50 protein-coding genes (2 of these 50 only partly in view) are annotated in these 56,340 nt (G+C 69.7%); 34 read left to right on the top strand and 16 right to left on the bottom strand.

Annotated elements, in window-relative coordinates; genetic code table 11:
* The 9 genes from AC3A6J_RS00525 to AC3A6J_RS00485 all read left to right on the top strand — a co-directional run.
* Nucleotides 1-191, top strand: the 3' portion of a protein-coding gene (locus tag AC3A6J_RS00525; protein ID WP_487857939.1) for an amino acid ABC transporter permease. It extends 481 nt beyond the left edge of the window; 191 of the gene's 672 nt are visible here — the last part of the coding sequence; its start codon lies beyond the left edge, outside the window; its stop codon occupies nucleotides 189-191.
* 24 nt (nucleotides 192-215) lie between these two features.
* Nucleotides 216-869, top strand: a complete 654-nt coding sequence (locus AC3A6J_RS00520) for an amino acid ABC transporter permease (RefSeq protein WP_487857938.1) — start codon at nucleotides 216-218, stop codon at nucleotides 867-869.
* A 162-nt stretch (nucleotides 870-1,031) separates the two neighbouring features.
* Nucleotides 1,032-1,829, top strand: coding sequence for a transporter substrate-binding domain-containing protein (locus AC3A6J_RS00515; RefSeq protein ID WP_487857937.1), 798 nt, complete (start codon nucleotides 1,032-1,034; stop codon nucleotides 1,827-1,829).
* Nucleotides 1,830-1,866: 37 nt separating this feature from the next.
* A complete protein-coding gene (locus tag AC3A6J_RS00510) occupies nucleotides 1,867-2,622 on the top strand; it encodes an amino acid ABC transporter ATP-binding protein (RefSeq protein ID WP_487857936.1) in 756 nt (251 codons plus the stop codon).
* A complete protein-coding gene (locus tag AC3A6J_RS00505; protein ID WP_487857935.1) occupies nucleotides 2,623-3,381 on the top strand; it encodes a sugar phosphate isomerase/epimerase family protein in 759 nt (252 codons plus the stop codon).
* Nucleotides 3,378-4,331 (top strand): sugar kinase, encoded by a 954-nt coding sequence (locus AC3A6J_RS00500; RefSeq protein WP_487857934.1) that lies wholly within the window; start codon nucleotides 3,378-3,380, stop codon nucleotides 4,329-4,331. Before AC3A6J_RS00505 ends, AC3A6J_RS00500 begins: the two co-directional genes overlap by 4 nt.
* A gap of 8 nt (nucleotides 4,332-4,339) precedes the next feature.
* Complete coding sequence (locus AC3A6J_RS00495) at nucleotides 4,340-5,338, top strand: 2-hydroxyacid dehydrogenase (protein WP_487857933.1); 999 nt, start codon at nucleotides 4,340-4,342, stop codon at nucleotides 5,336-5,338.
* A 73-nt stretch (nucleotides 5,339-5,411) separates the two neighbouring features.
* Entirely contained in the window at nucleotides 5,412-6,440 is a 1,029-nt protein-coding gene (locus AC3A6J_RS00490; RefSeq protein ID WP_487857932.1) for a LacI family DNA-binding transcriptional regulator, read from the top strand.
* 49 nt (nucleotides 6,441-6,489) lie between these two features.
* Nucleotides 6,490-7,374 carry an NAD(P)-dependent oxidoreductase gene (locus tag AC3A6J_RS00485; protein WP_487858614.1) on the top strand — a complete coding sequence of 295 codons (885 nt, stop codon included), beginning with the start codon at nucleotides 6,490-6,492 and terminating at the stop codon, nucleotides 7,372-7,374.
* Here the strand turns inward: AC3A6J_RS00485 and AC3A6J_RS00480 are convergent.
* From AC3A6J_RS00480 to AC3A6J_RS00470, 3 genes are all read right to left on the bottom strand, one after another.
* On the bottom strand, nucleotides 7,371-8,363 hold the full coding sequence (locus tag AC3A6J_RS00480) for a Bug family tripartite tricarboxylate transporter substrate binding protein (RefSeq protein WP_487857931.1): 993 nt from the start codon (nucleotides 8,361-8,363) through the stop codon (nucleotides 7,371-7,373). The genes AC3A6J_RS00485 and AC3A6J_RS00480 overlap by 4 nt on opposite strands.
* Nucleotides 8,364-8,424: 61 nt before the next feature.
* On the bottom strand, nucleotides 8,425-9,192 hold the full coding sequence (locus tag AC3A6J_RS00475) for a 3-oxoacyl-ACP reductase (RefSeq protein WP_487857930.1): 768 nt from the start codon (nucleotides 9,190-9,192) through the stop codon (nucleotides 8,425-8,427).
* Nucleotides 9,189-10,919, bottom strand: coding sequence for an acetolactate synthase catalytic subunit (locus tag AC3A6J_RS00470; protein WP_487857929.1), 1,731 nt, complete (start codon nucleotides 10,917-10,919; stop codon nucleotides 9,189-9,191). The genes AC3A6J_RS00475 and AC3A6J_RS00470 overlap by 4 nt, the downstream gene beginning before the upstream one ends.
* A 119-nt stretch (nucleotides 10,920-11,038) precedes the next feature.
* Here AC3A6J_RS00470 and AC3A6J_RS00465 point away from each other — a divergent pair, with 119 nt between their 5' ends.
* The gene (locus tag AC3A6J_RS00465) at nucleotides 11,039-11,827 is read left to right on the top strand and encodes a GntR family transcriptional regulator (protein ID WP_487857928.1); all 789 of its coding nucleotides are present in this window, start codon (nucleotides 11,039-11,041) and stop codon (nucleotides 11,825-11,827) included.
* 30 nt (nucleotides 11,828-11,857) lie between these two features.
* On the opposite strand, the gene AC3A6J_RS00460 is transcribed toward AC3A6J_RS00465, so the two are convergent.
* Together AC3A6J_RS00460 and AC3A6J_RS00455 are read right to left on the bottom strand one after the other, a co-directional pair.
* Entirely contained in the window at nucleotides 11,858-13,039 is a 1,182-nt protein-coding gene (locus AC3A6J_RS00460; protein ID WP_487857927.1) for a mandelate racemase/muconate lactonizing enzyme family protein, read from the bottom strand.
* Nucleotides 13,036-13,770, bottom strand: coding sequence for a GntR family transcriptional regulator (locus tag AC3A6J_RS00455; RefSeq protein ID WP_487857926.1), 735 nt, complete (start codon nucleotides 13,768-13,770; stop codon nucleotides 13,036-13,038). The genes AC3A6J_RS00460 and AC3A6J_RS00455 overlap by 4 nt, the downstream gene beginning before the upstream one ends.
* A gap of 110 nt (nucleotides 13,771-13,880) precedes the next feature.
* On the opposite strand from AC3A6J_RS00455, the gene AC3A6J_RS00450 reads away from it, so the two are divergent.
* From AC3A6J_RS00450 to AC3A6J_RS00425, 6 genes are all read left to right on the top strand, one after another.
* Nucleotides 13,881-14,648: an ABC transporter permease gene (locus AC3A6J_RS00450; protein WP_487857925.1), complete on the top strand. Its 768-nt coding sequence runs from the start codon at nucleotides 13,881-13,883 to the stop codon at nucleotides 14,646-14,648.
* Complete coding sequence (locus tag AC3A6J_RS00445; RefSeq protein ID WP_487857924.1) at nucleotides 14,645-15,466, top strand: ABC transporter ATP-binding protein; 822 nt, start codon at nucleotides 14,645-14,647, stop codon at nucleotides 15,464-15,466. Before AC3A6J_RS00450 ends, AC3A6J_RS00445 begins: the two co-directional genes overlap by 4 nt.
* Nucleotides 15,467-15,501: 35 nt before the next feature.
* A complete protein-coding gene (locus AC3A6J_RS00440) occupies nucleotides 15,502-16,503 on the top strand; it encodes an ABC transporter substrate-binding protein (RefSeq protein ID WP_487857923.1) in 1,002 nt (333 codons plus the stop codon).
* Nucleotides 16,504-16,516: 13 nt separating this feature from the next.
* Nucleotides 16,517-18,130, top strand: coding sequence for a GMC family oxidoreductase (locus tag AC3A6J_RS00435; RefSeq protein WP_487857922.1), 1,614 nt, complete (start codon nucleotides 16,517-16,519; stop codon nucleotides 18,128-18,130).
* Between the two features lie 172 nt (nucleotides 18,131-18,302).
* Complete coding sequence (locus AC3A6J_RS00430) at nucleotides 18,303-18,500, top strand: hypothetical protein (RefSeq protein WP_487857921.1); 198 nt, start codon at nucleotides 18,303-18,305, stop codon at nucleotides 18,498-18,500.
* A gap of 29 nt (nucleotides 18,501-18,529) precedes the next feature.
* Nucleotides 18,530-20,899, top strand: a complete 2,370-nt coding sequence (locus AC3A6J_RS00425; RefSeq protein WP_487857920.1) for a phosphocholine-specific phospholipase C — start codon at nucleotides 18,530-18,532, stop codon at nucleotides 20,897-20,899.
* 29 nt (nucleotides 20,900-20,928) lie between these two features.
* Here AC3A6J_RS00425 and AC3A6J_RS00420 read toward each other — a convergent pair whose 3' ends face one another.
* The 9 genes from AC3A6J_RS00420 to AC3A6J_RS00380 form a co-directional block, all read right to left on the bottom strand.
* Nucleotides 20,929-21,387, bottom strand: coding sequence for a RidA family protein (locus AC3A6J_RS00420; protein WP_487857919.1), 459 nt, complete (start codon nucleotides 21,385-21,387; stop codon nucleotides 20,929-20,931).
* Nucleotides 21,384-22,379: a transglutaminase family protein gene (locus tag AC3A6J_RS00415; RefSeq protein ID WP_487857918.1), complete on the bottom strand. Its 996-nt coding sequence runs from the start codon at nucleotides 22,377-22,379 to the stop codon at nucleotides 21,384-21,386. The genes AC3A6J_RS00420 and AC3A6J_RS00415 overlap by 4 nt, the downstream gene beginning before the upstream one ends.
* Nucleotides 22,380-22,398: 19 nt before the next feature.
* Nucleotides 22,399-24,993, bottom strand: coding sequence for a circularly permuted type 2 ATP-grasp protein (locus tag AC3A6J_RS00410; protein WP_487857917.1), 2,595 nt, complete (start codon nucleotides 24,991-24,993; stop codon nucleotides 22,399-22,401).
* Nucleotides 24,994-25,045: 52 nt separating this feature from the next.
* Complete coding sequence (locus AC3A6J_RS00405; protein ID WP_487857916.1) at nucleotides 25,046-28,549, bottom strand: transglutaminase family protein; 3,504 nt, start codon at nucleotides 28,547-28,549, stop codon at nucleotides 25,046-25,048.
* A 120-nt stretch (nucleotides 28,550-28,669) separates the two neighbouring features.
* Nucleotides 28,670-29,650, bottom strand: a complete 981-nt coding sequence (locus AC3A6J_RS00400) for a Bug family tripartite tricarboxylate transporter substrate binding protein (protein ID WP_487857915.1) — start codon at nucleotides 29,648-29,650, stop codon at nucleotides 28,670-28,672.
* 22 nt (nucleotides 29,651-29,672) lie between these two features.
* Complete coding sequence (metC, locus tag AC3A6J_RS00395) at nucleotides 29,673-30,872, bottom strand: cystathionine beta-lyase (protein WP_487857914.1); 1,200 nt, start codon at nucleotides 30,870-30,872, stop codon at nucleotides 29,673-29,675.
* Complete coding sequence (gene fahA, locus AC3A6J_RS00390; RefSeq protein WP_487857913.1) at nucleotides 30,869-32,206, bottom strand: fumarylacetoacetase; 1,338 nt, start codon at nucleotides 32,204-32,206, stop codon at nucleotides 30,869-30,871. The genes metC and fahA overlap by 4 nt, the downstream gene beginning before the upstream one ends.
* Nucleotides 32,203-33,819, bottom strand: coding sequence for a rhodanese-like domain-containing protein (locus AC3A6J_RS00385; RefSeq protein WP_487857912.1), 1,617 nt, complete (start codon nucleotides 33,817-33,819; stop codon nucleotides 32,203-32,205). Before AC3A6J_RS00385 ends, fahA begins: the two co-directional genes overlap by 4 nt.
* Nucleotides 33,816-34,406, bottom strand: coding sequence for a cysteine dioxygenase family protein (locus AC3A6J_RS00380; RefSeq protein WP_487857911.1), 591 nt, complete (start codon nucleotides 34,404-34,406; stop codon nucleotides 33,816-33,818). Before AC3A6J_RS00380 ends, AC3A6J_RS00385 begins: the two co-directional genes overlap by 4 nt.
* A gap of 169 nt (nucleotides 34,407-34,575) precedes the next feature.
* On the opposite strand from AC3A6J_RS00380, the gene AC3A6J_RS00375 reads away from it, so the two are divergent.
* The 12 genes from AC3A6J_RS00375 to AC3A6J_RS00320 all read left to right on the top strand — a co-directional run bounded on the left by AC3A6J_RS00375 (nucleotide 34,576) and on the right by AC3A6J_RS00320 (nucleotide 48,958).
* Nucleotides 34,576-35,454 carry a LysR substrate-binding domain-containing protein gene (locus AC3A6J_RS00375; RefSeq protein ID WP_487857910.1) on the top strand — a complete coding sequence of 293 codons (879 nt, stop codon included), beginning with the start codon at nucleotides 34,576-34,578 and terminating at the stop codon, nucleotides 35,452-35,454.
* Between the two features lie 91 nt (nucleotides 35,455-35,545).
* Nucleotides 35,546-37,966 carry a DNA internalization-related competence protein ComEC/Rec2 gene (locus AC3A6J_RS00370; RefSeq protein WP_487857909.1) on the top strand — a complete coding sequence of 807 codons (2,421 nt, stop codon included), beginning with the start codon at nucleotides 35,546-35,548 and terminating at the stop codon, nucleotides 37,964-37,966.
* A gap of 158 nt (nucleotides 37,967-38,124) precedes the next feature.
* A complete protein-coding gene (locus AC3A6J_RS00365; protein WP_487857908.1) occupies nucleotides 38,125-38,976 on the top strand; it encodes an IclR family transcriptional regulator in 852 nt (283 codons plus the stop codon).
* Between the two features lie 5 nt (nucleotides 38,977-38,981).
* The gene (locus tag AC3A6J_RS00360) at nucleotides 38,982-40,136 is read left to right on the top strand and encodes a thiolase family protein (protein ID WP_487857907.1); all 1,155 of its coding nucleotides are present in this window, start codon (nucleotides 38,982-38,984) and stop codon (nucleotides 40,134-40,136) included.
* Nucleotides 40,133-40,501 carry a Zn-ribbon domain-containing OB-fold protein gene (locus AC3A6J_RS00355; protein ID WP_487857906.1) on the top strand — a complete coding sequence of 123 codons (369 nt, stop codon included), beginning with the start codon at nucleotides 40,133-40,135 and terminating at the stop codon, nucleotides 40,499-40,501. Before AC3A6J_RS00360 ends, AC3A6J_RS00355 begins: the two co-directional genes overlap by 4 nt.
* A gap of 50 nt (nucleotides 40,502-40,551) precedes the next feature.
* Nucleotides 40,552-41,547, top strand: a complete 996-nt coding sequence (locus tag AC3A6J_RS00350; RefSeq protein WP_487857905.1) for a tripartite tricarboxylate transporter substrate binding protein — start codon at nucleotides 40,552-40,554, stop codon at nucleotides 41,545-41,547.
* A 4-nt stretch (nucleotides 41,548-41,551) separates the two neighbouring features.
* Nucleotides 41,552-42,430 carry a MaoC/PaaZ C-terminal domain-containing protein gene (locus AC3A6J_RS00345; protein WP_487857904.1) on the top strand — a complete coding sequence of 293 codons (879 nt, stop codon included), beginning with the start codon at nucleotides 41,552-41,554 and terminating at the stop codon, nucleotides 42,428-42,430.
* 25 nt (nucleotides 42,431-42,455) lie between these two features.
* Nucleotides 42,456-43,457 carry a tripartite tricarboxylate transporter substrate binding protein gene (locus tag AC3A6J_RS00340; RefSeq protein ID WP_487857903.1) on the top strand — a complete coding sequence of 334 codons (1,002 nt, stop codon included), beginning with the start codon at nucleotides 42,456-42,458 and terminating at the stop codon, nucleotides 43,455-43,457.
* Nucleotides 43,458-43,459: 2 nt separating this feature from the next.
* On the top strand, nucleotides 43,460-44,257 hold the full coding sequence (locus AC3A6J_RS00335; protein ID WP_487857902.1) for an oxepin-CoA hydrolase, alternative type: 798 nt from the start codon (nucleotides 43,460-43,462) through the stop codon (nucleotides 44,255-44,257).
* 12 nt (nucleotides 44,258-44,269) lie between these two features.
* Complete coding sequence (locus AC3A6J_RS00330) at nucleotides 44,270-46,357, top strand: acetate--CoA ligase family protein (RefSeq protein ID WP_487857901.1); 2,088 nt, start codon at nucleotides 44,270-44,272, stop codon at nucleotides 46,355-46,357.
* Between the two features lie 108 nt (nucleotides 46,358-46,465).
* Nucleotides 46,466-47,968, top strand: coding sequence for a circularly permuted type 2 ATP-grasp protein (locus tag AC3A6J_RS00325; protein WP_487857900.1), 1,503 nt, complete (start codon nucleotides 46,466-46,468; stop codon nucleotides 47,966-47,968).
* Nucleotides 47,969-48,001: 33 nt separating this feature from the next.
* Nucleotides 48,002-48,958 (top strand): alpha-E domain-containing protein, encoded by a 957-nt coding sequence (locus AC3A6J_RS00320; protein ID WP_487857899.1) that lies wholly within the window; start codon nucleotides 48,002-48,004, stop codon nucleotides 48,956-48,958.
* A 15-nt stretch (nucleotides 48,959-48,973) separates the two neighbouring features.
* Here AC3A6J_RS00320 and AC3A6J_RS00315 read toward each other — a convergent pair whose 3' ends face one another.
* Nucleotides 48,974-49,912 (bottom strand): LysR family transcriptional regulator, encoded by a 939-nt coding sequence (locus AC3A6J_RS00315; RefSeq protein ID WP_487857898.1) that lies wholly within the window; start codon nucleotides 49,910-49,912, stop codon nucleotides 48,974-48,976.
* Between the two features lie 292 nt (nucleotides 49,913-50,204).
* Between AC3A6J_RS00315 and AC3A6J_RS00310 the strand changes: the two genes are divergently transcribed.
* Genes AC3A6J_RS00310 through AC3A6J_RS00285 form a run of 6 tightly spaced genes read left to right on the top strand, consistent with a single transcriptional unit; the run spans nucleotide 50,205 to nucleotide 55,718 of the window.
* Entirely contained in the window at nucleotides 50,205-50,783 is a 579-nt protein-coding gene (locus tag AC3A6J_RS00310) for a cupin domain-containing protein (protein ID WP_487857897.1), read from the top strand.
* Nucleotides 50,784-50,786: 3 nt separating this feature from the next.
* Nucleotides 50,787-51,575, top strand: a complete 789-nt coding sequence (locus AC3A6J_RS00305) for an alpha/beta fold hydrolase (RefSeq protein WP_487857896.1) — start codon at nucleotides 50,787-50,789, stop codon at nucleotides 51,573-51,575.
* Between the two features lie 43 nt (nucleotides 51,576-51,618).
* A complete protein-coding gene (gene dctP / locus AC3A6J_RS00300; protein WP_487857895.1) occupies nucleotides 51,619-52,674 on the top strand; it encodes a TRAP transporter substrate-binding protein DctP in 1,056 nt (351 codons plus the stop codon).
* Nucleotides 52,675-52,715: 41 nt separating this feature from the next.
* Nucleotides 52,716-53,909: an MFS transporter gene (locus tag AC3A6J_RS00295; RefSeq protein ID WP_487857894.1), complete on the top strand. Its 1,194-nt coding sequence runs from the start codon at nucleotides 52,716-52,718 to the stop codon at nucleotides 53,907-53,909.
* Nucleotides 53,906-54,409, top strand: a complete 504-nt coding sequence (locus tag AC3A6J_RS00290) for a TRAP transporter small permease (RefSeq protein ID WP_487857893.1) — start codon at nucleotides 53,906-53,908, stop codon at nucleotides 54,407-54,409. The genes AC3A6J_RS00295 and AC3A6J_RS00290 overlap by 4 nt, the downstream gene beginning before the upstream one ends.
* A 10-nt stretch (nucleotides 54,410-54,419) precedes the next feature.
* On the top strand, nucleotides 54,420-55,718 hold the full coding sequence (locus AC3A6J_RS00285; protein ID WP_487857892.1) for a TRAP transporter large permease: 1,299 nt from the start codon (nucleotides 54,420-54,422) through the stop codon (nucleotides 55,716-55,718).
* A 36-nt stretch (nucleotides 55,719-55,754) separates the two neighbouring features.
* On the opposite strand, the gene AC3A6J_RS00280 is transcribed toward AC3A6J_RS00285, so the two are convergent.
* On the bottom strand, nucleotides 55,755-56,340 hold the 3' portion of the coding sequence (locus AC3A6J_RS00280; RefSeq protein ID WP_487857891.1) for a Bug family tripartite tricarboxylate transporter substrate binding protein. 383 nt of this gene lie beyond the right edge of the window; 586 of the gene's 969 nt are visible here — the last part of the coding sequence; its start codon lies beyond the right edge, outside the window; the stop codon is at nucleotides 55,755-55,757.

Raw genomic sequence — 56,340 nt, 5'->3', positions numbered from 1 at the left:
GTTCGGCCGTGGTGTCGGTGATCTCGGCCGACGACCTGACCTCGGTGGCCGCCAACCTGCAGTCGCAGACCTTCCGCAGCTTCGAGATCTACATCGTGGTGGCGGGCATCTACCTCGCGCTGGCAATGGCGTTCTCCGCGCTTTTCAAGCTGATCTACAAGCGCACGCTCAACTATCCCGACCGCCGATAGATAGCACGACAGGAAGAAGTCAACATGCGTACCTTCGGCTTTCCCGAATTTCTGTTCATCCTCGAAGCGGCCAAGTGGACGCTGGCGCTCTCGGCCATCGCGTTCGTGGGCGGCGCGATCCTGGGGCTGGCGATCGCGCTGGCGCGCACCTCCGGCTCGCGCTGGGCGCGTGGCATCTCGACCACCTTCATCCAGATCTTCCAGGGCACGCCGCTGCTGCTGCAGCTGTTCCTGGTGTTCTTCGGCGCGCCGGTGCTCGGCCTGGACATCAACCCCTGGGTCGCCGCCGGGCTGGCGCTCATCCTCAACAGCGCGGCATTCCTCGGCGAGATCTGGCGCGGCTGCATCGAAGCCGTTCCGCGCGGCCAGTGGGAGGCAGCCGAGGCGCTGAGCCTCCGGTACCGCGACCGCATGCGCGACGTGGTGCTGCCGCAGGCCTTCAAGATCGCGCTCGCGCCCACGGTGGGCTACCTGGTGCAGATCATCAAGGGCACCTCGCTCGCGGCCATCATCGGTTTCGTCGAGGTCACGCGGGCCGGGCAGATCGTCAACAACGCGACCTTCCAGCCGCTGATCGTGTTCTCGGTGGTGGCCTGCATCTACTTCGCGATCTGCTGGCCGCTGTCGCTGCTGGCGGGACGCATGGAGCGCAAGCGCGCGCGTGCGCTGGCGAGATGAGTACTCCCCCAGTCTTCGCGCACTTCGTGTCGCTTCGCCAACCCCCTCGCCGGGGGCAACACCAGCGGCCCGGCGAAGCCGGTTCCGCGGTGTTCCACGAATAAATCGTCAATCAAGCTGAGTTTCTCGTTGCATTCCTACTTTTTTCAGGAGACACATTCCATGACCCGTACCCCCACGCGCCGCATCGCGCTCGCAGCCCTCGGCCTCGGCGCCGCGCTCACCGTGTTCGCTCCCTTCGCCTCGGCACAGACCGTGGCCGACATCAAGAAAAAGGGCGAGATCACCATCGGCATGCTGGTCGACTTTCCGCCCTACGGCACCACCAACCTGCAGAACCAGCCCGACGGCTACGACGCCGACGTGGCGAAGCTGCTCGCCAAGGACTGGGGCGTGAAGGCCAACATCGTGCCGGTGACCGGCCCGAACCGCATTCCGTTCCTGTTGACCAACAAGGTCGACCTGCTGGTGGCCTCGCTCGCCGTCACGCCCGAGCGCGCCAAGCAGGTGCAGTTCTCGCAGCCCTATGCGGCCGCGACGATCGTGCTGTATGGCGAGAGCAAGAAGGCCATCAAGTCCGCCGCCGACCTGAAGGGCCTGCGCGTGGGCGTGGCCCGCGCGTCCACGCAGGACGTGGCCGTCACGAAGGCCGCGCCCGAAGGCACCGAGATCCGTCGCTTCGACGACGACGCCTCGGCCATGCAGGCGCTGATCTCCGGCCAGGTCGATGCCATCGGCTGCTCGGTGACCGTGGCCGCCCAGATCGCCAAGCGCGTGCCCGCCGGCACCTACGAGAACAAGTTCACGCTGGTGCAGCAGGCGATGGCCATCGCGATGCGTCCGGGCCAGGAAGAGCTGACCAAGGCGGTCAACGAATTCGTGCAGAAGAACACCGCCAACGGCGAGCTCAACAAGCTCTACCAGAAGTGGCTGCAGGCCGACCTGCCGAAGATGCAGTAAACGCCGGAGCGGACACGACAAACGGAGTGAAAAGTCCATGACCGAACCCATCATCCGCATGGAAGCCGTCAACAAGTGGTACGGCGACTTCCAGGTGCTGACCGGCATCGACCTCGACGTGCGCCAGGGCGAGCGCATCGTGATCTGCGGGCCTTCGGGTTCGGGCAAGTCGACGCTGATCCGCTGCATCAACCGCCTCGAGACAGTGCAGAAGGGCCGCATCGTGGTCGACGGCATCGAGCTGACCGCGGGCGGCAAGAACGTCGACGCGGTGCGTGCCGAAGTGGGCATGGTGTTCCAGCAGTTCAACCTGTTCCCGCACCTCACGATCCTCGAGAACTGCACGCTCGCGCCGATGCGCTCGCGCGGCATGTCCAAGGCCGAAGCCGAGGAGGTTGCCATGAAGTACCTCACGCGCGTGCGAATCCCCGAGCAGGCAAGCAAGTACCCCAGCCAGCTGTCGGGCGGCCAGCAGCAGCGCGTGGCGATTGCGCGCGCGCTGTGCATGACGCCCAAGATCATGCTGTTCGACGAGCCCACCTCGGCGCTCGATCCCGAGATGGTCAAGGAGGTGCTCGACACCATGATCGGCCTGGCCGAAGACGGCATGACCATGCTGTGCGTGACCCACGAGATGGGCTTCGCCCGCAGCGTGGCCGACCGCGTGATCTTCATGGCCGACGGCAAGATCGTCGAGCAGGCGCCGCCCGAGCAGTTCTTCGGCAACCCGCAGCACGAGAAGACGCGCCAGTTCCTCGGCCAGATCCTCAGTTCGCACCAGGCACAGAGCTGAATGTCGTTCGAGGTCCTGATTTCCCTCTCGTCCTTCGGGGCGGCCGAGGTGGGCCGGCACGGCCAGCTCTGGTGTTCGCAACTGGCGCGCGCGGCGGGCGCGGATTCGGTCGAGGTGCGCGGCGAGATGCTGCGCGACGCCGAAGCCGAACTGCCCGCGCTACACGGACTTGCCTCGGTGTTCTCGAGCCCCGAGGGCCTTTGGGCCGAGAGCGGTGGGCTCGACGCCGACGCGCTGCTGCGCGGCATTGCATCGGCCACGCGGCTGGGTGCGAAGCGGCTCAAGATGGCGATCGGCGGTTTCCGTGCGTCGTCGTCGCAGGGCTCACTGCGCGAAGTCGAGACGCTGCTCGCCGACACGGGCATCGAACTGCTGATCGAGAACGACCAGACGCCGCGTGCCGGCACGCTGGCCGCGCTGCAGGCCTTCTTCGATGCGGCCGACCGCGCCGGCCTTTCGCTCGGCATGACCTTCGACATGGGCAATTGGCATTGGCTCGGCGAATGCCCGCTGCAGGCTGCGAAGGCGCTCGGCCACCGCGTGCGCTACGTGCATTGCAAGGGGGCGCAACGCCTTGCCCACAAGTGGGTCGCGGTGCCGCTCGATGACTCTGCCGCGCCCTGGCGCGCGGTGCTGCGCGCATTGCCGTCCGACGTGCCGCATGCCATCGAATACCCGCTCGTCGGCGACGATCTCAAGGCCGTCACGCGCGCCCAGATCGCCTTCATCCGTGCTGCACGGGCCCTGGAGCATCCATGACACCACCCACCGCCTTCGATGTCGCGCTGTTCGGCGAAGCCATGCTGCTGCTCGTAGCTGACCGGCCCGGCCCGATCGAGAACGCGCAGTCTTTCCACAAGCGCACCGCGGGTGCCGAGACCAACGTGGCCATCGGCCTCTCGCGGCTCGGGCTCAAGGTGGGCTGGGCCAGCCGGCTCGGCACCGATTCGATGGGCCGCGCACTGCTCGCGACCATGCAGGCCGAGGGCATCGACTGCTCGCACGTGACCTGCGATCCGGCGCAGCGCACCGGCTTCCAGTTCAAGGGCCGCGTCACCGACGGCAGCGATCCGCCGGTCGAATACCACCGCAAGGGCTCCGCCGCGAGCCACATGGGCCCGCAGGATGTCGACGAGGACTGGTTGCGTTCGGCGCGGCACCTGCACGCGACCGGCGTGTTCGCCGCGATCTCCGAGACCAGCCTGCAGGCCGCGCTCAAGTCGATGGACGTGATGCGCGCAGCCGGCCGCACGATCTCGTTCGACACCAACCTGCGCCCCACGCTCTGGTCGTCCACCGAGACCATGCGCCACTGGATCAACGAACTCGCCGCGCGCGCCGACTGGGTGCTGCCCGGCATCGAGGAAGGGCTGCTGCTCACGGGCCACAGCGAACCCGAGGCGGTGGCACGGTTCTACCGCGAACGCGGTGCGAAGCTCGTGGTGGTGAAGCTCGGTGCCGACGGCGCCTACTACGACAGCGACTTGGCCGGCACAGGCCGCGTCGAGGGCTTTCCGGTCGACGAAGTGGTCGACACCGTGGGTGCGGGCGATGGCTTTGCGGTCGGCGTGGTGAGCGCGCTGCTCGAAGGCCGCAGCCTGCCCGAGGCGGTGCGCCGCGGCGCCTGGATCGGCGCGCGCGCGGTGCAGGTGCTGGGCGACACCGAGGGCCTGCCGACGCGGGCCGAACTCGATCGGGCAGGGCTTTGAAGAACATGATGAAAACCACCGACAACAGCAACAAGAGGAACGTGCTGGTCTTCCGGGCACTCCCTGGCGACCAGCTTGCGCGCCTTTCGGCCGCGCACCACGTGACCGTGGCCGATCCGCGCAAGGAACCCGAGGCTTTCGCGGCTGCGCTCGGCAGCGCGCACGGGCTCATCGGGTCGAGCCATCCGGTCGATGCGGCGCTGCTCGATGCGGCACCACAGCTGCAGGTGATCTCGAGCGTGTCGGTCGGCGTCGACAACTATCCGCTCGCCGAGCTGCACCGCCGCGGCATCGTGCTGTGCCACACGCCCGACGTGCTGACCGAGACGGTGGCCGACACCGTCTTCGCGATCCTGATGGCGACGCAGCGCCGCGTGGTCGAGCTCTCGAACCTCGTGCGCGAAGGCCGCTGGACGAAGAACATCGGCGAAGACCTGTTCGGCACCGACGTGCATGGCAAGACGCTCGGCATCCTCGGCTTCGGCCGCATCGGCCAGGCGGTGGCGCGCCGCGCTGCGCTGGGCTTCGGCATGCCGGTGCTCTACCACTCGCGCCGTCCGGTGGACCTGGCCGCGCAGGCGCCCGAACTGCAGGGCCGCGCCACCCACACGCCGCTCGACGACCTGCTCGCGCGCTCGGACATCGTGCTCGCGATGCTGCCGCTGACCGAGGCCACGCGCGGCATGATCGATGCGGCGTTCTTCGCGCGCATGAAGCCGCAGGCGGCCTTCATCAACGGCGGGCGGGGCGCCACGGTCGACGAGGCAGCGCTGCTGCACGCGCTCGACCACGGCACGCTGCGCGCCGCCGGCCTCGACGTGTTCGCGAAGGAGCCACTGCCGGCCGATTCGCCGCTGCGCACGCACCCGCGCGTGACGCCGCTGCCGCACATCGGCTCGGCCACGCACGAGACGCGGCATGCGATGGCCGAACTGGCAACGACCAACCTGCTGCAGGTGCTGGCCGGCGAGAAGCCGACGGCGCGCTTCGACACGGCCGCCGCATGAGCGCGACCTCGTCTTTCTCCCTCCCCCTCTGGGGGAGGGCAGGGGTGGGGGCCAGCGGCGCAGGAGCAAGACCATGAAAGCCAGCGGCCGCGCCACCATCGCCGATGTCGCCGCCGCGGCGGGCGTCTCCAAGGCCACCGTCTCGCGCTTTCTCAACCACCGCGACCGCCTGCTGAGCCGCGACATCGCCGCGCGCGTGGAAGCGGCGATCGCCGAGCTGGCGTACACGCCGAGCCCGATGGCGCAGGCGCTGAGCCACGGGCGCTCGCGCCTCATCGGCCTGATCGTGGCCGACATCACCAACCCCTACTCGGTGGCGGTGCTGCGCGGCGCCGAGAAGGCCTGCCAGGACGCGGGCTACCTCGTGATGCTGTTCAACCTCGGCAACGAGAGCGAACGCGAGCGCGAGGCCATCCATGCGCTGTCGGGCTACCAGGTCGACGGCTACATCCTCAACACGCTGGGCCGCGGCAGCAACGTGGTCGACGCGGTCACGTTGCACGGCAAGCCCGCGGTGCTGGTCGACCGGCGCCATGCCGGCATGCACACCGACTTCGTCTCGCTCGACAACGCCGACGCGATGAAGAACACCTGCGGCCATCTCGTCGAGGGTGGCTACCGCGAGCTGCTCTACGTGACCGAGCCGCAGCAGGGCGTGAGTTCGCGGCGCGAGCGCACCGCGGCCTTCGGCGCTTGCGTGGCGGCGCACGAGCCGCGTGTGGCCGGCGAGGTGTTCGAGAGCGTCGAGGGCGACAACGAAGGGCTCGACGAGGCGCTGCGTGCGCTGCACCGGCGTGCGAAGCGCGGGCGCCGTGCGGCGGTGGTCGCGGGCAACGCGGTGGTCACGCTGCGCGTGGCGCAAGCCATGGCGCGCCTGGGCTGGCAGTTCGGCGAAGAGCTCGGCTTCGTCGGCTTCGACGACACCGAATGGGCGCCGTTGATCGGGCCGGGGCTTTCTACCGTGGCCCAGCCGACCGATGCCATCGGCCGCGCGGCGGCCACCTGCCTGATCGAGCGACTGCGCGGCTTCGAAGGCCCGGCGCGGCAGATGCTGCTGCCGGGGCAACTGGTCGTGCGCGGCTCGTCGGCCGGGCCTGGCTGAATGACAATCGGCGGCTGCAGCACATCAGGAATCCTCAGCAATGAATGACATGAAGAAGAAAGCCGCCATCGGCATGGTCGGCATCGGCCTCATGGGCCACGGCATCGCCAGCAACCTCGTGAAGCACGGCCATCCGCTCACCGTGCTCGAGCATCCGGGCAACCAGCCGCTCGACGCACTCCAGGCCGCGGGCGCGAAGAGCGCCGCGAGCGGCGCCGAACTGGCACGCGGCGCCGAGGTGCTGATCGTCTGCGTCACCGGTTCCCCGCAGGTCGAGGCCGTGGTGCTCGGCGACGGCGGCCTGCTGCAGGGCCTGAAGCCCGGCACCATCGTGATCGACTGCTCCACCGCCATCCCGGGTTCGACCGAGCGCGTGGCCGAGGCGGTGCAGCGCGCGGGCGGGCGCTTTCTCGATGCGCCGATGACGCGCACCCCCAAGGAGGCTGCCGAGGGCCGGCTGAACCTGCTCGTCGGTGGCGACGCCGCGCTGCTCGACGAATGTCGTCCGATCCTCTCGTGCTTTGCCGAGAACATCGTGCACACCGGCGCCGTCGGCACCGGCCACGGCATGAAGCTGCTGCACAACTACGTGTCGCTCGGCGCCGTGGCGCTGATCGCCGAAGCCGCGGCCTGCGCCCAGCGTGCGGGTGTGGACCCGGGCGTGTTCGTCGACGTGCTCGCCAAGGGCGGCGGCGGCGGCGTGGCGCTCGAGCGGCTCAGGGGCTTCATCACGGCCGGCGACCCGAGCGGGCTCAAGTTCGCGATGAGCAATGCGCAGAAGGACCTGGGCTACTACACCGAGATGGCGGGCGGCGCCAACGCGGCGCGCGCCATTGCCGATGCGGTGCTCGGCACCTATGCGGGCGCGGTGGAGCAGGGCGGGGCACAGCGCTACGTGCCCGAGCTGGTGGCGCTGCTCGCGCAGCAAAGCTAGTTCGTGCGGGGCAGCTTGGCCGCCTTGAGCGCCGCGCCCATGACCTCGCGGCCTTCCACCAGCTTCTTGCGGTAGTCGGCACCCGAGAGCGCCACCGGGTCCACGCCGGCGCTCTCGAATGTGCGCACGACCTGGGCGCTCGACGTGGCCGTCATCGCCACGGCTTCCATCTTGCTGCGGATGGCCTTGGGCGTGCCCTTGGGGTACGCCAGGCCGATCCAGGAGTCGATCTCGACGTCGTAGCCTTGTTCCTTGAGCGTGGGCACTTCGGGCAGCTCCTTCCAGCGCATCGGGCTGGCGCTCGCGAGGAAGCGCATCTTGCCGGCCTTCACATGCGGAAGGATGTCCGACGGGTTCTGCACAATCACGTCGACCTGGCCGCCGAGCAGCGCGGCGACGGTCTCCGTGCCGGACTTGTAGTTCACCTCCTCGAACTTTCCGCCGGTCTTGCGGCCGAGTTCGTGCATGGCGACGTTGTTGGGCGCGGACGGCGCACCGAAGAAGATGCCCTTGCCCTGCCTGGCGGCGGCCACGAGGTCGGCCATGGTCTGGTAGGGCGAATCGGCGCGCACCGCCACGCCGTAGCGATAGCGCGCGACACCCGCGATGAAGTCGAAATCGTCCACCGTGTAGTCGACCTTCAGCAGGTGCGGCGTGATCGCGATCGTCGAGAAGGTCACCACCCCGAGCGTGTAGCCGTCGGGCTTCTGCCGCGCGAGGTTCGAGACCCCGAGCGTGCCCTGCGCGCCGGCCCGGTTGTGGATGACGACGGTCTTCTTGAGGATGAGCTCCATCGTGTTGCCCAGTGCGCGGGCCGCCACGTCGGTGTTGCCGCCCGCGCCGTAGTTGACGATCAGCGCGAGGTCTTGCGCGGGGAAGGCTTCCGCACCCTGTGCGACGGCGGCGCAGGGCGCGCCCGCCACGAGGAGCGCGGCGGCGCAGCGCGAGAGGAAAGAGCGTTTGCCGAGATGGACAGTGTGGTGTTGCATGTGGGTTCCCTGGGTTTTTTCCGAAGTGTCGAAGTGGCCCCGCGGGGCCGCTGGATGGCGCTCAGCTCATGAAGAAGCCGCCGTTGACGTCGATCACCGCGCCGTTGGTGAAGCCCGCCGCCTCGCTGCAGAGGTAGCGGATCGCCGCACCCACTTCGGCCGGTTCGCCGATGCGCTGGACCGGGATCTGCTGCGCATAGCGGCGGTTGACTTCCTCGCCGGCCTGCAGGGCCATCTGGGTCAGGATGCGGCCCGGCGCCACGCAGTTGGTGGTGATGCCGTACTGCCCCATTTCCGAGGCGATCGCGCGGCTGAGCCCGAGCACAGCCGACTTGGTCAGCATGTAGGCCGGCCCGGCGACGATCGACTTGCCGCGGCCCGCGAGCGACGAGACGTTGACGATGCGCCCCCAGCGCCGCGCCTTCATGCCCGGCAGCACGAGCTGGCAGAGCCGGACGATCGACAGCACGTTGACGTCCAGCGTCTTCTGCACCTCCGCCATGTCGACCTCGAGGATGCCGTTGGAGCGGCCTTCGGCGTTCTTCAGGCTGATGCCGGCGTTGTTGACGAGGATGTCGATGCCGCCGTGCGTGCGCACGATGTCTTCGACCACCTGCCTGCGGCCCGCCTCGTCCGACACGTCGAGCCGCACGGCCGATGCGCGCCCGCGCAGCGCCGCCGGAATGGCGTCGAGCGCGGGCAGGTGCAGGTCGGCGAGCACCACCGTGCGTCCGTCCTGCAGCAGTTCCACCGCGCTGGCCAGGCCGATGCCCTGGGCCGCGCCGGTGACCAGCGCCACGCGCGCAGGATTGTTCGAGCCCGCGCTCATGCCTCGCTCTCCGGCGTGTAGAAGGTGATCGGCGGATAGGCGTTCTCGGCGCACATCACCTCGATCAGCGTGGCCTCCTCGGCCTCTTTCGCAGCCTGGAGCGCAGCGCCGATGTCCGCAGGATCGGTCACGCGCACGCCGCGGATGCCGCAGGCGCGGGCGATGGCGGCGTGGTCCACGGGCGAGAAGTCGACGGCCGAGGTGTGGTCGCCGAACTTCAGGTTCTCGGCATGCTTCTGGTAGCCGAGGATGCCGTTGTTGATGAGGATCGTGATGATCTTGATGCCCATGCGCTTGCAGGTTTCCATCTCGGACCAGACGTGGCCAAAGCCACCGTCGCCGACCAGGCAGAACACATGGCAGCCCTGTTGCGCCAGCCGCGCGCCCATGGCCATCGGCATGCCCCAGCCGAGCCCGGCCAGGCCGCGCGGGGTGATGAATCGCTGCCCCGCGCGGCGCGCCGTCAGGTAGTTGGTGACCCACAGCGTCGAGTAGCTCGCGTCGGCCACCACCGTGTCGTCGGGGCCGAGCAGCGCATCGAGCTCCTGCATGATCCGCTCGGGCCGGATCGGGGTGTCGTTGCCGAGCCGCACGGCGGCGGATTCCTGCTGGTGCTTCTGCCGGCCCTCGGCGATGCGCGCCGCGAGCGCCGCGCGTTGGCCCGTGCGGGCCGACAGGTCCATCGTGCGCGCGATGCCGAGCATCGCCTCGAGCCCGAGCCGGGCGTCGCCGACGAGGCGCAGCGCATCGTAGTTGCGGCCGATCTCCTGGCCGTCGATGTCCAGGTGGATGAGCCGCGCGCCGGGCGGATACAGCGTCCAGCTGTCGGTGCCGTTCTGGTTGGTGCGGCTGCCGACCAGGAACACCACGTCGGCCTTGGCGATGAAGTCCTTCAGGTGGCGCCCCGACCCGTTGGGGCCCAGGCAGTTGGCCATGACGCCCAGCGACAGCTCGGCCGTCTCCGCCACCGCGCCCTTGCCCATGTTGGTGGTGGCGACGGGCAGCGCGAGCGCTTCGGCGAAGGCGCTCAGCGCCTCGCAGGCATCCGAGACATGGACCCCGCCGCCCGCCACGACGACCGGCGCCCGGGCACCGGCCAGCGCCGCCACGGCTTCGCGCAGCGCCGCCGCGTCGGGCGTGCTGCGGTCGAGCGGAAAGCGGCCCAGCGACGCCGGGCGCGCCACGCTCGAGCGCACGCCGGGTTCGTTCAGCAGGTCGGCCGGCAACAGCAGCACGACCGGGCCCGGGCGGCCGCTGCAGGCGGCGATGATGGCCTGCTCGACGTAGTCCTCCACGCGCGAGGCCACGTCCACGCGGCGCACCCACTTGGTCACGGGCTTGAACAGGCCGATGTGGTCCAGGTCCTGGAAGGCGTTCTTGTCGGCCTGGTCGCGCGCGATGTCCTGCACCAGCGCGATCACCGGGATCGACACCTTCAGCGCCTCGGCGAGCGGCGCGACGAGCAGCGCCGCGGCCGGGCCGTTCTGGGCCGTGATCACCGCGGGCCGGTGGCTCATGCGCGCATGCGCGTCGGCCATGTAGCCGCCGGCGTTCTCGGTGCGGTAGGCCACCTGCGTGAGGCCGACCTCCTCGGCCGCGAGCACGAACATGCTGGGCAGGCTCTGGCCGAAGAAGCGATCGATGCCGTGCTTCTTGAGTGTTCTGGCCACAATGTGGCCCACGGTGTCGCGCCTGTTCAGGCCGGGGTTCTGGAGAGGTTTGGACATGCTGCGATCAAAAGTCGGTCAGGAGGATGCAGTGTTTTATAAAATACTGCAGATTCCTGGCATTAAAACGCGTTCGAACGCCCGTCGCAAACGGGGGTTAACCCTTGGATCGAGTCCTCATGAGTGCCAAGAACCTGACCGAAGTGGTCAGAGAGAAGATCGTCAACCAGCTCATCCACGCCGAGTACCGGCCGGGACACGCCTTCAAGCTGCGGGAAATGACCGAAACGGGCGACTTCGCGGGCATCAGCCAGACGCCGATCCGCGAAGCGCTGCTCCAGCTGGTGGCGAAGGACATCCTGGTGGGCCAGCGCGGGTTTTCTATCCGCGTGCCGAGCCCGACGGTGCAGGGGCTGGCCGAGGTGCGCGCGATCCGCATCCGCCTCGAGGTCATGGCCGCCACGGCGGGCCTCGGGCGGTGGGACGACGAGGGCCTCGCGCGCCTTGCGCAGATCCACGAACGGGTGATGGCGGCCAAGAAGGCGCGCAACACCGACGACATCCTGCGCAGCAACGTCGAGTTCCACTTCGCGCTCTACGCGCCGGCCGACATGCCCTACCTCAGTTCATTGCTGCGCCAGCTCTGGGCCATCACGGGGCCGAGCATCCGGTACCTGTACGAAGGCGAGCAGCCCGCGCCCGTGGAAGGCCGCCACAAGCATGAAGACATCATGGACGCGCTGCGCCTGCGCGATGCGCAGAAGCTGGAGCGCGCCATCTCCGACGACGGCGTGCTGCACGGCGAGAAGATCCTCGCGGCCGTGCGGGAGCGGCTGAACCCCGAGGCGCTGGCGATCCAGGCCTTCAAGAACATCGAGGGCACTCGCAAGCGGCAGCACATCGGCCGCCTCATGAAGAAGAACGGCGCTGGTGGACCCGGGCAGCCGGAGACGCCGCCGGTTTCGTGAGCGCGATGCCGCCCGGTGTCTCGGCGTCGTTCAGTCGACCGACACGGGCCGTGCCACGGCCGCCGCCTGCTGCAGCACATCGTCGGGCATGCCAATGCCCGACGTCTCGTCGAGCGTGACCCAGCCGTCGTCGATCCGCGAGAGCCGTGGACTCAGCGCGCTGCGCAGCGGGTTGTCGTTCGAATCGATCTCGAGCAGGCCGTCGCCGCCCGCCGCGGCGAGCAGGTGCGCCGAGGCCAGCAGGCCGAGTCCGCCGCCGAGGTAGTGCGGGCAGTAGCGCAGCCCGGCGGCACGCGCTTTGGCGATCACTGGCCAGCAGCCAGAGATGCCGCCCCATTTGGCCGCATCGGGCTGCAGCACCGAGAACACCTGCGCGGCGATGGCGCTGTCGAATCCATCCAGGCCGGCGACATTCTCGCCGCCGGCCAGGGGCACCGGCGAGCCCGCCTTCAGCTGCTGCCACTCGGGCCAGGGGCGGTCGGCGCGCAGCGGTTCCTCGAGCCAGTCGAGGCGAAAGGGTGCGAGGCGCGGCGCCATGGCCAGCGCCTCGTCGAGCGACCAGGCCTGGTTGGCATCGACCATCATCGATGCCGCATCGCCGAGCGTCTGGCGCAGGGCCTCGAGGTTGCCCACGTCGCGCTCGGCGCCGAAGCCGACCTTGAGCTTGAAGGCGTTGTGGCCCGCGGCGCGCATGCGCTCGGCGGTCTCGAGCGCGCCCTCGGGGTTGATGCCGCTCGCATAGACGGGAATGCGCGGCTGGCCGCCGAGATAGCGCCAGAGCGGCTGGGCGGCGCGGCGCGCCGCCAGGTCCCAGAGCGCGAGGTCGATGCCCGCGATGGCCTGCGCCATCGGGCCGGGCTCGCCCGACTGGATCGCGAGCACCGCGGTCTGGCGCGTGAGCGCTTCCCATGCCTGCTGCGGGCCTTCGTCGAAGCTTTGGCCTTCTAGCAGCGGTGCCATCACGGAGTGCACCAGGCGCGCGCGGTGCTCGGCGCCGCAGCCCGGAAAGTTGCACCACACCTCGCCCCAGCCGCTCGCGCCGTCCTCGTCGGTCACCTCGACGAAGACGGCGGGGCGGTCGGTCATGGTGCCGAAGGAGGTGCGCACCGGCACCTGCACTGGATAGCGGAACACATGCGCGCGCACGCGGGCAATGGCGAGCGGCGAAACGGGCAGGGCGGGCGTGGGAATGGATGCGTTGTCTTGGTTCATGGCAACAGGTTCATTTCGAGGTGGATGGCGTCGCCGCGGTAGGTGACTTCGCCGAGGTAGACCACGCAGTCGTCCGCGTCGCGGAACACGCGACGTACCTCGGCCACCGGCGAATTGACCGGCACGCCGAGCAGGCGCGCGACCTCCATGTCGGCGGCGCCGATGGTCAGCACCTGGTGCGCCTTGGCGATGCGCAGGCTCTTCAGGCCCACGAGGATCGGGATCACGGGTTCGTCGCGAAAGCGCTTCGGCGTGCGGCGGAACACGGGCTCCGCCAGGTGGATGTTGATGACGCAGTACGGTGCGCCCTCGCGCGAGTGCACGCGGCGCATGAACACGTAGCGATCGGCCGGCCGGCCTTCGCCGGGGCGCAGCGCGGGCGCGACGGTCGATTCGTCGATGTTGACGAGCTGCGGCACGGTGTCGCGGTACATGCGTGCGAGCGCCTCGAGCGAGGTCTCGACGCTGAGCCAGCGCTCGCTGGCCTGGCCAGTGACGAAGGTGCCGCGGCCCTGCTGCGGCGACAGCAGGCCGTCCCGCGCGAGCAGCTCGACCGCCTGGCGCACGGTGACCCGCGCCACGCCGAACTCCTGGCCGAGTTCGTCGAGCGACGGCAAGCGGTGGCCCTGCGGCCAGAGGCCGCGCGAAATGCGCTGGCGCATCAGGTCGGCCAGCTGCAGGTAGCGGGGAATGGGGCTGTCGCCGAAGAGGGGTAAATCCGCACTTGCCATCGAGAGTGTTCTAAAGGTATGGTCTATAGAACCTTTAAACCAATATAGCAGAGCGAAGGGCCAGCGGCCACTTCTTTCATGCTGAGCCGATGGCAGGAGACAACAAGCCCATGCGACAAGGAACGGCCGCGCGCCGAACTGCATTGATCCTCGTCCCGTGGCTGCTGCTGCTGGCCATCTGGTATGGCCTGCGCTACAGCGGCCTCGTCAATCCGGCGCTGGTGCCGGCGCCGCACGAGGTGGCCGAGCGCTTCGTCTCGCTGATGGGCGACCGGCTGCCCATGGACATCTTCATGTCGACGCAGCGCGTGTTCATCGGCGTGACGCTGGGCACAGCAGCGGCGGTTCCGGTGGGCTTCTGCCTCGGGTGGTATCGCGGCGTGCGCAGCTTCATCGACCCGGTGATCAACTTCTTTCGTGCGCTGCCGCCGATTGCGCTGATCCCGCTCGTCATCGTCTACTTCGGCATCGGCGAGGTCGCGAAGACCGTGATCCTGTTCTATGCCTCGTTCTTCGCGGGCGTGATCGTGATGTACGAAGGCATCGCGCAGATCAGCCCGATCTACGTGCGCGTGGCGCGCACGCTGGGCGCGAACGACTTCGAGATCTTCGGCCGCGTGATCGTGCCGCTCACGGTGCCGCACATCCTGACGGCGGTGCGCGTATCGCTCGGCGTGGCGTGGGCCACGCTCGTGGCCTCGGAACTGATCGCGGCGCAGCAGGGGCTCGGTGCGCTGATCCAGAACGCATCGTCCTTCTTCCAGCTCGACATCATCTACGTCGGCATCATCTCCATCGGTTTCATCGCGCTCGCGATGGATCTGCTGCTGCGCGCCGCCACACGGCGCCTGGTGGCCTGGCAGGACAGACTGGCATGAACACGCTCGCGAACGGCACCCCGCGCATCCGCTTCGACAACGTGGCGGTCGAATTTCCCACCGCGCAAGGCCCTATGCGGGTGCTCGACGGCGTGAGCCTCGACATCCACCAGGGCGAGTTCGTCTCGATCATCGGGCCCTCGGGCTGCGGCAAGACGACGCTGATGAACATGCTCGCGGGCTTCGTGCAGCCCACCGAGGGCCGCGTGCTGCTCGACGGCGAGCCGGTGACGGCGCCGGGGCCCGACCGCGGCGTGATCTTCCAGGAGTACGGCGTCTTTCCGTGGCTCACGGTGCGGCAGAACATCGCGTTCGGCCTCGGCCTGAGGTCCAACCGCGTGCCCAGGTCGGAGCATGCCGGCATCGTCGAGCGCTACATGCAGCTCATGGGGCTGGGCGACTTTGCCAACCACCATCCCAAGCACCTGTCCGGTGGCATGCGCCAGCGCCTGGCCCTGGCGCGCGCCTATGCGGTAAAGCCCGAGTTCCTGCTCATGGACGAGCCCTTCGGCGCGCTCGACGCGCAGACCCGCAGTGCCATGCAGGACCTGCTGCTCGAGGTGCTGCAGGCCGAGGGCAAGACCGTGATGCTGATCACGCACTCGGTGGACGAGGCAATCTATCTCTCGTCGCGCATCGTCGTGGTGACCGCGCGGCCGGCGCGCATCCGCACCGTGATCGACGTGCCCTTCGGCTATCCGCGCGGCGAGGCGGTGCACGAGGACCCGCGCTTCGCGCAACTGCGCGCGCAGATCCGCGAACTGGTGATGCAGGAGTACGCGGCCCAATCGAAGCAGCAGGTCCGCCTGGCCGATTGATTTTCATTTTGGTAGAGCTTGAAAGGAAGAACGACATGTCCCTCCAACGCAGAACAATCCTCGCAGGCGGCGCCGCCGTCGCGGCCTCCAGCCTCGCGCTGCCGGCCTGGGCGCAATCGCGCATCAAGGTCAACGTGGGCTACCTGCACACGCCCGCCGTCGACGGCCAGATCTGGCTCGGCCAGGAGATGGGCACGTTCGCCAAGCAGGGGCTCGACCTGCAGCTGCGCCAGTTCACCACCGGCCTGGAGATCTTCCAGGCGATGGTGGGCGGCAGCCTCGACGTGCTGGCCACCGGCGCGGTGCTGTCGAACTTTCCCGCCCGCGGCCAGGGCAAGGTGTTCCTGATCAACAACATCGAGTACGCGACTGCGCAGCTCTGGGTGCGCGAGGACGCGGGCGTGAAGACGCTGGCCGACCTGAAGGGAAAGCAGATCTCCACCACCACCGGCACCACCGCGCACGTGTTCCTCGACCGCGCGCTGCGCTCGGCGCAGCTCGACCCGGCCAAGGACGTGCGCATCGTCAACCAGCGCATGTCCGAGGCCGTGACCTCGTTCATCTCGGGTGCGGTGCCGGCGGTGGCGCTGTGGTCGCCGTTCGACACCACGGTGCGCGAGAAGGCGCCCGGCGCAAAGAAGCTGATCGATGCCTCGGCCTTCTTCCCGCAGGCGGCCATCGTCGGCGGCTGGGCCGCGCGCAACGACTACTACGAGAAGAACAAGCCGGTGCTGCAGAAGCTCATCGCCGGCTGGCTGCCCGCCAACGAGCGCATGGTCAACGACCCCGACGGCGCGGCCGCCGCGCTGCAGAAGTCGCAGTACAAGGAAGTGCCGCTCGCGCAGTTCAAGGAGCAGTTCAAGGCCAGCAAATACTACTCGTCGGCCGAGTGGCGCGCCAAGTACGCCGACGGCACGGTCGCCAACTGGCTGCAGCAGGTGACGGATTTCTTCGTCTCGAACGCCAACATCCAGAATGCGCTGAGCGCAAAGCAGTACTTCGATCCGGCGCTGTTCGCCGCGCTGGTCAAGGCGTGAGGGCGCGGCGCGGATGAGCGGATCGACCCAGGGCTTCGACCACATCGTCGTGGGTGCCGGTTCCGCCGGCTGCGTGCTTGCCAACCGGCTCAGCGCCGATGCGCGCCGGCGCGTGCTGCTGCTCGAGGCGGGCACCGACAGCCGGCACTTCTGGCTGAGGTTGCCGGTGGGCTACTTCCGCTCGATCTACGACACGCGCTTCTCGTGGCAGTTCGAGACCGAGCCGCAGCACGAGACCGGCAACCGCCGCATCGTCTGGCCGCGCGGCAAGGTGGTGGGTGGATCGAGCGCAATCAACGGGCTGATCTACATCCGCGGCCAGCGCGCCGACTTCGATGACTGGGCCGCGGCCGGAGCCACCGGCTGGAGCTACCGCGAGCTGCTGCCGTTCTTCAAGAAATCCGAGCGCTACGACGGCGGCGAGACGACGTACCACGGCGGCGCGGGCGAGCTGCGCGTGTCGAACCTGCGCAACGACCATCCCTACTGCGCCGCTTGGCTTGCGGCTGGCGCGCAGGCCGGCTTTGCACAGAGCGACGACTTCAACGGCGAACGCGACGAGGGCCTGGGCACCTACCAGCTCACTCTCGGCGGGCGCTGGCGCTGCGATGCGGCCACGGCCTTTCTCGCGCCGGTGCGGCAGCGGCCCAACCTGCAGCTGCGCAGCGGCGTGCGCGTGACGCGCCTGCTCGTCGAGCAGGGCCGCGCCGTCGGCGTGGAGTGGCTCGACGCGCACGGCCAATTGCAGAGTGCGCGCGCCGACGCCGAGGTGATCCTTGCGGCCGGTGCGCTGCAGACGCCGCAGCTGCTGCAGCTCTCGGGCATCGGCCCGGCCGATGCGCTGCGCGCCCACGGTATCGCGGTCGAGGCCGATGCGCCCGAGGTCGGCGCCAACCTGCAAGACCACTACCAGGCGCGCGTCATCGTCAAGCTGCGCGAGCGCATGTCACTCAACGACCAGGTGCGAAGCCCCTTCGGCCTGGCAAAGATGGGCGCGCAGTGGCTGTTCTCGCAGAGCGGCCCGCTGACCGTGGGCGCGGGGCAGGTGGGCGGCATGGTGCGCACGCCGGTCGCCAAGGACGCGCGCGCCGACGTGCTGTTCAACGTGATGCCGCTGTCGGTCGACAAGCCCGGCGATCCGCTGCACGGCTTCTCGGGCTTCTCGGCTTCGGCCGCGCAGTGCCGGCCCGAGTCGCGCGGCCGCGTCGCGCTGCAGAGCGCCGATCCACTCGCGCCGCCGCGCATCACGACCAACTACCTGGTCGAGCCGCACGACGTGAAGGTGCTCGTCGAGGGCCTGAAGATGCTGCGCGACATTTATGCGCAGCCCGCGTTCCGCGATCTCGTGACCGGCGAGGAATACCTGCCCGGCAACGGCGTGCAGGACGATGCGCAGCTGGCGCGCTTCGCGCGCGAGAAGGGAGGCACGGTGTTCCATCCCGTCGGCACCTGCCGCATGGGCGGCGACGCACGCTCGGTGGTCGATGCGCAACTGCGCGTGCGCGGCATCGAGCGCCTGCGCGTGATCGATGCCTCGGTGATGCCGACGATGACCTCGGCCAACACCAACGCGGCAGCGATCGTGATCGGCGAGAAGGGCGCCGACCTCGTGCTCGCGCAGCCTTGAATTCCTAAGTTCGCACGCCGCGTTGCAACTCGCAACGCTTCGTGTGCTGCACGCATCAACCGCGCACGAACTGCTGCGCGTTCGTTGACCTGTCACCTCGAAATCCTAGTCTTGCGGCTGCCTTGCCGAGGCGGCAGGGATTTCTTCGGTTCGGACAACGGAGTCGTCATCCATGAGCAAGTTCACTTCCTGGCGCGCGTGCATCGCGCTTTCGTTCATCGCCAGCCTTGGCGCCTGTGGCGGTGGCGATGGTGGCGGCGGCGCGGCGGGCTTCGCCGCCCCCCTGTCGAGCAAGACCGAGGCCCCGGCCGTGGCCGATGCGCAAGCCCAGCAGGAACAGGCGCAGCCCAACGTCAGCTTCGCGCCCTGAGCCCCATCAAACGACAAGCACAACACCCCATGACCTCACGCCGCAATTTCCTTCAGAGCGCCGCGGGAACCGGCATTGCCGCCGCCACGCTGGCCACTTTTCCGCCGAGCATCCGCCGCGCGCTCGCGATTCCCGCACACCGCGAGACCGGCACCATCAAGGACGTCAAGCACGTCGTGCTGCTGATGCAGGAGAACCGTTCGTTCGACAGCTACTTCGGCACCTTCAAGGGCGTGCGCGGTTTCGGCGACCGCTTTGCCGTGCCCACGCCGAACGGCAAGAACGTCTTCCACCAGACCTATACCAAGACCTCGCCGCCCACCACCTACGTGCCCTACCACCTCGACGAAAGCAAGGGCAACGCGCAGCGCGCCGGCAGCACGCCGCACAGCTGGGCCGACTCGCAGGCTGCGTGGGACCACGGCCGCATGTACAAGTGGCCCGATGCGAAGAACCCGCTGTCGATGGGCTACTACGAAGCGGCCGAGGTCGCATTCCAGCGCTCGCTCGCCGATGCCTTCACGCTCTGCGACCACTACCACTGCGGCATGCACACCGGCACCATCGCCAACCGCCTGTTCTACTGGAGCGGCACCAACGGCCCGAACGGCATCAGCCCGGTCGACGGCGGCAAGGTCCGCATCGCAGCGCTGAACAACCAGTTCAACGGCGGCAACGACATCGGTGCCTCGACCGAAGGCTGGACCTGGACCACCTACGCCGACCGCCTCGAGCAGGCCGGCGTGAAGTGGAAGGTCTACCAGAGCCTGGTCGACAACTTCGGCTGCAACGAGATGATGGGTTTTCGCCACTGGCGCGCGGCCATCGAGCAGATGCCGCCCGCGCGCCGGCCGGTGTACGTGCCCGCAACCGACATCACGCAGCCGGTGACCGCGGCCGGCCCGTTCTACGACCCCGTGGTCGACGACACCCTGAGCCCGCTCGCCAAGGGTTTCCACAACACCATGCCGCACGGCTTCCTAGAGACCTTCCGCGAGGACATCCAGAACGGCCGGCTGCCCGCGGTGTCGTGGATCATCGCGCCCTCGGTCTACAGCGAGCATCCCGGCCCGTCGAGCCCGGCCAAGGGCGGCTGGTATGTGCAAGAAGTGCTGGACGCGCTGACCGCCAACCCCGAGGTCTGGAGCAAGACGGTGCTGCTCGTGAACTACGACGAGAACGACGGTTTCTTCGACCATGTGCCCACGCCGTCGGCACCCTCGCGCAACCCCGACGGGACGCTGGCCGGCGGCACCACCATGGCGGCCGACGACGTGGCGGTGGAGTACCACGACTGGACGCCGGCAACGCCCAAGCAGCCCGCGCAGGACGGCCGCCCCTACGGCCCCGGTCCGCGCGTGCCGCTGTGGGTGGTGTCGCCGTGGAGCCGCGGCGGCTGGGTCAACTCGCAGGTCTGCGACCACACCTCCACGCTGATGTTCCTCGAGAAGGTCACGGGCGTGGCCGAGCCGCAGATCAGCCCGTTCCGCCGCGCGGTCTGCGGCGACCTCACGAGCGCGTTCAACTTCGACCGTCCCAACGACGAGCCGCTGCCGACCCTGTCCGGGCGCAGCACCAAGGCCGAGGTCGATGCGCGCACCGCCGCGCAGCAGGCCATGCCGAAGATCGAACCGCCCCTGGATGCCGCGCTTCCGCAGCAGGCCACCGGCGTGCGGCCCTCGCGCGCCCTGCCGTACGAACTGCACACCAGCGCGCGCAGCGACGCGACCAACGGCCGCATCCAGCTGCTCTTCGCCAACAGCGGGCGCGCCGCGGCGGTGTTCCATGTCTATGACAAGCTGCACCTCGCCGACCAGCTGCCGCGCCGCTACATGGTGGAGCCCGGCAAGCGGCTCGACGGCCATTGGAACGCGATGACCGACAACGCCGGGCGCTACGACCTTTGGGTGCTGGGCCCGAACGGCTACCACCGGCAGTTCAAGGGCGACCTCAACGCACTGCGCGCGGGCGGCGCGGCATCGCCCGAGATCCGCGTGGGCTACGACGCACGCCGCGGCGACCTGTACCTGCAGCTGCGCAACGACGGGCGCCGCGACTGCGTCTTCACCGTGCAGTCGAACAAGGCCTATGCGCGGCCACGGGTGCTCGGCGGCGGACGCTGGGTGCACGGCGACCGCGACCGTGACGGCGGGCCGGGCAAGGGCCACGGCCACGGGCATGGCCATGGTGGCGGTCGGCCGGACGACGACTGGACGGTGCGTGTGGAAGGTGGCGGCGAGACCCTGCTGAGCTGGAGCCTCGAGGCATCGGGCCAGTGGTACGACCTGGCCGTGCGCTGCGATGCCGACCAGGCGTTCTACCGCCGCCTTGCGGGCCGGATCGAGACCGGCCGCCATGCAGTGAGCGATCCGGCGATGGGCATGGCCGACCGCTTCTGAGCGAGCGGTGCGGCCTTGGCCGGGGTTGTTTATTCCACTTCGGCGATCAGCTCGATCTCGACGCAGGCGCCCATCGGCACCTGCGCCACGCCGAACGCGCTGCGCGCATGCGCGCCCTTCTCGGGACCGAAGACCTCAGCGAAGAATTCGCTCGCGCCGTTGGTCACGAGGTGCTGCTCGGTGAAGGTGCCGACCGAGTTGACGAGGCTCATCAGCTTGACGATGCGCTTGACCTTGTTCAGGTCGCCGACGGCCGCATGCAGCGTGCCGAGCAGGTCGATGGCAATGGCACGCGCGGCCTTCCTGCCTTCGTCGGTGTTGACATCGGCGCCGAGCTGGCCAACCCAGGGCTTGCCGTCCTTGCGTGCGATGTGGCCCGAGAGAAACACGAGGTTGCCGGTGCGCACGAAAGGCACGTAGGCCGCGGCGGGCGTGGCCACCGGGGGCAGGGTGATGCCGAGGCTGGAAAGCTTGTCGTAAACGCTCATGATGGGTCCTTGTCCTGGGGTTGCGAAAACTGAGTCTGTGATTGTGACGGCGCTGCCTGCGCGGCCGCGTCGCCCTGCAGTTCGTCGAGCGGGCGCACCGTCACGCCCACGTCGAGCGTGTGGCGCGCGCCGCCGTGCAGCACGCCGCGCATCGGCGACACGTCGGCATAGTCGCGGCCGATGGCGAGTGCCACGTAGTCCTCGCCGGGCTGGCGGCCGTTGGTGGGATCGAATTCGGCCCAGCCGCCGGCGTCTTCGCTGTTGCCGTCGCCCCTGCTGCCGCCCGGCAGGTAGAGCGCGACCCACGCGTGCGACGCATCGGCGCCCACGAGCCGCGGCTGGCCGGGCGGCGGCTGGGTCAGCAGGTAGCCGCTCACGTAGCGCGCGGGCAGCCCCAATGCGCGCAGGCACGCGATCATGATGTGGGCGAAATCCTGGCACACGCCCCTGCGCTGCGCGAGCGCCTCGACCGCGGGCGTGTTGATCTCGGTGCTGTCGGCGTCGTACTCGAAGTCGCGGTACATGCGCTCGGTCAGGTCCATCGCGGCCTCGAAGGCGGGGCGCTCGGGCGTGAAGCTGGCGCGCGCATAGGCCGCGAAATCGTCGTGGCGCGGCACGTAGGGCGAGGGAAAGACGAACTCCGAGGCCGCATCGAACACCGCGCCCTTGCGGTAGCGGAAGCGCTCGCGCACGGCCTCCCAGGGCAGCGCGCGCGCCACGCCGGGCGCGAGTTGCGGCACCGAGGTCTCGACCACGCTCTCGGCCGTGACCACGAGGCTCTCGTGCGTGGCATCGAGCGCGAAGAAGGCGCGCGTGTTGCCGTAGACGTCGGGCACCTCGTTGCGGTGCGCGGGTGCCGGGTCGATCGTGAGCCGGTGGCTCACGAGGCGCTGCGACGCGGTGTCGAGCGGCTTCAGGTGGGCCAGGTGCTGCGCGGTTTCGACCGGGGGCGAATAGGCGTAGCGGGTTTCGTGCGTGACGTGGAGAAGCATGGGTGTCGCGGCCTCGACGTCAGGCGCCCACCGAGCGCAGCGACTCCGAGGTGAGCGTGAAATAGCGGATGCCGATCGCGTCGGACACATGATAGGCCGCGCTCTCGCAGCCGGCGAGCAGCTCCATCAGCGCAGCATGGCTCGCGTCGGCGCCGGGGGCGCACAGCGCCTCGAGCGACCACGTAGCGGGGTCGGGCAGCTCGTGCGACAGCGCGGTGAGCTTGCCTGGCGCGCTGCCCGCGAGCCGCGCGATGCGCCCGCGCAGCGTCTGCGTCACCCAGGCGAGCGAGCGCGGGTTCTCGGTATCGAGCACGAGCAGGTCGACCAACGTGGCGACGTCGCGCCGCTGCTGGTAGCGCGCATGAAAGGTGATGGTGCTGTCGAACAGCGCCACCATCGCCTCGAAGCCACTCGCCTCGTGCACCGCGCCGCCCTCGAAGCCGGCTGCGAGCGCGCTCGAGAGAAAGCCCAGGCGCTCGATGTGGCGGCCGATGGACAAGAGCCGCCAGGCGTCGTCGCGCGTCATGCGGTCGGTCTGCGCACCCGTCATCGCGGCCAGCGCGGTGCTGGCCGATTCAAGCGTGCGCAGTGCGACGGGGGTCGCGAAGCTACCTTCGCCAGCCTGCTCGGCCGCGCGGCGCAGGAACTCGGCCTCGGTGCGCACGATCTGGTTCCAGTTGTCCTGCGAGAGCCGTTCGCGCACGGCCGCCGCCGACTGGCGGATGCAGCGCAGGCTGTACCCCACGCTGCCGCCGCGCGCCACGTCGCCGAGTTCGGCCACCAGCGCGCGCTCGAACACGCGGCGCGACTGCGGCGCGCTCGGCACGCCCGCCGGCACCAGCGAATTGCGCAGCGCCATGCGATGCAGCCATTCGAGCAGCGGGCGCGACGACTGGTCCTCGCCGCCCAGCAGGTCGAGCACGAGCCGCGCGAGCCGTACCGCGTTCTCGGCGCGCTCGGTGTAGCGGCCGAGCCAGAACATGTTCTCGGCCGCGCGGCTGGTGACGGGTGCGCGGTGCCGCGCGAGCGAGGCGGTGGTGGCATGCGGCTGCAGCAGCGTGGTGCGGTCGACCTCGTCATGGGTCTGGACCCACACGTCGGCACTGCTGCCGCCGCGCTGCATCGAGGCGATCTGCGCGTCGCGTCCCGCGAGTCGCGCGAGCCCGCCGGGCAGCACGCGCCACGACTGTGCGCCGTCGCTGACCGCGAACACGCGCAGCAGCACCGCGCGCGGCGCGATGTGGCCCGGCCCCATGTCGCCTGCCCAGGTGGGCATCTGCGACAGCGGCATGTAGCTCTGCACCGTGTGGGCGTCGCCGTCGCGCAGGATGCGCCCGGCCCATTCGTCGAGCTGGCGCCGCCGGAGCTGGCTGCCGAGCACCGCATCGAAGCTGGTCTGCCCGTCGATGCCGGGATAGGTCGGCTTGATGGCAGAGGCGCCGAGCTGCGGCAGCACCGCGTCGAGCGCGGCACGCTCGCCGCACCACCAGGTCGGCAGCGCGGGCAGGCTGAGTTTTTCGCCGATCAGGCGCCGCGCAAGCCCGGGCAGAAAGCCCAGCAGCGCCGGCGATTCGAGGAATGCCGAGCCCGGCATGTTGGCCACCAGCACGTTGCCGGCGCGGATCGCCTGCAACAGGCCCGGCACGCCCAGCGTGGAGTCGGGGCGCAGCTCGAGCGGATCGAGGAACTGGTCGTCGAGCCGCTTGATGAGGCCGTGCACCGGCCGCAGACCCTGCAGCGTCTTGAGGTAGAGCCGCTGGTCGCGCACCGTGAGGTCGTTGCCCTCGACCAGCGTCAGGCCCAGGTAGCGCGCCAGGTAGGCGTGCTCGAAGTAGGTCTCGTTGTAGGGGCCGGGCGTCAGCAGCGCGATATGCGGCGGCGCGCCGGCCGGGCACATGCGCTGCAGGCCGTCCATCATCGCGCTGTAGGTGGCGGCTAGGCGCTGCACGTGCAGGGCCTCGAAGGCCTGCGGAAACTGTCGCGTGATCGCGAGCCGGTTCTCGAGCAGGTAGCCCAGCCCCGACGGCGCCTGCGTGCGCTGCGACACCACCCACCAGTTGCCGTCGGGCCCGCGCGCGAGATCGAAGGCCGCGATGTGCAGCCAGGTGTCGCCCGGCGGCTTCACGCCGTGCATCGCGCGCAGGTAGCCCGGATGGCCGCGCACCAGCGCATCGGGCAGCAGGCCCTCGGCCAGCAGCTGCTGCGGGCCGTAGACGTCGGCCATCACGCGGTCGAGCACGCGCATGCGCTGCAGCACGCCGGCCTCGATCTGGCGCCAGCTCTCGGGCGAGACGATCAGCGGGAACAGGTCGAGCGACCAGGGCCGCTGCGGTCCGTCGGCGTCGGCATAGACGTTGTAGGTGACGCCGTTGTCCCGGATCTGCCGCGCCAGGCTCACCGCGCGCCGCGGCAGGTCGGCGAAGCCGCCCGGGCCGAGCTGCTCGAAGAAGGCGCTCCAGCCGGTCGTGAGCGGTGGCTTGTCGCCCGCGCCGGCGGCCCGGCCGCGCAGCTCGTCGAAGTGGCCGGGCAGGGCCGCGGGCGCGAGCGCCGACGCCAGCGCAGCTGGATGGTCCAGCGCGGCGGCGTCGAACAGGGATTCGTTCAGGGGTTCCACAGTGCGTGGATTGTCACACCGTCGTCATCAGGGCCTTGCGACCCCGCCTTCTTCAACGCCGCAGATCCAGCGTGAAAGGAAACTCCCGGCTCCCCGCGATCTCGATCGTGGCCGGCGGCGTCTGCAGTGGCCCCGGCGTGTGGCCCGTGCGCGTGAAGCGCGACAGGCGGCGGCTTTCGGCCTCGTAGGCGTTGACCGGGAAGGTCTCGTAGTTGCGCCCGCCCGGATGGGCGACGAAATACTGGCAGCCGCCGAGCGAGCGCTTCATCCAGGTGTCGACGATGTCGAAGGTCAGCGGCGCATGGGCGCCGATGGTCGGATGCAGCGCCGAGGGCGGGTTCCAGGCCTTGTAGCGCACGCCCGCAACGAACTCGCCGGCCGTGCCGGTGGGCTGCAGCGGCAGCACCTGGCCGTTGACGGTGACCGTGTGGCGGCTTTCGTTGAGCCCGGTGACGCGCACCTCGATGCGCTCGAGCGACGAATCGACATACCGCACCGTGCCGCCGGGCGCGCCTTCCTCGCCCATCACATGCCAGGGTTCGAGCGCGTTGCGCAGCGACAGCTCAACGCCCATCGCCTGCACCTGGCCCACCAGCGGAAAGCGGAACTCGAAGTGCGGCGCGAACCATTCGGCCTCGAAGGCGAAGCCGGCCTGCCGCATCTCGGCGATCACGTCGTCGAAGTCCATCTTCACGAATGTCGGCAGCAGGAAGCGGTCGTGCAGCTCGGTGCCCCAGCGCGTGACCGGCGCCCGATATGGCGCGTTCCAGAAGCGCGCGACCAGCGCGCGGATCAGCAGCTGCTGCACGATGCTCATGCGCGCATGCGGCGGCATCTCGAAGGCGCGCAGCTCGAGCAGCCCGAGCCGGCCGGTGCTCGAATCCGGCGAGTAGAGCTTGTCGATGCAGAACTCGCTGCGGTGCGTGTTGCCGCTGACGTCGATCAGGATGTTGCGCAGCGTGCGGTCGACCAGCCATGCCGGCATGCCCTCGCCATGCAGCTCGCGGCTCCTGGCGATCTGCGCGAGCGCGATCTCGAGTTCGTAGACCTGGTCGTTGCGGGCCTCGTCCACGCGCGGCGCCTGGCTGGTCGGGCCGATGAACATGCCCGAGAAAAGATAGCTCAGCGAGGGATGGTTGTGCCAGTAGAGCAACAGGCTTGCGAGCAGCTCGGGCCGGCGCAGGAAGGGGCTGTCGGCGGGCGTGGCCCCGCCCAGCACGAAATGGTTGCCGCCGCCGGTGCCGGTGTGGCGACCGTCGGTCATGAACTTCTCGGCCGACAGGCGCGTTTCGAAGGCCGCGTCGTACAGAAACTCGGTGTGCGCGACCAGTTCCTTCCAGTTGTGCGCGGGATGGATGTTGACCTCGATCACGCCAGGGTCGGGCGTGACCTGCAGCATCTTCAGGCGCGGATCGCGCGGCGGCGGATAGCCTTCCATCACGATGCGCACGCCGAGTTCGCGCGCGGTGGCTTCCACTGCCGCGACGAGGTCGAGGTAGTCCTCGAGCCGCGCGAGCGGCGGCATGAAGACGTACAGCACGCCAGAGGCGCTGCCCTGCTTCTCGGCGGCGGGGCCGTTGGCACGCCGCGGATCGCGCACCTCGACGCACAGCGCCGTGCGCGTGACCCAGTGCGCCGACTCGCCGCGGCGCGGCTGGCGGGTGGTCTGCTGCCGCGCGAAGTGGCTGGCCGCGTCGCCGGCGGCGGCCGGATCGCCGGGCGACTGCATGCGCAGCGCGGCGGGCACCGCGGGCGGCGCGCCGAAGGCGTACGGCACCGCATCGCGATCGGCGCCGGCGCCGGCGCCGTCAACGACGTCATAGCGCGCACGGTAGTCGGTGGCGCTCGGCAGCGCAGCGCGCGGTGCCGTCGGATCGCGCTCGACCAGGTAAGGGTAGTCGCCCTTGCTGGCCCAGGGCTGCGAATCGAGCGGCAGGCGGTAGCCCATCGGCGAATCGCCAGGAATCAGGTAGAGCCGGTCGTCGCGCAGGAACCACGGGCCGGTCTGCCAGCCCGGGCCTTCGAGCGCGGGCGCATCGCGGTCGGCATTGGCGGGCGCGAGCGGCAGCATGTAGCCGATGGCCGCATCGAGCTTCTGCGTGAACACGCGGCGCAGGCGCACGCGTTCGAGTTCGTCCTCGAGCTTCGAGTCGAAGGGATCGACGTTGACGGGCAGGCGGCGCTCGCGCCAGAGGTAGTAGTAGACGTCCTCGTAACCCGGCAGGACGTAGCGCTCGGTGATGCCGAGCTTGCGTGCGAGCAGCGTGGTGAAGCGCTGCGCATCGTCGCTCGTGTAGTGCGTGGGCACGCGCTCGTCGGCAAAGAGCGCGGGATCGTGCCAGAGCGTCTGGCCGTCGCCACGCCAGAAAATCGACAGCGCCCAGCGTGGCAGCTGCTCGCCGGGGTACCACTTGCCCTGGCCGAAATGCAGGAAGCCGCCGTGCCCGTATTCGGCCCGCAGCCGGTGCACGAGCTCGGTGGCGTAGCCGCGCTTGGTGGGGCCGAGCGCATCGGTGTTCCACTCAGGCGCATCGCGGTCGCTCGTGGCCACATAGGTCGGCTCGCCGCCCATCGTGAGGCGCACGTCGCCGGCCTGCAGTTGCGCGTCGACCGCCTCGCCGAGCGCGAGCACCTCGCTCCACTGGTCGTCGCTGTAGGGCTTGGTGACGCGCGGCGATTCGTAGATGCGCGTGACCTTCATCTCGTGGCCGAACTCGACCTCGGATTCATCCACGCCGCCCTCGATCGGCGCGGCGCTCGACGGCGTGGGCGTGCAGGCGAGCGGAATGTGGCCTTCACCGGCCAGGAGGCCGGAGGTGGCGTCCAGGCCGATCCACCCTGCGCCGGGCAGGAATACCTCGCACCAGGCATGCAGGTCGGTGAAGTCGACGGTGGTGCCGCTCGGGCCGTCGAGCGCCTTCACGTCGGGCGTGAGTTGGATCAGGTAGCCCGAAACGAAGCGCGCCGCGAGGCCGCAGTGGCGCAGCAGCTGAACCAGCAGCCAGCCCGAGTCGCGGCACGAGCCGCTGCCGCTGGCGAGCGTCTCTTCGGGCGTCTGCACGCCCGGCTCCATGCGGATCAGGTAGTTGACGTCCTGCTGGACCTGCTGGTTGATGCCGACCAGGAAGTCGATGGTGCGCTGCACCTTGCGGTCGACCTTGTCGAGGTAGGCCGCCAGCAGCGGCGTGGGGGTTTCGGTGACGAGGTAGGGCGCGAGCTCCTCGGCCTGCGACGGCGTGTACTTGAACGGGAAATTCTCGGCTTGCGGCTCGAGGAAGAAGTCGAAGGGGTTGTAGACCGCCATCTCGACCACCAGGTCGACCGTGACCTTGAACTCGCGCGTCTTCTCGGGAAACACGAGCCGCGCCTGGTAGTTGGCGAACGGGTCCTGCATCCAGTTGACGAAATGGTCCGCGGGCTCGACGCGCAGCGAATACGAGACCACGGTGCTGCGGCAATGCGGCGCCGGGCGCAGGCGCACCACCTGTGGTCCCAGTTGCACCGGCCGGTCGTACTTGTAGTGCGTGACGTGGTGGAGCGCGGCGTGGATGGACATGTTTCTCCCGTCAGGACGATATTGCGCGCCGACAGCTGCTGCCGGGCTTCGACGCATGATAGGGCCTGCGGACAGGCCTTCGCCCTGGCGGACGCAAGGAATGCGCCAGCCGCGTCCCGGTCAGCCGACCGGCTTGATCTTCGCGTCCTTGGCGAGCTGCCGCCACTTGCGGGCATCGCCTTCGACGCGGTCGCCGAAGGTCTTCGCATCGGCCTCGAAGGGGTCCAGCGTCAGCGCCTTGAGGCGCTCCTTCATCGCCGGCTGGGCCAGCGCGAAGCTGATCGAGCGGCTGATGCGCTCGGACACCGGCGCGGGCAGTCCGGCCGGGCCCATCAGGCCGAACCACTGCTCGTACACCACGCCCGGCAGGCCGCCTTCAGCGAAGGTCGGCACGTCGGGATAGTCGGGGTGGCGCTCGGGGGCGGTGGTCGCGAGCATGCGCACCTGGCCGTTCTTCACGAAGCTCGCGCCCGAGGCGATGGAGATCACCATCAAATCGATCTGGCCGGCCACGAGGTCGATCATGGCAGGCGCGGTGCCCTTGTACGGCACCACGGTCACCCTGGCCTTGCTCAGGTGGCGGATCATCTCGAACACGATGCTGCCGTTGCCGGGGATGCCGATGTTCAGCTTGCCGGGGTGCTTGTGCGCGTAGGCAACCATCTCGGCCACCGATTTGGCGGGAAAGTCGGGCCGGCACACCAGGAACAGCGGCGTTTTGGCGATGCCGCCGATGGCGGTGAAATCCTTCGTGGGGTCGAACGGGATGTTGCGCGTGAACACCGGGTTCACGGTGTGAAGCGCGTCCACGAGCAGCAGCGTGTAGCCGTCGGGTTCGGCCTTGGCGACGTAATGGCTGCCGATGGCGCCGGCCGCGCCCGTCTTGTTCTCGATCAGCACGGTCTGGTCGAGATCCTTCGCCATCCAGTCGCCGATGGTGCGGCCGACGACGTCGGAGCTGCCCCCCGCGGAGAACGGCACGATCAGCCGCACGGGCTTGCGCGACGGATATTCGTCGCCCGCGGCGCCGGCGAGCGGGTGCAGACCCAGTGCGGCAGCGGACAGCAGCAGGTTGCGGCGGTTGAGTGGAAATGGGTTCATGGTTTGCCTCCTTGGTAGTTGGTTAGTTGTTGGTGCGTTGGACGAGCTCGAACGCGTTGGCCAGGTCGGCCAGCAGGTCTTGCACGTCTTCGAGCCCGATGTGCAGGCGAATCACGAGGCCGCAGCCGGCCCAGTTCGATTCGCCGCGCGTGCGGGCCATGTCGTACAGGCCCACCATGCTTTCGTAGCCGCCCCACGAGGCGCCGATGCCGAACAGCGCCAGTGCATCCACCCAGCGCCGCGCGGTGGCGGCGTCCCAGGCGGGGTCGAGCTCGAACGACAGCAGCCCGTTGCTGCCGCGGCAGTCGCGCTGCCACAGCGCATGGCCAGGGTCCTCGGGCAGGGCGGGATGGAACACGCGCACCACTTCGCGGCGGCGCTGCAGCCAGCGCGCGACCTCGAAGGCCTGGCGCTCGTGGCGGGCGAGCCGCACGCCCATCGTGCGCACGCCGCGCAGCACGAGGTAGGCGTCGTCGGGGCTCACCGTCATGCCGAAGGTGTCGCAGGTGGCGTTCAGCGGCGCCCAGGCCGCCTCGGTGGCGCAGGCGGTGCCCATCACCACGTCGGAATGGCCGCCCAGGTACTTGGTCGCGGCCATCACCGAAACGTCGGCGCCCAGTGCCAGCGGGCGGTACTGCATGCCCGAGCCCCAGGTGTTGTCGGCCACCAGCAGCGCGCCGGCTTCGTGCGCCAGCGCGGCCATCGCGGGCAGGTCGCACATCTCGTAGAGCAGTGAACCGGGGCATTCGGCGTAGACCATGCGCGTGTTGGGCCGCAGGCGCTCCGCGAGGTCGCGGCCGTCGGCCGGAAAGAAGTCGCAGGCGATGCCGTGCGGCATGAGGTGGCTGCGCACCAGGTGTTGCGCGGGCTCGTAGACGCCCTCGCTCATCAGCAGGTGATCGCCCGGCTTCAGGTAGGCGAGCAGCACCATGCCGATCGCGGCGAGGCCGGTGGGGAGCAGGCGCGTGCGATGGCCGCCCTCGAGTTCGGTGACCAGGTCCTCGAGTGCGAAGTTGGTGGGATTGCCGCGCGCGCCGTAGATGAAATTGCGCTCGTGGTCGCGCCGCGCGCGCAGGTCGAGCTGCTGGGCGGTGCTGTCGAACAGCACGGTGCTCGCGCGCACCACCGGCGGGTTGACCGGCTGGCCACCCTCGAAGTGCGGATGCTTGCCGCCATGCACCAGCCGGGTGGCGCCCGGCGCGGAAGGGGATGTGTTCTTCATGCGGTCCTCGCCGGCCGCACGACGGCCCGGTTGCAGCCAAAGCCGATGCGCCGCGCGCCGGGCTGCTCGCACCAGCCGTGCAGTTCGACCGCGTCGCCGTCGGCCAGAAAGGCGCGCTCCTGGGGCGCTTCGCCCGCCACCGGCAGAAGCAGCGGCTCGCGCCCGCTGCGCGTCATTTCGAGCAGGCAGCCGGCCTCTTCGGGCGTGGGGCCGGAGATGGTGCCGGTGCCGATCAGGTCGCCCGGTGCGAGGTTGCAGCCGCCGCTCGTGTGGTGCGCCACCATCTGGGCCAGCGTCCAGTACTGGTGGACGAAACTGGTGCGCGATACCTGCACCGCGCGTGCGCCGACGCGGCGATGCGCCTCGGTCTCGATGCCCACGCTGAGCTGGATGTCGAGCGCACCGGCCGCGGCCACGCGCGGATGCGCGAGGTGCGGCAGCGGCTGCGGTTCGTCCGCTGCGCGCTGCCAGGGCCGGCGAAACGGCCGCAGCGCCTCCATCGTCACGATCCACGGTGACACCGTGGTGCAGAAGTTCTTGCCGAGAAAGGGACCGAGCGGTGCCATTTCCCAGAACTGGATGTCCCGCGCAGACCAGTCGTTAAGCAGGCACAGCCCGAAGAGTTGCTCCTCCGCGTCGCCCACGGCGATGGGTTCGCCGAGCGCGTTGCCCGGGCCGATGTAGGCGCCGAGCTCAAGTTCGTAGTCGAGGCGCGTGCTCGGCCCGAATTCGGGCGCCGTGGCACCGGGCGCCATGCGCTGCCCATGCGGCCGGCGCACGCCTTCGCCGAGCACGCCGACGCACACGCTCGAGGCGCGGCCGTGATAGGCCACCGGCAGCCAGCGGAAGTTCGGCGCGAGCGGATCGTTCGGGCGCACCAGCAGGCCCGCGTTGTAGGCGTGGTGCACCGAGGTGTAGAAGTCGGTGTAGTCGCCGATGCGCGCCGGCAGGCGGTAGTAGGCCTGCGCCTGCGGCAGCAGGCAGGCGCTGACCCCGATGCGTTCGGTTTCGCTGGCGTCGGTCGAGAGCAGCGCGAACACCGCGCGGCGCAGCGCACGCCATGCGGGCGCGCCGAGCGCCATGAAGTCGTTCAGCACCGGGGCGCAGCAGGCCGCGGCCGCGTCCTGCGCACCGCCTTCGAGCAGGCCGCTCGCATGCAGCGCCACCAGGTCGACGATCTGGTCGCCGACCGCGATGCCGCCGCGCGCGGGGGCGCCGGCATCGGGCGCGAAGCAGGCGAACGGCAGGTTCTGAATGGGGAAGTCGCAACGCGGCGCATTGGCCGATCCGATCCACGACGTCGCGTCGGGATCATGGGTCGTATCGAGGGTCATGAGGCGAGATGGCCGCCGTCGCCAGGCAGGCGGAACATGGCACGTTCCTCGTCGTCGAGCTGCGCGACCAGCCCGATTTCCCAGGCCAGGTAGCGGCGCGCGGCTTCCTTGTTGCCGTCGTGGCGGTCATGCACGAAGAACACGAAGTCGATGTGCTCGTCCTGCGAGGCCGCGATCGGCGTGGTGTCGACGGGCAGGCCCGCCGCGGCCCAGGCTTCGAAGCCGCCGCGCAGCAGCGAAACGCGCTGGGCGGTGGGCTCGAGTTCGGAGGCGGCGAGCGCGGCGATCGACGGATGCTCGGCCACGAGCACGATCGGGCGGTCGTCGGATGCGTCTGCGAGTGCCCGCATGCGCGGCCGTATCGACCAGGCGGCACCGGGGATGCGCGACTGGCGAAAGAGTGCGCTGGAACGCAGGTCGACCACGCGCACGGTGCCGTTGCGCAGTGCCTCGGCCACTTCCGATGGTTCGACCTCGGGCGGCGCGGGCGGCAGGACAGCCGCCCGCGCGGTCTCGAGCGCCAGTCCGCTGCGCAGCCCGCCGTCGAGCACATGCGCATCGTGGCCCAGCTGGCGCAGCCAGCTCGCGACGGTGGGTGCGCGCACGCCGTCGTCGTCGAACAGCACCAGCCGCGCATTGCGCACGCCGATGTACTCGTCGGTCGACTGGATCAGCTGCCCGCCGGGCGTGTGCTGCGCCCCCGGCAGGCTGCCGGCCGCGAATTCCTCGGGCGAACGCACGTCGCACAGGTAGAGCGTGCGCGCCCCGTCGCGGGCCCATTCGAGCACCGTGGCCGTCGTCACCGCCCGCGCGCCATGCGCCGCGGCCAGTTGCGCCGCGGCCTCGCGCAGCGCGGTGCTGCCCGAGCCGGGCGGATAGCCGTTGTCGCGCCCGTGGTCGAGCGCGAGGTCGTTCAGCGCCCAGCCCTGGGTGCCGTTCTCGAGCGCCAGCACGGGGTTCGGCAGGCCGAGGTTGATCAGCGTCTGCGCGCCGATGATGCTGCGCGTGCGCCCGGCGCAGTTGATGACCACCGTGGTGCGCGGATTGGGCACCAGGCTGGTCACGCGGTAGGGCAGTTCGCCGTTCGGGCAGCAGGTTCCTCCCGGGATGCTCATCTTGCGGAACTCGGTCATCGGGCGGCCGTCGAGGATCGTCAGCGGCTCGCCCGCAGCGACGCGGCGCGCCAGCTCGGTGGCGCTGATGTGCGGCGTGCCGTAGGCCAGCTCCGCGAGCTCTCCGAATGTCTTGGAGGGCACGTTCACGCCGGCGAACAGGCCGTAGCCCGCCGCGGCCCATGCCGCGGTGCCGCCTTCGAGCAGGTAGACGTCGCGGTAGCCGAGCGCCTCGAGGCGGCGCGCCGCATGCACCGCGGCGCCCTTGCCGTCCGCGTCGCAGACGACCGTGCGGACCGCGCGCCGCGGCGCGAGGCGCGGCGCATCGAGTTCGAGGCGGCTGTAGGGCAGCGGTATTGCGAACAGCGGATGCGATTCGGCGAAGGGGCCGCGCTCGCGCACGTCGAACAGCGCCAGTTCCTGGCCGTCGTGCAGCCAGCGCTTGAGGGTCTGCGCGCCGATCGACGGTGGCGGCGTCTTCTGGAGCACGGCTGCGGTCATGCGTTCACCGTGGTCTTCACGCCCATCGTCATGCGCGCGCAGGTGCCGCGCTCCATGTCGTAGGCCAGCCGTTCGGACAGCGATTCGAGCGGGCGCCCGTACATGTGCAGGTGGCGGATTTCCTGGCCGGGCGGGATCTCGACCGAATGGATGTCGTCGGGCATCAGTGCGATGCCGTTGCCTGGCGCGACGATGACTTCGCCCGCCGGGCGCAGCGTCGCCGGGCCGGCCTCGCGGCCGCCGTCGGTGCGCTCGTAGAGGCGGTTGACCTCCGAGCCCTCGACCGCGGCGATGCAGGCCCAGGTGGTGTGGTTGTGCGGCAGGATGCGCTTGCCCGGGCGCATGACGTTCAGGTAGAGCGAATGGCCCAGCGTCTTGTCCTCGCCCACCAGGTAGCGCGCCTGCAGCTCGCCGTCGGCAGGCGCCGGGAAACGCTCGGCCGACCACAGCGAAACCTGCGCGGCCAGCGCCATCAGGTCCTGCTTGACCCGCTCCTGCGCGTCACGCGTGAGCCCGAGTTCCAGGCGGCCCTGAACCTTGGCCAGGGTGTGCGCCACCGCGCGGGAAGTGTGGTCGTAAATGCTCATCGCCAATCCTTTTCAATTGTCAGCAAAGCTGATGTGTTGCTGGCAAGTGGAGGCGGCGACGTTCGCGGTCGTCTGCCATCCTTGCCCTGCCAGCAATGGCGATATTGCCCGGTGTAGGTCGAAAGAATCAATCGAGTCGAGGTGCAAGAATCATTAGAATCCGTGAACTATGAGAGCTTTGGACCTGGATCAGTTGAGGACCCTCGTGGCCATCGAGGAATGCGGCTCCTTCGCAGCGGCTGCGGCGAGGCTCGACCTCACCCAGTCGGCGGTGACGCAGCAGATGCAGCGGCTGGAGCTGCGCATCGGCTTTCCGCTGTTCGAGAAGGCGGGCCGCAACAAGCGCATGAGCAGCCATGCGCTGCGGCTCCTGGTGTATGCGCGGCAATTGCTCGCGGTGCACGACGAGGCGCTGCGCGGGCTCGCGGATTCGGGCGAGCAGGGGCGCGTGCGCATCGGCGCGCCGCACGACATGGCCGACCTGCTGCTGCCGCGCGTGCTGGCGCAGATCGCGCAGACCATGCCGCGCATGCAGATCGATATCGAGATCTCCCGCAGTCCGTACCTGATGGAGTCTCTGGCGCAGGGGCGGCTCGACATCATCATTGCCAACCGGGCCGAGCCCGAGGCCGAAGGGGTGCTGCTGCGGATGCATCCGACCGTGTGGCTTTGCGCCGCGGGCTACAAGCACGATGCCTCCAAGCCGGTGCCGCTGATCGTGATCGACGGGCCCAGCCTGTTCCATCGCATGGCGGCAGAAGCGCTGCAGGGCGTGGGCCTGACCTGGACCGCGAGCTACACCACCTCGAACGTGCTGGGCGTGAAGGCCGCGCTGCGCGCCGGCCTCGGCGTGGCGGCGCGCGGCATCGAGTTCGTGGATTCGTACACCCGCGTGCTCGGTGCGCGCGAGGGGCTGCCGCCGCTGCCCGACGTGCCCTATTTCCTGTACATGCGCAAGAACGCCGTGAGCCCGGTGACGCGGCGCGTGTTCGAGATGATCGGCGGCAATCTCGGGCTCGTCGAGCCGGGGCGCAGGCGGCCGAAGTAGCACCGCGTTCGCGCATACTCCCGCGCAGAACGACAGCAACAAGACAACGCAATGCGCCCGCTCGAGGCGCTGCAAGGGAAGGCAGGGAGGCATGGCACACACGCAGGCCGCGCGCGCGGCATGGCCCTTCGCGGCAATGGGCGGAGTGGTGCTGGGCAGTGCGCTGCAGTTGCAGCAGGCTGCGCTCTGGCCTTGGCCGGCGTACTTGGCACTTTGCATCGCGGGGGGCGCGGTTGTTGCTGCCCTGACCGCGCGCACCCTCCGCGCCAGGCGCCCTGCGATGCTCGCGGCAGCGCTGCTCGCGGGCGCCTGCTGCGGCGCGGGGCTCGCGGGCGTGCGCGCCTGCGCTTTCCTGGCCGGCGCGCTGGAACCTGCACTCGAAGGGCGCGACCTGGAGGTGGTCGGCGTCGTCGCGCAGATGCCGCGCCGCGACGAGGGGGGCACGCGGTTTCGGCTCGATGTGGAATCGGCGCAGTGGCGCGATGCGGACGCCACGCGCCTGCAGGCGCCGCCGCGCGTACCGGCGCGCATTGCGCTGGGCTGGTACCGCGACCGCGACGGCGACGCCGGGGGCCACGCGGTGGCGCTGCATGCGGGCGAGCGTTGGCGCTTCACGGTGCGGCTGAAGGCACCGCACGGCCATCTCAACCCACATGGCTTCGATCATGAGCTGAGGCTCTGGGAGCAGGGCGTCCAGGCCACCGGCTACGTGCGCACGGGCGGGCGCGACACCGCGCCGCAACGGCTGGCGTCCACCTGGCGCCACCCCATCGAGCGGGCCCGCGAGGCGGTGCGCGACGCGGTCTTCGAACGCGTGGCCGATGCGCGGCCGGCCGGCGTCATCGCGGCGCTCGTGACGGGCGACCAGGCGGCCATCGATCGTGCCGACTGGGACATCTTTCGCGCCACCGGCGTGGCGCACCTGATGTCGATCTCGGGGCTGCACATCACCATGTTCGCCTGGCTCGCCGCGCACGCGGTCGGTGCGCTGTGGCGCCGCAGCCTGCGGCTGATGCTGCGCCATCCGGCGCCGCAGGCTGCGCTGGTCGGCGGCGTGCTGCTGGCCGGGCTCTATGCACTCTTCAGCGGCTGGGGCGTGCCCTCGCAGCGCACGGTCTGGATGCTGGCGGCCGCGGCGCTGCTGCGCCTGTCGGGGCGGCGCTGGCCGTGGCCCCATGTCTGGCTGCTGATCGCCGCGGTGGTGGTGCTGCTCGACCCGTGGGCGCTGATGCAGGCCGGCTTCTGGCTCAGCTTCGCGGCGGTCGGCATTCTCTTCACGACCGGCTTCATGCAGCCGGCCGGCGAAGCGATCGGCCCGGCGGCGCGGCTCGCGGGCTTTCTTCGCGAGCAATGCGTGGTCACGCTCGCGCTGGCGCCGCTCGGCCTGCTGTTCTTCCAGCAGGTCTCGTTGGTCGGCCTGGTCGCGAATGCGGTGGCGATCCCGTGGGTCACGCTCGTGGTCACGCCGCTCGCGATGCTCGGCACGGTGGTGCCGCCGCTGTGGAGCGTTGCCGCCGCGGCGGTGCAGGTGCTCGGCGCGCTGCTCGCCTGGCTGGCCGGCTTGCCGTGGGCCACGTTCTCGGTGGCCGCGGCGCCGGCCTGGATGGCCGCCGGCGGCGTGGCGGGCGGGGTGCTGCTTGCGATGCGGCTTCCCTGGGCGCTGCGCGTAGCCGGCGTGCCGCTGCTGCTGCCGGTGCTGCTCTGGCAGGCGCCGCGACCGGCGCAAGGCGAGTTCGAGTTGCTCGCGGCGGACATCGGCCAGGGCAATGCCGTGTTGGTGCGCACCGCCACGCACAGCCTGCTGTTCGACGCGGGGCCGCGCTACGGCCTGGGGAGCGACGCGGGGCAGCGCGTGCTGGTGCCGCTGCTGCGCGCCTTCGACGAGCGGCTCGACATGCTGGTGTTGAGCCACCGCGACAGCGACCACACCGGGGGCGCCGCCGCGGTGCTCGCGATGCAGCCCCAGGCCGCGCTGCTGAGTTCGATCGAGGCCGGGCACCCGCTGCAGTCGCTGCGGCCGGTGCGGCGCTGCGAGGCGGGCCAGCGCTGGACCTGGGACGGTGTGGATTTCGAGGTGCTGCATCCGGTGCCGGCCGACTACCTCTCGTCCACCAAGCCGAATGCGGTGTCGTGCGTGCTGCACCTCACCAACGCGCGGGCGGCGGCGCTGCTGGCGGGCGACATCGAACGCCTGCAGGAAGCGGCGCTGGTGGCACGCACGCCGCAGCAACTGCGCGCCGACGTGCTGCTGGTGCCCCACCACGGCAGCAAGACTTCGTCGAGCGCAGCACTGCTCGAGGCCGTTCGCCCGCGCATCGCGCTGGTGCAGGCGGGCTACCGCAACCGCTTCGGGCACCCCGCCGCCGAGGTGGTCGCGCGCTATACCGGCGCGGGTGTGCCGCTCTTCGAGAGCGCGCGCTGCGGCGCGGCGCTGTGGCGCAGCACGGCGCCCGCCCAGGTGGACTGCGAACGCGAGCGCCACGCGCGCTACTGGCACCACCGCGTGCCCTGACGCGTTCCGCGTGCGCGTGCATCTCGTGGGCACGCGGGTTTTCCCTTGATAAGTTTCGCTGGCAGCAACTATTTCGGGTTTTATTGACCGGCGCCCGCACGGGACCTCCAATGGCGCTGCAATCGCGGTTCCGCTAAGCGAAACAAAGAGAAAAGCCGATGGCCGTCCGACCCCGTTCCGTTGCATCCGTGCTGGCCAACAGCGCCACCGAACCGACCTCGTCGGTCGAGCGGGCCTGCCGCATCCTGCGGGCGCTCTCCGACCCCGGCGTCACACGCCTGACCGACATTGCCCTGGCCACCGGCCTCGACAAGACCACCGTGCTGCGCCTCGTCGAGGTGCTGATGCGCGACGGCTTCGTGGTGCGCGATGCGAAGACCAAGCGCTACAGCCTGGGCGCCGAACTGCTGGTGCTCGGCGCCGCGGCCCTCGCGCGCTTCGACCCGCGCCCGCTGGTGCGCCCGAGCCTGCTGCGCCTCACCGGCACCTTCGAGGACAGCGTGATCCTGTCCATCCCGAGCGGCATCGAGTCGCTGTGCGTCGACGTGGAAGAAGGGCGCTTCCCGATCCGCGCCAACTACCTTTCGGTGGGCAGCCGCCGGCCGCTCGGCGTGGGCGCCGGCAGCCTCGCGCTGCTGGCATGGATGCCCGAGGCCGAGCGAAAGGCCGCGCTCGCGGTGATCGCGCCGCAGCTCAAGCGCTATCCGCGCATCACGCCCAAGCTGCTCGAAGCCCGCGCCCTCGAAGCGCGCGAGCGCGGCCATGCGGTGCTGCTCGACGTGGTGGTCGAGCGCATGGGCGGCATCGCCGCGCCGATCCTCGGGGCCGATGGCCGGCCCGTCGCGGCCATCAGCATCGCGGCGCTGAACGACCGCATCACCTCGCGCGAGGCTGAACTGGCCAAGGCGCTCAAGCGCGAATGCGCCACCTGCGAAGTGTTGTGGAGCGGCGCAGCGCAGCAGAGCGCGCTCGCCACGCGCAGCGTCGGGCATCGGGTGCGGGTGCATTGAACGACATGACTTCTCCCAACGCTTTTCTCGTCGGTGCCGGCGGCACCGCCTTCGGCCGCCACGAAGGCCAGGGCGCCATCGACCTCATGGCCCAGGCCGCGCAGCAGGCGCTCGACGCGGCCGGGCTGCGGCGCGCCGACATCGACGGCGTGCTCTGCGGCTACGCGACCACGCTCCCGCACCTGATGATGTCGACGCTCTTTTGCGAGCGCTTCGCACTGCGGCCCGCCTATGCGCACAGCCTGCAGCTTGGCGGCGCCAGTGGCTCGGCGATGCTGATGCTGGCGCGCGAGCTGGTGCGCGCCGGCCGCTGCCGCAACGTGCTGGTGGTGGGCGGCGAGAACCGGCTCAGCGGCCAGTCGCGCGACAGCGCCATCCAGACCCTAGCGCAGGTGGGCGATGCCGATTTCGAAGTGCCCAACGGCGCCTCGGTGCCGGCCTACTACGGCCTGCTCGCATCGCGCTACATGCACGAGACCGGCACGCGCGAAGCCGATCTGGCCGAACTCGCGGTGCTCATGCGCACGCACGCCATGGGTCACCCCGGCGCGCACCTGCGCTCGCCCATGTCGGTGCCCGACGTGCTGGCATCGAAGCCCATCGCCGCGCCGCTCAAGCTGATGGACTGCTGCCCCATTTCGGATGGCGCGATGGCGCTGGTGGTGTCGTCGGCCGCGCGCGGCGACGAGGGCGTGGCGATTGCGGGCGCGGGCCAGGCGCACCGGCACCAGCACCTGAGCGCGATGGCCGACGTCATGCAGTGCGGCGCGGCCGAAGCGGCCGGGCGCGCGTTCGGCGAAGCGGGCCTGGGCGTGGACGACATCGACTGCCTCGGCATCTACGACTCCTTCACCATCACGCTGGCGATGCTGCTCGAGGAGATCGGGTTCGCGCCGCGCGGCGGTGCGGCCGAGCGCGTGCGCAACGGCGATTTCCGCGCCAGCGGACCGCTGCCGCTCAATACCCACGGCGGCCTGCTGTCGTTCGGCCACTGTGGGGTCGCGGGCGGCATGGCCCACACCGTTGAAGTGTTCCGTCAGATGACGGGGCAAGCCGGCGAGCGGCAATTGCGGCGCCCCCGCCACGCGTTCGTGCATGCGGACGGCGGCGTGATGTCGTCGCATGTGAGCCTGGTGCTTTCTCGTGGGGGTGGGTCATGAGCAGTCTTGCCGCTCCTTTCACCGAAGGCCTCGCGCGGCACCAACTGCGCTACCAGTCGTGCGCCGCCTGCGGCCACGCGCAGACGTTGGCGCGCTACGCCTGCGCGGCCTGCGGCGGCACGCAGCTCGAATGGAGGACTGCGAGCGGCCGCGCGACCGTGCATGCCGTCACCGTCGTCTCGCGCGCGCCCTCCGACGCCTTCCGCGCGCTGGCGCCCTACACGCTGGTGCTCGCCACGCTCGACGAGGGGCCGCGCCTCATGGCGCATGCCGCGCCCGGCGTGCGCATCGGCGACGCGGTGCGGGCCGGCTTCTTCACGCACGCGGGCCAGGTGCTCGTGCGCTTCGCGCCCGCGCCCGACTGAGCCGCAGCGCGCACCCGTCGTCCCAACAACCACAAGCAGGAGACAACCGCATGCATTCGATCCGATCCTTCGCCCGCCGCCAATGGCTGGCGGGTGCGCTGGCAGCCAGCGCCTGCGTCGCGGCGATGCCGCTGGCCGCCCAGGCGCAGGGCTATCCGAGCAAACCGGTCAAGCTGGTCGTGCCGTACCCGCCGGGCGGGCCGACCGACATCGTGGCGCGCGTGGTCGCGCAAAAGCTCTCGGAGCAGACCGGCCAGCAATTCATCATCGACAACCGCCCCGGCGCGGGCGGCAACACCGGCGCCGAGCTGGTGGCGCGCAGCACACCCGATGGCTACACGCTGGTGGTGGCCACCACCGCGCATGCGATCAACCCCTCGCTCTTCAAGAACCTCGGCTACAAGCTCACGAAGGATCTGATGCCGGTGTCGCAGCTCACCAGCGGTCCGCTCGTGATCGTGGCCAACCCCGAGCTGCCCGCGAAGAACGTGGCGGAGCTCATCGCGCTCGCCAAGGCCCGGCCCGGCGGGCTCAACTTCGCGTCGTCGGGCAACGGGCAATCGACGCACCTCGCGGCCGAGCTGTTCGCCGCGACGGCCGGCGTGAAGATGACGCACGTACCGTACAAGGGCAGTGCGCCGGCGCTCACCGACGTGATGGGCAACCAGGCGCAGCTGATGTTCGACACCATGCTCTCGGCCATGCCGCAGGTGAAGGGCGGCAAGCTCAAGGCGCTGGCCGTGACGAGCGCAAAGCGTTCGCCCGCGGCGCCCGAGCTGCCGACGGTGGCCGAGTCGGGCCTGCCGGGCTACGAGGCGATCGCATGGAATGGCCTGCTCGCCCCCGCGGGAACGCCGGGCGAGGTGATCGCGCGACTCAACGCCGAGTTGAAGAAAGCGCTGTCGCAGCCCGACGTGAAAGACAGGTTCGAGGCCCAGGGCTTTGCCGCGACATGGAACACGCCCGAGGACTTCGGCGTCTTCATGAACGCCGAGGTCGGCAAGTGGGCGCAGGTGGTGAAGGTCTCGGGCGCCACGCTCGATTGAGGTCATGATCGATCCCGTTCGACTGAAGGCCTGGCGCTTCGACGACATCGTCCACCGCTACACGGCGGACGACACGATGCGCTACGCGCTCGCACTGGGCCTGGGCCGCGACCCGATGGATGCAGCGCAGCTGCAGTTCGTCAACGACACGGCGCCCGGCATGCCGCTCGCGCTGCCGACGATGGCGGTGGTGCTCGGCTTTCCGGGCTCGTGGATGCAGGACCCGGCCACCGGCATCGACTTCGCGCAGATCGTGCACGGCGAAGAACGCGTGGTGTGGCACCGGCCGCTGCCGGCGGCCGGCACCGTGGTGGCGCGCCACCGCGTGACGCGCGTCGTCGACAAGGGGCCGGGGCGCGGCGCCTTGGTCACCTACGACAAGACGCTGTCCGATGCCGCGAGCGGCGACCTGCTCGCCACCGTCACGCACACGACCTTCGCGCGCGGCAACGGCGGCTTCGCGACCGCGGCGCAGCCCGGCGATGCCGCGCCCGAAGTGCCCGCGCCCGTGCCGCAGCGCATACCCGACGCCGTGGTCGACATTCCGACGCTGCCGCAGCAGGCGCTGCTCTACCGCCTCTGCGCCGACCGCAACCCGCTGCATTCCGATCCGGATGCCGCGCGGGCCGCGGGCTTCGACCGGCCGATCCTGCACGGGCTGTGCACCTGGGGCATCGCGGGCCAGGCGGTGCTCGCGCATGCCTGCGGCAATGCGCCGGCGCGGCTGCAGAGCCTGTTCGCGCGCTTCTCGGCACCGGTGGTCCCGGGCGACACGCTGCGCATCGAGACGTACCGCGAGGGCGCGGACCTGTACTTCCGGGCCCGCGTGCCCGCGCGCGACCGCACCGTGCTCGACCACGGGCATGCGCGCATCAGCGACTGAAGACCGAATCCAACCGGAGGCATCCATGACCAAGCAAGTGTCCGAACTGCGGCGGGTCACGCGCCGCGCATGCATCACCGGCGGCGCTGTCGCGGCGGCCGCGCTGGCCTTTCCTGCGCTCGCGCAGCAGCCGTACCCAGGCCGGCCGGTGCGCTTCATCGTGCCGTTTCCCGCGGGCGGTCCGGTCGACACCACGGCGCGCGCTGTGGCGCAGAAACTCTCCGAGCTCTGGGGCCAGCAGGCCATCATCGACAACCGTGCGGGCGCGGGCGGCATCGTGGGCGCGGACATCGCGTCCAAGTCGCTCGCCGATGGCTACAACCTTTTCGTGTGCAGCATCCACCATGCGGTGCTGCCGAGCCTGAAGCCCAAACTGCCGTACGACATCGAACGCGACTTCGTGCCGCTGAGCTTCGGCGCGACCTTTCCGGTGGTGTTGGTGGCGCATCCGTCGGTGCCGGCGCGCACCGTGGCGGAACTCATCGCGCTCGACCGCAAGTCGCCCGGCAAGCTGAGCTTCGGCTCGGCCGGCAACGGCGGCGGCACGCACCTCGCGGGCGAGCTGTTCAACATCCAGGCCGGCACGAAGCTGCTGCATGTGCCGTACAAGGGCAGCGCGCCCGCCATGGCCGACTTGCTGGGCGGGCAGGTGCAGCTGATGTTCGCCGACGCGCCCACTGCGCTGCCGCAGGTCAGGGGCGGCAAGGTGCGCGCCATCGCAGTGGCGAGCGCGCGCCGCTCGGCGCTGCTGCCCGATGTGCCGACGGTGGCCGAGTCGGGCCTGCCGGGCTACGAGGCCTATTCGTGGGCCGCCTTCATGGCACCCGCGGGCACGCCGAAAGACATCGCGCAGCGCCTGGCCGCCGACATCGCCCGTGCGCTGAACGATCCAGTCGTCAACCGGCGGCTGCACGAGGCCGGTGCCGAGGCCGCGCCGAGCACACCCGAGGCCTTCGCGAAGACGCTGCGCACTGAGATCGTGAAGTGGACGCAGGTGGTGCGCACCGCCAACATCCAGGTGGATTGAGCATGGGCATCGAAACATCCCTGGGCGCACGCCTGCTGTCGCACCGCGAGGGGCCGGTGCTGGTGCTGACCCTGAGCCATCCCGCTGCGCGCAACGCGATGCATCCGTCGCTCTACCGCACCGCCACCGCGCTGCTGCGCGAGACGGCCACCGACCGCACGGTGCGCGCCATCGTGCTGACGGGCGAGGGCGGGCACTTCTGCGGCGGAGGCGACGTCAAGCGGCTGGCCGCGCAGCGCCATCGCCCGCGCGAAGAACAGCTTGGCCACCTCGATGCGCTGCACGACTGGGTGATGGCCATGCACGACGCGCCGCAGCCGGTGATCGCCGCGGTGGAGGGCGCGGCGGCCGGCGGCGGCTTCTCGTTGTGCCTGGGCTGCGACCTCATCGTGGCGGCCGAGGACGCGAAGTTCGTGATGTCCTATGTGAAGCTGGCGCTCTCGCCCGACGGCGGTGGCTCCGATTCGCTGGCACGCGCGTTGCCGGCGCAGGCCGCACTCGAGCTGCTGCTCGACGGCGGCGTCTGCAGCGCCCAGCGCCTGCATGCCTGGGGCGTGGTGAACCGCGTGGTGCCGCAGGGCGAAGCCTTGGCGACGGCGCTCGATTGGGCCGGGCGGCTGTCCGACGGGCCCTTCGATGCGCAGGCGCGCATCAAGCAGCTGGTGCATGCCGCACGCGGGCGCACCCGGCGCGAACAACTCGACGCCGAGCGCGATGCCTTCGTCGACAACCTCTATGGCGACGAGGCCGGCAGCGCCATCGAAGCCTTCCTGTCGGCCCGCCGGCCCTCCAAAACCTGAATGAAAGCGTCCATGTCCGACCTGCTCGAATCCGCACTGGCCCCGAAGTCCGTCACCGTCATCGGCGCCTCGGAAAACATCCACAAGATCGGCGGGCGGCCGATCTACTACATGCAGAAGCACGGCTTCGCCGGCACGATCTACCCGATCAATCCGGCGCGTGACGAGGTGCAGGGGCTCAAGAGCTACGCCTCGCTCGCCGCGCTGCCCGAGGCGCCCGAGCTCGCGCTCGTGATCGTGGGCGGCGAGAAGGCCGTGGCCGCGGTGGACGAATGCGCCGCGCGCGGGGTGAAGTCGGCGGTGGTCATCGCATCGGGGTTCGGCGAAGCGGGCGAGGAGGGCCGCGCGGTGCAGAAGGCCATGGCCGACCGCGCGCGCGCCGCCGGCATGCGGCTCTACGGGCCCAACACGCAAGGCCTGGCGAACTTCGGCAACGGCGCCATCGCGGGGTTCTCGACCATGTTCATCGAGGTGCCGCCGGCCGACGGGCCCATCGGCGTGGTGAGCCAGAGCGGCGGCATGAGCGCCATGGCCTACGGCCTGCTGCGCGGGCGCGGCCTGGGCGTGCGCCATGTGCATGCCACGGGCAACGAGGCCGACGTGACGGTGTCCGACCTGGCCTGGGCCGTGGCGCACGATCCCGAGGTGAAGCTGCTGCTGCTGTACCTCGAGAACATCGCGAACCCCGAGATGCTGGCGCGCACGGCCGCCTACGCACGCGCGCGCGACCTGCCGATCATCGCGGTGAAGGCGGGGCGTTCCGAGAGCGGGCAGAAGGCCGCGTCATCGCACACGGGTTCGCTGGCCAACGAAGACCGCGCGGTCGATGCCTTCTTTCGCCACCACGGCATCTGGCGGGTGCGCGATCCGCATGCGCAGGCACTGGCGGCCGAGGCTTACCTGAAGGGCTGGCGGCCCGAGGGGCGGCGGCTGGTGGTCATCAGCAACTCGGGGGCGAGCTGCGTGATGGGCGCCGATGCGTCCGAAGAATTCGGCCTGCCGCTGGCCGCGCTGTCGGAAGGCACGCGAAAGGACGTGGCCGCGCGGCTGCCAGGTTTCGCTACCGCGACGAACCCGATCGACATCACGGCGGCGCTGCTGTCGAACAGCGGCCTCTTCGGCGATGTGCTGCCCGCGGTGGCCCAGGACCCGGCCGCCGATCTCTTCTTCATCAACATCCCGGTGGCGGGCGCGGGCTACGACGTCGAGGCCTTCGCCGCCGACACCGCGAAGTTCGAGGCCGCGACCGGCAAGCCGGTGGTGGTCGCGGCCTGGCAGGCTTCGGTGGCCGCCCCGTTCCAGGCCCGCGGCATTCCGACCTATGCCAACGAAACCGAGGCGCTCGGCGTGCTCGCGCAGCTGGCGTCGCATACAGCCCTGATGCGCGAGACGCATGCGCCGTGGCCCCCGGCGCCGCCGCCCTCGCTGCCCGAGGGCACGGGCCGCTTCCTCAACGAGGCGCAGAGCCTGGCCTTGCTGGCGGCGCATGGCGTTCCGGTGGTGGCACATCGGCTCTGCCGCAGCGCCGCCGAGGCGCGCGACGCCTGGGGCGCCGTGGGTGGCTCGGCGGTGGTCAAGGCTTGTTCGGCCGACCTGCCGCACAAGTCCGAGCACGGGCTGGTCGCGCTGCACGTCGACAGTGCCGCGCAGGCCGAGGCGCTGTTCGATGCCCAGTGGGCGAAGCTCGCGGCGCTGGGCGCGGCGCAGGAGGGCGTGCTCGTCGCGGCGATGCACAAGGCACGGCACGAATTCATGGTGGGCGCGCGGCACGACCCGGTCTTCGGGCCGGTCGTGGTGGTGGGCGACGGCGGCAAGTACGTCGAGGCGCTGCAGGACGTGGCGGTGCTGATTCCCCCGTTTGACGCGGCCGCCGTGCAGGTGGCCTTGAAGGGCCTGCGCATCGCGCCGCTGCTGGGCGGCGTGCGCGGCGAGCCGCCGCTCGACGTGGCGGCGCTCTGCGCGGTGGCTGTGACGGTCGGACGGCTGATCGTCTCCGCACCGGGGCGTATTGCCTCGATCGACGTGAATCCCGTCATGGTCGGCGCTGTGGGCGAGGGCGCGATGGTGGTCGATGCGCTGGTCGAGCGCGCCGCCGGGTGACTGCGATGTGATCTGTAAATCGCCGAACGGCCCGTCTCCGGCTGGCAGATAAGGGGTTCTACTGGCCTCGAACTTGCTAAGCTATGGCGCAAGGAGATTGGTCGTTCAATGAAAAAATTCGACGAAATGTACGAGCAGCTGCCCTATGCGGGCGCTGCGATCCGGCAGCACTACAAGCGGTACGACCAATGGCTCGCCAAGCAACCTCCCGAGGTGATGCTGTCGCGGCGCGAAGAGGCGGAGATGATCTTCCGCCGGGTCGGCATCACCTTTGCGGTGTATGGCGCGAAGGACGAGGACGGCTCGGGCACCGAGCGGCTCATTCCGTTCGATCTGCTGCCGCGCATCATCCCGACCCATGAGTGGGAGCATATGGAGAAGGGCCTGGTGCAGCGCGTGACGGCGCTCAACCGCTTCCTGCATGACGTCTACCACGACCAGGAGATCATCAAGGCCGGCATCATCCCGGCCGAGCAGATCCTCCACAACGCGCAGTTCCGCCCCGAGATGATGGGCGTCACGGTGCCGCACGAGGTGTACTCCAACATCTCGGGCGTCGACATCGTGCGAGCGGCCGATGTCGACGGCAACGGCGAGTACTACGTGCTCGAGGACAACCTGCGCGTGCCGAGCGGCGTGAGCTACATGCTCGAGAACCGCAAGATGATGATGCGGCTCTTCCCCGACCTGTTCAATCAGAACCGCATCGCGCCCGTGGCGCACTACCCCGACCTGCTGCTCGAGACGCTGCGCGCCAGCGCGCCGCCCGCCACGGCCGATCCTTCCGTGGTGGTGCTCACGCCCGGCATGTACAACAGCGCCTACTTCGAGCATGCCTTCCTCGCGCAGCAGATGGGCATCGACCTCGTCGAGGGGCAGGATCTCTTCGTCAAGGACGACTTCGTCTACAAGCGCACCACGCGCGGGCCGAAGCGCGTCGACGTCATCTACCGCCGCGTGGACGACGACTTCCTCGATCCCGAGGTGTTCCGCCCCGACTCCACGCTCGGATGCGCGGGCCTGATGCGCGCCTACCGCGCGGGCAACGTCGTTATCTGCAATGCCGTGGGCACCGGCGTGGCCGACGACAAGTCGATCTACCCCTATGTGCCGAAGATGATCGAGTTCTACCTTGGCGAGCAGCCGATCCTGAAGAACGTGCCGACCTACATGTGCCGCAACAAGGACGAACTGCAGTACACGCTCGACAACATGAAGGATCTCGTGGTCAAGGAAGTGCACGGCGCGGGGGGCTACGGCATGCTGATCGGCCCGGCCTCGACGCAGGCCGAGATCGAGGACTTCAAGCGCGCCGTGATCGCCAAGCCCGACGGCTACATCGCGCAGCCGACGCTGAGCCTGTCGACCTCGCCGACCTTCGTCGATGCCGGTATCGCGCCGCGCCACATCGACCTGCGGCCCTTCGTGCTGTCGGGCAGCGAAGTGCAGATGGTGCCCGGCGGGCTCACGCGCGTGGCGCTCAAGGAAGGCTCGCTGGTCGTCAACTCGTCGCAGGGCGGCGGCACCAAGGACACCTGGGTGCTCGAAGCCGAGCGCGCGCCCCGCGTCAAGCCCGGGTCGCAGTCGCAGAGCCAGTCGTCGTCGGCCTGAGTGCAGGCAAGCAAAAATTAGGAGAAACAACCGATGCTGTCACGCACCGCCGACCACCTCTACTGGATGTCGCGCTACACCGAGCGCGCCGAGAACACCGCGCGCATGCTCGACGTCAACTACCAGACCTCGCTGCTGCCCCAGTCGGCCGAAGTGGCCAAGTACGGTTGGCAGGGCGTGCTCTCGATCAGCGAGCTGCTGCCATCGTACAACGACAAGTACGAGCAGATCGCGCCCAACGAGGTGATGGAGTTCATGGTCAAGGACGAGAGCAATCCGTCGTCGATCGTCTCGTGCCTCAAGGCCGCGCGCGAGAACGCCCGCGCGGTGCGGGGCGCGCTCACCACCGAGGCCTGGGAGACCCAGAACACCACCTGGCTCGAAGTCAACCGCATGCTGCGCGCCGGCGGCTTCGAGCGCGATCCGGCGCAATTCTTCGAGTGGGTCAAGTTCCGCTCGCACCTGTCGCGCGGCGTCACGCTCGGCACCATGCTGCAGGACGAGGCCTTCTATTTCTCGCGCCTGGGCACCTTCCTCGAACGCGCCGACAACACGGCGCGGCTGGTCGACGTCAAATTTCATGCGCTCAACAGCGAGTTCTTCGGCACCGCCACCGAGGAAGACCAGGAATACGACTTCTATCACTGGAGTGCGATCCTGCGCAGCGTGTCGGCCTTCGAGGTGTACCGCAAGGTGTACCGCGACGTGATCAAGCCCGAGCGCGTGGCCGAACTGCTGATCCTGCGCGCCGACATGCCGCGCTCGCTGCACGCGAGCCTTGCCGAGGTGGTTTCCAATCTCGCGAAGGTGCAGAACGACCAGAGCGCCGAAACCCAGCGCCGCGCCGGCAAGCTGCTGGCCGACCTGCAGTACGGTCGCGTCGACGAGATCCTGGCGACCGGGCTGCATGCCTACCTCACGCAGTTTCTCGACCGGGTGAACGAGCTCGGCATGCGCATCAGCCAGGACTTCCTGGTTCCGGCGCACTGACGCACGCAGCGGCCTTCAGGGGGCCGCGGGCGGCGCCGGCACCTCGTCGCCCGAACACAGCTCGATCACGAGTTCGCGAAACCAGCGGTGCAACGGATTCGTGTGCGTTCGGTCGTGCCACAGCAGCACGACGTTGAACGGCTCGAGCGCGAGCGGCGGGTCGAACATCACGACGTCGGTGAACCTGGCGAAGCCGCGCGCCACGCGCTCGGGCAAGGTGGCCAGCAGGTCTGAATCCTCGACGATGAAGGGCACGCCGAGGAAGGTGGGCTTGGTCAGCTGCGCATGGCGCTGGCGCCCGTGCAGCGTGAGCTGCTGGTCGACCTGGGTGTTGTACCAGGTGGCCGTGCCGGGCTCGACGGTGACGTGCCCGTGGCTGCAGTAGGCGTCGAGGTTGCCCGTGTCCTGCAAGAACGGATGGCCGCGGCGCGCGATGCCCACGAGCCGGTCGGTGAAGAGCGGGCGCACGCGCAGGCTTGCCGGCGGATTGGGAAAGTACGACACCGACACATCGACCTCGCCGCTGCTGAAAATCTCGCCGAGCCGCTCGGGGTTGGGGCCAACCACGCGCAGCATCACGCCGGGCGCGCGGCGCGCCATCGCCTTGACGATCGCGGGCACCAGCAGGAAGTCGATGTAGTCGGTGACGATCAGCGTGATGGTGTCGCGCGCCTGCGCGGGATCGAAGCCCTGCTGCACGTGCAGCAGTCCCTCGATGTGATGGAGCGCGTCGCTGACGCGCGGCGCGAGGTCGACGGCCTTCGCGGTCAGCACCAGCCCGCCGCCGCCCTTCACGAGCAGCGGGTCGTTGAACAGCGTGCGCAGCTTCGAGAGCGCGAGGCTCATCGACGACTGGCTCATCTCGAGCCGGGCGGCCGCGCGCGAGACATGGGCTTCCCGGAGCAGGGCATCCAGGGCTACGAGCAGGTTGAGGTCGAGATCGCGAAGACGCACGTGACGTGAAATTTAGATAGCGGACATCGGCGCAGCGAATTGCGTGCGCACGGCGTTGTGAATGTAATGGATGCACTCAAAAAAATACGCGAGACAAACCATGACCCACGACCCCCTGCCTGCTCACCGCCGCCGCCTGCGCCGCGCTTGAGCGGCTGCCCCGTCCGGGCGGCACCACCTTTTCTAGCACCGCTTCCACGGCCTTGCCGTGGCGGAACCGGCACGCCCGTGCGCGCCGGGCCTCGCATCACGCAAGCACTTCAGCACGCAATCCATCGAAGGAGAAACAACCATGCAACCGAAGATCCCCACCATCCGCGTCACCCGTGAGGAGATGCGCAAGCGCGTGGCCCTGTTCAAGGAAGTCAAGGGCTTCGACGGCGGACTGCCCGACAGCCGTCACCCGAGCGCGCAGCGCAAGCTCTACAACATCATCGGCTTCCAGCCGCCGGCGCGCGCCGATGGCGGCGCCGCGCCGATCGTCTCGCCCGTGGGCGACGATGCGGCAGAGCACGCCCACATCAAGATCAGCGAAGGCTTCAACCTCGGCTTCTGCGAAACGACGCCGGGCAAGGGGCCGATGATGCACAACCACGACACCAACGAGACCTTCATGCCGATGACCGGCAAGTGGCGCTGCTCGTGGGAGGTCGACGGCAAGGTCGAGGCCTTCGACCTCGAGCCCTTCGACGTGATCGCGTTCCCCGCGGGCGTACAGCGCCGCTTCGAGAACATCACCTTCGACGAGCCCGACAAGACGCACTGGCTGCTGTTCGTGATCGGCGGCAACACGCCCGAGGCCGAGTTCTCTCCCGAGGCGCATGCGCAGCTGATCGCCGAGGGCTTCATGACGCCCGACGGAAAGTACTGAGCGATGCGCGAGCTGATCCACAGGCTAGAGAGCCGCTACGCCTGGTCGTCGCTGGCGGACGCCAACGGCCACACCTGGCGCTGGCTCGACACGGCGGGGCACGGCCCGGCCGTCGTCTTGCTGCCGGGCTCGGTCGGCGACGCCGCGATGTTCGTGCGCACCCTGCTGTCGCTCGGCGAGCGGCTGCGGCTGCTCGCCGTGACCTACCCGGCGGTAGCGAGCGCCGAGGAGCTCAGCGACGGGCTCAAGGCCGTCTGCGAACACCTGGGCCTGCCGCCGGCGGTGGTGGTGGGTTCCTCGTTCGCCGCCTGGTGGGCGCAGTACTTTGCGCTGCGCCATCCCGAGCAGGTGCGCAAGCTCGTTATCGGCAACGGCTTCACCGATTCGAGCGACCTGGCGGCCAACCCGATGTTCGCGCCCGCCTGGGTGCGCGACGTCGCGCCGCAGGACCTGCATGCCACCTGGGTGGAGCGCGTGCGTGCCATGCCGGTGTCGCCGCTGCAGCAGTTGCAGCTGCAGATGCTGACCGAGCGCCAGTCGCCGGAGAACCTGCATGCGCGCTTTCTCGGCGTGACGCAGGCACGCGCCTGCCCGCCGCTGCCGTTGGCCGAGTCGGAGGTGACGATCCTCGACTGCGAGGACGACCCGCTGATCCCGGCCGCTGCGCGCGACCGGCTGCGCGCGCGCTACCCGAAGGCCCACCATGTGCGCCTTCCCACCGGCGGCCACTATCCCCACGTGCTGAACCCCGAACGCTACGAGAGCCTGCTGCTCGACCTGGCGTTCGAATGAGCGGGCGCGCGGACGATCCCAGCAAAAATACAGGAGACGACAAATGAAAATGACGACATCACTTCTTGCCGCTGCGGCTTTCGCAGCCATCGCCGGCACGGCCAGCGCCGACAACTACACGCTGCGCATGGGCGGCGGCCACACCACCGGCACCACCTACGTCAAGGTGTTCGACACCTTCTTCGCCGATGAGGTCGCCAAGCGCGTGAAGGAGAAGACCGGCCACCGCATCCGCTTCATCAAGGCCTGGGGCGGCAGCGTCGCCAAGGTCGACGGCGGCATCGAGGCGGTGCAGAAGGGCTCGCTCGACATTGCGCTGTCGCCGATCGGCTTCGAGCAGTCGCGCGCGGGCCTCATGAACTACAGCGCCTACATGCCGTTCACCTCCGACGATCCGGTGCTGCAGCAGAAGGTCGCGAGCCGCATGCTGAAGGAAGTGCCCGCGCTGCAGGCCAGCATGAAGCCCTACAACGCGCACATCCTCGCGCAGATGGTGACTGAGGCCTACAGCGTCGCCACCACCTTCGAGGTCCAGCGCCACGAAGACCTGCGCGGCAAGCGCATCGCGATGTCGGGAACCAATGCGCCGCTGTTCATTCCGACCGGCGCGGTGCCGGTGACGCTGGGCATCGGCGACCACTACCAGGCGATCCAGAACGGCCTGGCCGAGGGCAGCCTTTTCTGGATCTCGGGCATGGAGGCGTTCAAGCTGCGCGAGGTGGCCAAGGTCTGGACCAAGACCGGCTTCGGCTCGTACAGCACGCTCGCCGCGTTCATGAACCTGGACACGCGGACCAAGCTGCCGAAGGAGGTCGTGGCGATCATCGACCAGGTGGCGGACGAAGCGACGGTGCGCGTTGCCGAGCAGAGCAAGCAGCGCGACCTCGACACGGAGGCACGCATCGTGAAGGAGGGCGTGAAGGTCAACACGCTCAGCGTGGCGGAGCGCGCGCGCTGGGCCCAGCTCGTGAAGGACATGCCCGCCAGCGCCGCGAAGGAACTCGACGCCAAGGGGCAGCCCGCCACCGAGGTGATGAAGACCTACGTGCGCTTCCTCGGTGAGGCCGGCTACACGCTGCCGTTCGCGTATCCGCTCTGACGCTTCGACACCTCGAACCCACGCGCGCCGTTGCCCTTCGCATGACCACCCCGGCCCGTCTTGCCGCTGACCGCGCACTCCCGGTGCCGCCAGCGCTCGCCTACCTGGTGGGTATCGCGAGCCTGTCGCCTTTCGGGCTCAACGTCGCGGTGGGGCTACAGCCGGCTTTCGCGTCCGCGGGGCCGATGGACGACGGCGGCCGGGCGGCGGTCGTGGCGCTCTATACGCTGGGGCTGGGCCTCGGGCAGCCAGCGGCGGGCTATGCCGCGGATCGCTGGGGCCGCCGTGCCGCCATGCTGGCCGGCCTCGCGCTGGCCGGCGCCGGGGCGCTTCTGGCTGCGGCGGCGGGCGATGGCGGCATGCTGCTGGTGGGCCGTTTCATCACGGGGCTGGGGCTCGCCGCCTGCCTCGTGGTGCCGCGCACCTGCCTGCGCGACCTGTACCAGGGCGCCGAACTGCAGCGCAGCATGGCGGTGCTGGCAATGGTGTTCGCCATGGCGCCCGCCGTGACGCCGCCGCTGGCCTGGCTGCTGGCCGATGCCTGGTCGTGGCGCGCCCCGATGGTGCTGCTGGCGCTGCTGGTGCTGTGCGCGCTGGCTGTGGCCTGGCGGCTGCACCGGGAGACGCGGCCCGCCATCACGGGCGCGCCCGACTTCGCGGCCTGGAGTGGGCTTGTGCGGCAGCCCATCGTGCGGCGCACCAGCCTTGCGCTGGCCGGTGCCGCGGCGCCGTTCTTCATCGTCGCGGCCGCGGGCCCGGCGGCGCTGCACGCCGCAACCGGTGCCGGGCCGGGGCTGATCGCGGTCGTGCTGGGCGGAACCTACCTCGGCTTCGCGCTCGGCAACCAGTGGGTGCGCCGCCGCGCTGCGGTGCCGGGCGACGTGCACATGGCGCACGGGCTCGGCATCGTGGCCGCGGGCATCGCGCTGCTGGTTGCCACGCTGTGGTGGCCGGCGCTGTGGCTCTGGGCCGCGGCGCTCACGCTGTGCGCCATCGGCCATGGCGTGGTGTTTCCCGCGGCCTTCGCACTGGTGCTGCAGAAGATGCCGCAACAGGCAGGGCTCGCCACGGCGGGGATCGGCACGGTGCACATGTGCACCGGTGCCCTCAGCGCATGGATCGCCGGCGCGCTGCCGCTGTCGGCGCACCCCTCGGTGGTGCTCATGGCCGCGGTGCTGGTGGCGGCAGGATGCGCGGCCTGGTTTCTCCTTCCCTCCGAAAAGGATCACACATGAAGACTTGGTTCGACCGGGCCCTGCTCGGCTTTCACGCCCTGGGCGCGGCGCTGCTCGTGGCCATGGTCGCGGTCATCTGCTACGACGTGCTCGGGCGCTTGCTGTTCAACCGGCCCTTTGCCGGCACCGCCGAACTCACCGGCGCGGGGTTGGTGTTGCTGACCTTCCTGCAGGCGCCGCACGCCATGCGCGAAGGCAAGCTGCTGCGCGTGACCTTCTTCCTGGACCGGGTGCCGACGGCCGTGCGCAGCGCGATGTCGGCGCTGGCCTGGGCCGTGGGCGCCGCGGTGTTCGCGGTGTTCGTGCTGGCGGGCTGGGAGCCTGCGGTCGAGGGTTGGCACAGCGCCGAGTTCTATGGCAACGACGCATTCCGCCTGCCGGCATCGCCGCTTCGCTTTGCCACGCTGGTGCTGTGGATCGTCGGCGCCGCCGTGTGCATCGGGTTCGTGGTGGAGGCATTGCGTGGACGCGATGACCGCCCGAGCGCCTCCAACCACTAGGAATCTCCACATGTTTCTCGAAACCTGGGCGGCCGTGCTGGTGCTCGCCGTGCTCGTGCTGGCCGGCGTGCCGGTGGTGTTCGCCTTCGCGGGCAGCGCGCTCTTCGGCCTGTGCATTGCGCTGGGCGGCCTGTGGCCCGCCATGGACCTGGTCGGACAGACCGCCATCGGCGGCATCAAGGACTACAACTTCGTGGTCATTCCCTGCTTCACCGTGATGGGCATGCTGATCGCGCATTCGGGCGCGGCGCACGACCTGTTCAACGTGGTCAACCGGCGCCTTCGTGGCGTGCCCGGCCGGCTGGCCGTGGCCACGGTCGGCGGCAACGCGGTGTTCGCGGCGGTCACCGGCGTGGGCGTGGCTGCCGCTGCGGCGTTCAGCCACGTGGCCTATCCGGTCATGCGCGCCAACCGCTACAGCCGCAGCTTCGCTACCGGCTGTATCGCGGGCAGCTCGGTGCTGGGCCTGCTGATTCCGCCGTCGGTGTTCATGATCGTCTGGGCCATCCTGACCGAGCAGTCGGTCGGCAAGCTGTTCGCCGCGGGCGTGCTGCCGGGGCTGGTGCTCGCAAGCATGTACGCGCTGTACTGCGCCGTGTTCGCATGGCTCAGGCCTGCGTCGGCGCCCGAAGCCGAGGGCGCCGCCGAGGCGCCGCTGCGCAGCGAATCGCTCGGCGCGCTCTACGTCGGCCTGCTGATCCTGCTGACGCTGGGCGGCATCTGGTTCGGTTTCTTCACGCCCACCGAGGGCAGCGCCGTCGGCATGGTCGGCGCGCTCGTCGTGGCCTGGGCCAAGGGCATGCGTTGGCAGGGCATACGCGATGCGTTCATGGAGGCGGGCCGCACGGTGACGCCGATCATGCTGCTGCTGCTCACCGCCATGATGTTCAGCAAGCTGGTGGCGCTCAACGGCCTGCCGCAGGAGGTCGAGGCGTTGCTGCAGTCGTGGGGCCTCGGGCCGGTCGGCACGATGCTCTTCATCGTGGCCGTGTGGTTCATCCTCGGCAGCTTCATCGACAGCATCTCGATCATGCTGCTGACGGTACCGATCTTCTGGCCGATCGGCATGGCACTGGGCTTCGATCCGATCGTGTTCGCGCTGATCGGCATCCTCGTGATCGAGGCCGGCGTGCTGACCCCGCCGTTCGGCATGAGTGTGTTCGTGGTGAAGGCCGCGGTGCCCGACAAGGAGGTCACGGTGCGCGAGATATTCATGGGCGTCGCGCCCTACTGGGTGATGATCCTCGTGCTGGCCTGGGTGATCTACATGTGGCCGGCGCTCGCGACCTGGCTGCCGTCGAAGCTGTAGTGGCCGCGCGCAGCTGCGCGGGCCGCGGCGGGCGGGTTACTTGACCTTCGTCACCATCGCCTTCAGCGCGTCCTTGTCGCCCACGAAGGTTTCGCGCGCATAGCGCGTGTAGGCCTTGTGGTCCATGTAGATCGGCGACATGCCGAGGCGCGCGAGCGTAGCCTGGAATGAAGGGTCGTCGTAGACGGCCTTGAAGACCGCGTCGAGCTTGGCCACCACTGCCGGGTCCATGCCCTTGGGGCCGGCGATGCCCACGGGCGAGGCATGCACGATGGGGTAGCCCAGCTCCTTCAGCGTGGGTGCGTCGGGCAGGTCCTTGGAGCGCGTTTCGCCGAGCGTGGCCAGCACGCGGATGCGCCCGGACTGCACGTAGGGCAGCAGCGTGCTCGAGCTCACGATGACCTGCACATGGCCGCCCAAGAGCGCCGAGATGGTGCCCGCGTCGCCCTTGTACGGCACGTGCACCCAGCGTGCGCCGCTCTTGTCGCCGAGCTGCGCCATGCCGATGTGCTGGCTGCTGTAGTTGCCCGGCGAACCATAGGAAACCTTGGAATCGGGCCGCTTGGCCTGCGCCACCATGTCGGCCACCGACTTCCACGGCGAGTCGGCCGCGACCGCGATG

The sequence above is a fragment of the Variovorax sp. Soil_C_39 genome, from assembly GCF_057656815.1.
The sequence above is the reverse complement of the archived record's forward strand: the minus strand, read 5'-3'. Positions and strand labels throughout refer to the sequence as shown.

Coding starts and splice junctions, on each gene's coding strand:
- AC3A6J_RS00520 (WP_487857938.1), top strand. CDS start 216: ATGCGTACCTTCGGCTTTCCCGAATTTCTGTTCATCCTCGAAGCGGCC.
- AC3A6J_RS00515 (WP_487857937.1), top strand. CDS start 1,032: ATGACCCGTACCCCCACGCGCCGCATCGCGCTCGCAGCCCTCGGCCTC.
- AC3A6J_RS00510 (WP_487857936.1), top strand. CDS start 1,867: ATGACCGAACCCATCATCCGCATGGAAGCCGTCAACAAGTGGTACGGC.
- AC3A6J_RS00505 (WP_487857935.1), top strand. CDS start 2,623: ATGTCGTTCGAGGTCCTGATTTCCCTCTCGTCCTTCGGGGCGGCCGAG.
- AC3A6J_RS00500 (WP_487857934.1), top strand. CDS start 3,378: ATGACACCACCCACCGCCTTCGATGTCGCGCTGTTCGGCGAAGCCATG.
- AC3A6J_RS00495 (WP_487857933.1), top strand. CDS start 4,340: ATGAAAACCACCGACAACAGCAACAAGAGGAACGTGCTGGTCTTCCGG.
- AC3A6J_RS00490 (WP_487857932.1), top strand. CDS start 5,412: ATGAAAGCCAGCGGCCGCGCCACCATCGCCGATGTCGCCGCCGCGGCG.
- AC3A6J_RS00485 (WP_487858614.1), top strand. CDS start 6,490: ATGAAGAAGAAAGCCGCCATCGGCATGGTCGGCATCGGCCTCATGGGC.
- AC3A6J_RS00480 (WP_487857931.1), bottom strand. CDS start 8,363: ATGCAACACCACACTGTCCATCTCGGCAAACGCTCTTTCCTCTCGCGC.
- AC3A6J_RS00475 (WP_487857930.1), bottom strand. CDS start 9,192: ATGAGCGCGGGCTCGAACAATCCTGCGCGCGTGGCGCTGGTCACCGGC.
- AC3A6J_RS00470 (WP_487857929.1), bottom strand. CDS start 10,919: ATGTCCAAACCTCTCCAGAACCCCGGCCTGAACAGGCGCGACACCGTG.
- AC3A6J_RS00465 (WP_487857928.1), top strand. CDS start 11,039: ATGAGTGCCAAGAACCTGACCGAAGTGGTCAGAGAGAAGATCGTCAAC.
- AC3A6J_RS00460 (WP_487857927.1), bottom strand. CDS start 13,039: ATGAACCAAGACAACGCATCCATTCCCACGCCCGCCCTGCCCGTTTCG.
- AC3A6J_RS00455 (WP_487857926.1), bottom strand. CDS start 13,770: ATGGCAAGTGCGGATTTACCCCTCTTCGGCGACAGCCCCATTCCCCGC.
- AC3A6J_RS00450 (WP_487857925.1), top strand. CDS start 13,881: ATGCGACAAGGAACGGCCGCGCGCCGAACTGCATTGATCCTCGTCCCG.
- AC3A6J_RS00445 (WP_487857924.1), top strand. CDS start 14,645: ATGAACACGCTCGCGAACGGCACCCCGCGCATCCGCTTCGACAACGTG.
- AC3A6J_RS00440 (WP_487857923.1), top strand. CDS start 15,502: ATGTCCCTCCAACGCAGAACAATCCTCGCAGGCGGCGCCGCCGTCGCG.
- AC3A6J_RS00435 (WP_487857922.1), top strand. CDS start 16,517: ATGAGCGGATCGACCCAGGGCTTCGACCACATCGTCGTGGGTGCCGGT.
- AC3A6J_RS00430 (WP_487857921.1), top strand. CDS start 18,303: ATGAGCAAGTTCACTTCCTGGCGCGCGTGCATCGCGCTTTCGTTCATC.
- AC3A6J_RS00425 (WP_487857920.1), top strand. CDS start 18,530: ATGACCTCACGCCGCAATTTCCTTCAGAGCGCCGCGGGAACCGGCATT.
- AC3A6J_RS00420 (WP_487857919.1), bottom strand. CDS start 21,387: ATGAGCGTTTACGACAAGCTTTCCAGCCTCGGCATCACCCTGCCCCCG.
- AC3A6J_RS00415 (WP_487857918.1), bottom strand. CDS start 22,379: ATGCTTCTCCACGTCACGCACGAAACCCGCTACGCCTATTCGCCCCCG.
- AC3A6J_RS00405 (WP_487857916.1), bottom strand. CDS start 28,549: ATGTCCATCCACGCCGCGCTCCACCACGTCACGCACTACAAGTACGAC.
- AC3A6J_RS00400 (WP_487857915.1), bottom strand. CDS start 29,650: ATGAACCCATTTCCACTCAACCGCCGCAACCTGCTGCTGTCCGCTGCC.
- metC (WP_487857914.1), bottom strand. CDS start 30,872: ATGAAGAACACATCCCCTTCCGCGCCGGGCGCCACCCGGCTGGTGCAT.
- fahA (WP_487857913.1), bottom strand. CDS start 32,206: ATGACCCTCGATACGACCCATGATCCCGACGCGACGTCGTGGATCGGA.
- AC3A6J_RS00385 (WP_487857912.1), bottom strand. CDS start 33,819: ATGACCGCAGCCGTGCTCCAGAAGACGCCGCCACCGTCGATCGGCGCG.
- AC3A6J_RS00380 (WP_487857911.1), bottom strand. CDS start 34,406: ATGAGCATTTACGACCACACTTCCCGCGCGGTGGCGCACACCCTGGCC.
- AC3A6J_RS00375 (WP_487857910.1), top strand. CDS start 34,576: ATGAGAGCTTTGGACCTGGATCAGTTGAGGACCCTCGTGGCCATCGAG.
- AC3A6J_RS00370 (WP_487857909.1), top strand. CDS start 35,546: ATGGCACACACGCAGGCCGCGCGCGCGGCATGGCCCTTCGCGGCAATG.
- AC3A6J_RS00365 (WP_487857908.1), top strand. CDS start 38,125: ATGGCCGTCCGACCCCGTTCCGTTGCATCCGTGCTGGCCAACAGCGCC.
- AC3A6J_RS00360 (WP_487857907.1), top strand. CDS start 38,982: ATGACTTCTCCCAACGCTTTTCTCGTCGGTGCCGGCGGCACCGCCTTC.
- AC3A6J_RS00355 (WP_487857906.1), top strand. CDS start 40,133: ATGAGCAGTCTTGCCGCTCCTTTCACCGAAGGCCTCGCGCGGCACCAA.
- AC3A6J_RS00350 (WP_487857905.1), top strand. CDS start 40,552: ATGCATTCGATCCGATCCTTCGCCCGCCGCCAATGGCTGGCGGGTGCG.
- AC3A6J_RS00345 (WP_487857904.1), top strand. CDS start 41,552: ATGATCGATCCCGTTCGACTGAAGGCCTGGCGCTTCGACGACATCGTC.
- AC3A6J_RS00340 (WP_487857903.1), top strand. CDS start 42,456: ATGACCAAGCAAGTGTCCGAACTGCGGCGGGTCACGCGCCGCGCATGC.
- AC3A6J_RS00335 (WP_487857902.1), top strand. CDS start 43,460: ATGGGCATCGAAACATCCCTGGGCGCACGCCTGCTGTCGCACCGCGAG.
- AC3A6J_RS00330 (WP_487857901.1), top strand. CDS start 44,270: ATGTCCGACCTGCTCGAATCCGCACTGGCCCCGAAGTCCGTCACCGTC.
- AC3A6J_RS00325 (WP_487857900.1), top strand. CDS start 46,466: ATGAAAAAATTCGACGAAATGTACGAGCAGCTGCCCTATGCGGGCGCT.
- AC3A6J_RS00320 (WP_487857899.1), top strand. CDS start 48,002: ATGCTGTCACGCACCGCCGACCACCTCTACTGGATGTCGCGCTACACC.
- AC3A6J_RS00310 (WP_487857897.1), top strand. CDS start 50,205: ATGCAACCGAAGATCCCCACCATCCGCGTCACCCGTGAGGAGATGCGC.
- AC3A6J_RS00305 (WP_487857896.1), top strand. CDS start 50,787: ATGCGCGAGCTGATCCACAGGCTAGAGAGCCGCTACGCCTGGTCGTCG.
- dctP (WP_487857895.1), top strand. CDS start 51,619: ATGAAAATGACGACATCACTTCTTGCCGCTGCGGCTTTCGCAGCCATC.
- AC3A6J_RS00295 (WP_487857894.1), top strand. CDS start 52,716: ATGACCACCCCGGCCCGTCTTGCCGCTGACCGCGCACTCCCGGTGCCG.
- AC3A6J_RS00290 (WP_487857893.1), top strand. CDS start 53,906: ATGAAGACTTGGTTCGACCGGGCCCTGCTCGGCTTTCACGCCCTGGGC.
- AC3A6J_RS00285 (WP_487857892.1), top strand. CDS start 54,420: ATGTTTCTCGAAACCTGGGCGGCCGTGCTGGTGCTCGCCGTGCTCGTG.